The organism is Brevibacillus sp. SKDU10 (genome assembly GCF_001645205.1).
Classification (GTDB): Bacteria; Bacillota; Bacilli; order Brevibacillales; family Brevibacillaceae; genus Brevibacillus_B; species Brevibacillus_B halotolerans.
Window position 1 is genome coordinate 57,672 of record NZ_LSSO01000146.1, and the last position, 41,944, is coordinate 99,615.

Sequence of the window (41,944 nt, forward strand, 5' to 3'; positions counted from 1 at the left end):
GAAGTGAATGCCTACATAGAGCCACGCAGAAACATCGCAATGACTGAACAAATTGCTCAAGAATCAGCACCCTATTTAACCTACATTGCCCCATTTAGCTATCAAATCAAGCGAGATGGGAGTCTTACCTCACTGGAGCTGGGCGATCTGCCAAGGATCGCTTCATCAAATGGAGCAACCTTGATGATGGTGATTACAAACATAGAAAATAATCAATTCAGTGCGGAATTAGGTGAGGAAATTCTAAACGATGAGCAAAAACAAAATCGCTTGCTCGATGAAATCATACAGAGAGCGCAAAGATATGGATTTAGTGACATTCATTTTGATATCGAGCACCTTTATCCCAAAGATCGCGAAGCCTATAATCAATTTTTGCGGAAAGCAAGGGATCGTCTCCATGCGAATGGATACATGATATCAACTGCACTTGCCCCGAAAACCAGTGCTACCCAACAAGGTCAATGGTACGAGGCTCATGACTATCGTGCCCATGGAGAGATCGTTGATTTTGTAATTATTATGACCTATGAATGGGGATATAGCGGGGGGCCTCCAATGGCTGTCTCGCCAATCGGACCGGTGCGGCGTGTACTTGAATATGCATTAACTGAGATGCCCGCTACAAAAATTATGATGGGACAAAATTTATATGGCTATGACTGGACACTCCCCTATCGTCCCGGAGGAAGATATGCGAAAGTAGTGAGTCCTAAAGAGGCGGTTAACCTAGCACGACGTTACCAGCAATCCATTCAATACGACCCGGTAGCACAAGCACCGCATTTTCGGTATTTCGATGAACAAGGTCGCGAGCATGAAGTCTGGTTTGAGGATGCACGTTCGATGCGAGCTAAGTTTTCATTATTAAAAGAGTTAAATTTACGAGGAATTAGCTATTGGAGACTAGGCATTCCCTTTAAACAAAACTGGGTGCTTTTGGATCAAACCTTTCAAATTAAAAAATCTTGATGGATCTCCCCCAAAACAATCTGGTGAAACTGTCGTGTCATTTCGACGGTCTCACCCCGTCTAAAACCATGCATAATTTATGCCAGTTTATTAAAAATATATTGCCTACTTAGATCGTTTTCCTTACGATATGAGATGAGATTTACCATTGGGAGTGTTCCTCATGCGAAGAGTAGTTTACGTCTTACTATCATAAGCACGCTAGTTGACCCAGTAGATATTCTCAGCTCTCATACACTAGCAGCTACAATCAATGCTCCCCAGTCACCTGTGCTTACAAGCTTCCAGCAGTGAAAGCGTCTGGTACAGCTCTAAAGGAATTCGTCGATCAACATATTGCAATTGCTTCAAAGAAAGAGGCGATTGAGCTTGTTCTTGGACTTGAGAATTATTATGTCACTCACCTCAAGCTGTGGAAGCCTACCTCTGAACAGCCTTCTATATAAGTAAAGCTGCAAAAGCTCGCGAAGCAGCATAATTCCTTTGACAAGCTTGTCCAACATGATCCTTTGATGCAAAAGCTCCAACAGGAAATAGCACAAGAAGGGTATAAGCTCACTTGGAAGAGTAAAAACATTCTGCCTGCTGTTCCCTATGAGGAATTAGCTGCCTATTATAGCTATTGTCTAATGAGATGCGTTCTTACTTGGCGCTTAAAGCTATCGAATCTCAACAGCCTTTTACCGATGGGCAACGATTGCGATTGTCTTGCCATGAATTATCATTGCGGGTTATTTCAGCAGAAAGATTTTTGCAGACCTACCCAACAAGCCCAAAACGAAACACTGTCTATCCCATGTACCGAGCCTATTTGCTTTGTTATATAAAAGGAATGCCACAAAGTCCTGCTTATGATCATAACTTGGGGATTTTCTAAAACATAGCAGATCCGCTTTCGTCAGAATGCTTCTTTTTCCATGGGTAAAGATCTGATTTTTGCTCTACTGGTCTTTTTCATCGTGTCAAAAAGCTCTCCCGTTGGCCATTATTCGCCTTACGAGAGAGCTTCTTCTGTTTACTTTCTTTATAAGAAACGCGCAGCTTTTTCATAGTGGTCATTCCACCAGCCCTTAGACATGTTGCTGTACTTAACGCCTTCCTTTCCGTATATATGTAGAACCTGATTGTTTCCGGCGTAAATTCCTACGTGACCAATACGGTTAATGGATTTTTTGGGGTATTTCATGGTTTTCTTTGTCGAAAAAAATACGAGATCACCGACTCGCAATTTACATCGAGGAATGGGAGTTCCTTGTTTATATTGGGAGCGTGCCCCACCTGCGCCTAAGTCAATTCCTGCTCCTTCTTTATAAGCCCACATTGTAAAACCAGAGCAATCCATCGTTGTCTTTTCTTTACGGCTAGAACAATATTTGTATGGTATCCCCAAATATTGTTCGGCTGTTGCAATAATATTTCGACCAATTATACAATCGGTAGGCTGATTATTCCTTTTCCATGTTACTTTTTTTCTCATCTGTCATCCTCCCGTGAAATGAAATATTTCCTCGCAATACATTTCTTACAAATCTTCTCTGGAACGAAAAGAGAATTTAAGATTTTCGTGAGAATTGGTAAAAGGGGGATCAATTGGTTACACTACAACAGATATACCTGTTTTGAAGCAACAGCTTTACATACAAAGCGGGGGGGGGGGTGACAGCAGCATGAGTCCGACAGATAGCAAAGGGAGCTTTCTCTTAGTTGAAGATGAAAAAAATCTTGCACGTTATTTACAATTGGAATTAATGAATGAAGGATATAAAGTAGAGATTTGTTATGATGGGGAGATCGGGCTTGAAAAAGCATTACATAATGAATACGATCTCATTCTGTTGGATGTCATGATTCCCCAAATCTCCGGTATTGAAGTGTGTCGGCGTATTCGAGATACAGGAAGTGAGGTACCGATCATCATGCTTACGGCACGTAATGAGGTTCAGGATATTGTAGCTGGACTAGACAGTGGTGCTAATGATTATTTAACTAAGCCCTTTGCTATCGAGGAGTTATTTGCTCGTATCCGTGCTAATCTTCGCCCGGTTGTTTCCAAGAATCAGGAAATACTAAACATCGGCACATTGGAAATCCAAGTACAGAACCGGCGTGTATTCCGTGATACAAAGGAAATTTTATTAACCCCACGAGAATTTGATTTATTGCTGTACTTAGCTAATCATCAAGGTCAAGCTTTAACCCGCGAACAATTATTGACGGCAGTTTGGGGATTCGACTTTATGGGCAATACCAATGTAGTCGATGTGTATATCCGCTATCTACGCAATAAGATTGAACGAAAACGAGCCAAAAAATTAATCCATACCATTCGTGGAGTTGGCTACAGTTTACGGGTGGAATAAATGCTAAAACAAGTAACTAGACGCCTGCCAACTTCTTTAACTTGGCGATTAACCGTCATTTTAACCACTGCAATGACTCTGTTTTTGTTATTTATGAATTTGTTTGTCTACATTTCTACTAGTAATTTGGTTTATCAATATGAACAAAAGCAATTGCAAAAGAAGGTTGTGACAATTTTAAATGAGTTGCAAAAAGCTACTTTGGGTCATAAAACCACTAACCTTCAAGTTGTAAAGGATGTACTGTTGAAATATGCTGATGTTCATCAAGCGATTCTATTAGAAACCTCCACTGACAAAACCCTAGCATCTGTGATTGGTACTGGCTGGACAGAAGAAGACTTAGGTAATCAAGAAAATGTAATTAGCTCAATGCAAACGGTTCAATTACCTGGTTTTCCAGATGTCCTTTTGCTAACCATCATTCAGGATAATGAACAACTCCGTCCCATTTTTCGCATCCTGATCCAAATTCTGTGCTGGTCTGCTGTCGCTACCTTTATCATTTCAGCCATCGGTGTCTATCAATTGACCCAAATTGGATTACAGCCGTTAACCCAACTGATTGAGCAAATTCGTAAAAAAGAAGCTGAGGATTTACGCTCACGCCTTCCCGTCATCACAAATGATGCTGAAATCAAAGATTTAGTCCTAGCTTTCAACTCTCTATTGGATCGTGTAGAGGATGCCTTCAGTAAGCAACAACAATTTATTGCAGATGCATCTCATGAATTTAAAACGCCACTTTCTATCATCGAAGGCTATGCACGCCTTTTGCAACGCTGGGGAAAGCATAATCCCGAGGTAAGGGATGAGGCGCTTTCTGCCATGCTTCAAGAATGCTCGCGTCTTTTTGAGTTGATTGAAGATCTACTATCGCTTGCTAAATTACAAGATAACCCCTCTAAGGAAGCCTTATTTGCCACACAGGATATGGTTCCTTTGTTAGAAGAAATCCGTACAACATGGACAACGCTATTTCCTAAACACCTTTCGCTTTACTTTTCATGGGATGCACCATTAACATTACCTATGAATACAGGTAAAATCCGTCAACTTTTTGATATTTTATTAGATAATGCCAAAAAATACACAGAGGAGGGCTTTGTTGAAGTCCATGTCTTTTCCACTGACGCCTGGGTCGAGATACATATAAAAGACACTGGTGTGGGAATTCCTGATACAGAACTTGCAAATGTATTTCAACGGTTTTATCGAGTAGATAAATCTCGGACTCGTGAAAAAGGTGGCAGTGGATTAGGTTTATCAATCGCCAAATCAATTGTTGATTTACATCATGGACGAATTGAGATGCGAAGAACGCCTACAGGTGGAACTGAGGTAGTCGTTTGGCTCCCCTGTTAAATAAAGAAACTGGTATATGAAAAAGTCGTTTCTTTAACAAAATAGGAAACGACTTTTTCATGCAGGCTAGCAACACCTTCACGCCATTTTTGCTACATTTTTCTACACAAATAGTCGTTTAAGAAGGGCTGTAAAGAATATATTCTGAATTACATCCTGAACATGAGGATGAGTACTTAGCCTAGCATTTACAAATACAAACTTTTTCAACTCTGCGAATCTGACCACGTATTTCCCCACCAGGGTGTTGAGTGGTATGGGCATTTACATAGGTTTCTCCTCTAAGCATCAGTTGAATTAATTCCGCAAGTGTGCTTCCTTGGAGCGGACCAACCAAATCTGCACTAGTAATGGATCCAGTCACAAAGGCATCACATACACTAATCCCACGTTGTACCGGTCCAAAAAGAAATACCACTATCGGCCCATTAACACCTCTAACCCCGATATGAATATGAGCTTGGGTCAAGTTACATAAATCATGTAATGATAAATGGAAATCAAGTCTGCTATTATCTGCACTAAGCTTGAACGTAGCGGTCCCAGAAGCATCTGTGAGAACAGGTGGGACTTCCTCAGAGCCTCGTAGCTTAGTCTTAAATTGTATTGTCATCTCTACACCTCCTTATAATACTTTATTAGAAAGATCAAAAATGGCTTGTATGTTCAACTACTCAAAGGATATAGAATATGTTTTTGTTTTCTTGTACATCTTTTTGAAGGTAAACATGAAATAGTAAGCCCTAGGTAAAATTCGAACTGCCCTCTAACGGTTTTATCCCGTCAGAGAACTCTCATCTGTGCTTCTAATAAAAATGAGAAATAACGCTTTACAAGCATGAATTATCAGACATAATAGAGAACTCTTTGCTTAATCCTACTCTTTCCCAGAACTCTTGTGCATTTGGCAGTTTCGATACAATTCTCATTCCATAACTCTACTACTTCTCCGATAAATATTGCTGTCTACTAGTTCCTATGCTGGTTTTGCTTTAACAGTTTTTATTAAAAAAGAGGACGGTTATCCCTTCAAACTGGACAACTATCCTCTTTCATGATCATTTATATTTATTTTGCACTTGTAGAAGAAGTTAGCGGTACATGATAAACCTTATTTAAAAAATAGGTTTGCACGAGCGAAAATACTCCACCCACGACCCAATATAACGGAAGGGCTGCAGGCAAATTTATTCCTGCCATAAAGATCATAATCGGCATCATGTAATAGAACATTTTCATATTATTAGCTCCCATGGTAGGAGTCATTTTCGTTGACAGAATCGTTTGGAACAGGGTTGTAGCTGCTGCTAGTAAAGGCAAGATATAAAATGGATCGGCATGTCCTAAGTTAAACCACATAAATGAATGGTCAGCAATCTCTGGTGTACGACGAATCGCAAAATAAAATGCCATTAGGATCGGCATCTGAACCAGAGCAGGGAGACAGCCCGCCATTGGATTAACTCCGCTTGCTTTGTACAATTCCATCATTTCCATTTGCATTTTTTGGGCTTGTTTAGGGTCCTGATTGGAATTACTATACTTCTTTTTCAGTTTATCAATCTGCGGTTGCAGCTTTTTCATGGCAGCTCCACTTTTCATTTGCTTCATCATGAGAGGCAATAAAAGTGTTCGAATCAACAGCGTCATAATAACAATCGCTAACCCATAATTCCCATCTGTTACGCTAGCAACATTTTGGATTAACCATGAAAATGGATAAACAAAAAAGTGATCCCAGATACCAGGACTATCTGATGTTATCGGAGCTGTATTGCTACATCCGCTCAGCAATAACACCACAGCACCAAATAAAAATATAGGTAATGATTTACGTACAGCTTTCATGAACAAATCCTCCTCATTGTTTGCAAACTCTATAAACAAACAAGGAGAAGGTTTGGGAGTGTATCATCAGATGACGTGGTTGCTCGCTTCTCTTTTCGCATAGGTACTCGTCGATATAATTTAATAAAAGACGAACGTATTGGCATTGTCACAAACTGTTGACGCCATTCAAAACGTTCTTCGTATTGCATTGACTGACGTTTACCAACGATGTGAGTAAATAATAATTGACAGCATGGAACTACAATTACAGATACCCAGAAGAGCAACCAAACATAAGGTAATGACAAACCAATTAATTCATCCACCACGTGCATCTCACCTCCCTATCTGTACATATATAGCAAGTACAGTTCCTATTGTAACATACTGTCCATCCCTTGTGGGAGATGTTATGAATTGTTACTTTTTATAGGAAGGAAAAGACAATTTTTGATCAAAAAAGCAGCGAATTGCTCACAAATGGGTAACAGTTATAGCTTTTTCTTTATTTTTTCGTTCCCTTGTCTGTCTTTGTTGGTGTCGCTTGTTTTTCTTTTACCATTCTGGATACCTGCATAATTGTGGCTTCTTTTTGTAATTGAGGCAAATAGTTGTGGATTGCTTGAGCAACCTTTTTGCCTCCAGGCCCTACATGGCCGATAGCAATGCATACTTCATTTTGCTTTACTTTTTCACTAATGAGTCTCAGTTGCTTTGTAATATGTGAGGACGTATGCACATCATCTAAAAAGACCATGTTTTCAACATAAGGAACCTGTAAATCGCGAGCGATCTGTCCCACAATGCTTCTATAAGAGGTTTTACTGTCAATGTAAAAAATTCCTCGCTCTTTGCATACCTGTAATACAATCCGCATGATACGTGGGTTTTGGGTAATTTTAGACCCCATATGATTATTCATACCGATTGCGTGCGGAACATCGTCAATCGCTTTGTTCACTCGATCACGGATTTCCTCATCACTTAAGTTAGCCATAAGTGCTCCGGGTCCTAGCCATTTTTTGGCCCCTTTCATTGGTTCCATTGGCATGTGAACAATTACGTCATGTTTCTTTTGATGGGCCATCTCAGCATCTTTTTTTGTACTTGGTAAAAATGGCATGACTGCAATCGTTAATGGAATAGGTAAATTAAGAATTTCCTCTGTTCCCCTCATATTATTGCCAAAATCGTCTATAATGAGGGCCACTTTGCGCATTTTAATGGAATCGGGAATCTTTTGTTCAGAAGCGGTGACTGAGGAACAGACAAAAGCTCCGCAAAGCATCAAGACTATTCCTAGTTTAGAAGCAATCCACATACATAAACCTACCTTTACAACTTTTTGTTAGTATGTGCAACGGCATCCGCTTTCACTCCATTTGAAGACACACCGTTTACAGTCCATGACCGTAGGGATACAAAATGTTGCCTTTTGTATCATAAATTGTAACGGGCAGCTTCCCTTTGGATTCCCCTTGACCAAACAGAATCGCTGCTGTGGCTTGAAAGCTTGCATCTGCATTTCCATATTGCGCCACATACATAGGGACGTTTTGAAAATCAGTAAGCTGATATGGGTTTCGTGTAGAAATCATAATTACTGGCTTTTGCTTCTGGTCAATCAGCTTTTTTATTATTTGATTTACCGGCTGCAAGCCTCCTGCGAATGAGTCTGGTAAAACCATCAATATGTCGGCACGATCTATTTGTTGTTGTTGCTCAGCATTGAGCACATGGGTGAGCTTAATGGCTACTGTATTTTGATGATATTTCTGGATTGCCCTAGTCATTTCACTCGTATATCGCGACCCAATCACCGCTATTCTTTGTCCAGAAGAAGGATGGAGCGGCAGTATCCGATCATTTTTAACCACTGTGATTGATTGCTCAGCGATAGCTCGCTCCACTTGTTTGTGTGCCGGTGAAGTAATTGATTTCTCTGCGATTTGTTGAAGAATTGGAACATGTGGCATCTGTTCCTGGGGAAAGATTCCTCTTCTAATTTTAACTGTTAGGATGCGTTTAACTGCTTCATCCAAACGTTCCTTCTTAATCGTTCCCGACATGACTGCCTTCTGCATTCCTAAACTAACCTTTTCAACATCTGGGGGCATTAAGATAATGTCTGCCCCAGCATTCATTGCACGAATACTGGCATCTACAGTCTCGAAATGCTGTGTAATCCCTCCCATATCCATAGCATCCGTAATAACTAAGCCATCATAACCAAACTCTTTACGCAATAACCCTTGGACGAGCTTAGGTGAGAGCGTAGCTGGTAGATAAATGGATTTGTTCCTTTGATGAGACACTACCCTTGTAGGCTCTAGCTGTGGAAAAGCGATATGAGCGACTAAAACAGAATCTACCCCTCGCTTGATTGCTTGTCGAAATGGAATAAACTCTACTTGCTCCAACTGTTTTTTCCCATACGAAATAACGGGTAACCCAACATGGGAATCTACCGATGTATTGCCATGTCCGGGAAAGTGCTTTGCGCTAGCCACAACTCCCGCATCCTGCATACCTGCAATAAAGGAAGTACCCATTTCGGCTACTAATTGTGGGTTTTCACCATAAGAACGTACCCCAATCACTGGGTTCTTAGAATTATTATTGACGTCTATGGTTGGTGCAAAATCCAAATTAATCCCGAGTGAAAGGAGTTCTTCTGCCATTACTTGTCCAGCCTGATATGCTAGCTTAGGATTTCGTGTTGCACCTAATGCCATATTACCTGGCATATTCGTCCCTTGCTTCAGTCGTGAAACAACTCCGCCTTCCTGATCTGTACCGATAAGTAAGCCAAATTTATGCTGGTTTTTCTGTAGAGCATTTGTCAATTGAACAATTTGTTTGGTCTCATTTAAACTGTCCTTAAATAAAATGATTCCTCCTAGCTGGAGTCTCTTTATCTTATTTGCAATCTCTGGCGTCAACTCCTGAAAAGGTTTGCCGCCATACATACTAAAACTTGGCATTAATGTCTGTCCTACTTTTTCAGCCACGCTCATGGTAGCGAGCATCCGAGAAATAACATCGTATTTGGCCTGTGGCTCAGTAATGACCTTCACACTTTTCTTGTCCGTTTTTTCAAGCACCAATCGGTCATGGTAGGTCCCATCTGACGCTAAAATGACTGTTTGGCCCAATTTATCCTGTATGGTTAAAAGTCCTTCTCTCGTAACGGTTGCTACCTGTGGATTGCTAGAGCTCCAGCTTACATTAGCTTGCACCTTTGATAGATGACCATCGGTATAAGTATGCAACGCTTGTAATTGAATCTGCGTGGCGGGATATGTCTTGGGCGTTTCAGGCAGATTTTGCGCCAACAATAAATCTGTGGGGTGGGTCGTGGACACAGTTGTTGTCCGGATCATATCTGCCCTGTCCCTTGATAAGAAGGGAATGAAAAAACAAGCAAGAAGAATCAAGCTAACTGACGTATAAGCAAAAACATGCTTCCGTTTCATGAATATAGGCCTCCGTCACATGTTGATTACTCCCCTTCTATTGCAGCCAAGGTAGCAATTTTTTGGCGCAACGCATTAAGGGAAGGTTTTTCTCTGGTCGGATGCACTCGATTCGTTAATAACAGCACGATAGACTGTTGTTGTTGATTGATTAACAATGAAGTGCCCGTAAATCCAGTATGTCCCACGCTAGGCGTGACAAAACCATGCCCCATGTACCAGGCTTGATTCCGCTCAAATCCAAGCCCCATTTGTTTCGAGCAAGTGTCTGATAATTGATTCGCGAGCATTTCTTGTACACTCTCAGCCTTAAGTATCCGTTTTCCCCTTGCTTTTCCGTTATGAAGAATCATCGTAGCAAATCGTACTAGATCATCTGCATTGCTAAACAATCCAGCATGTCCAGCCACGCCATCTAAGGCCCAAGCCTTCTCATCATGAACGCTGCCCCAGATGATGTCGCGCTTTGTCCAAGGTTGCTGTTCAGTGGCTACGATTTTCTGCCTATTTACTTTCGGACAAAACCCTGTGTGCTTCATTCCCAATGGTTGAAATAGATTCTCTTGCATATAGTGATCCAGCCGTTTCCCTGTTAGCTGTTCAATCAGATACCCCAGTACAATATAATTGAGATCACTATACACCATTTTTTCACCGGGATGATTCTTGAGATCAAGCATGAGTACAGCCTTCATCCGTTGCTCACGACCACCCGGTATTCTGTACAGCCGCATAGTAGGAGCAAATCCAGAGGTATGAGTCAAAAGCTGCCGAATCGTAATAGCCTGCTTTCCCTTACACGCAAAAGCGGGAAGATAGGCAGCTACTGGCTTATCTAGCTGCAACAGTTGTTTTTCTGCTAATTGCATAATGGACACAGCCGTGAATAGCTTTGTCAGAGAAGCGATATCAAATAAATGTGTTTCCGTCATTTTTATTGGCATTTCTGCTAATTTGCCAGCTTTATTTTGATATAGATAGGCATGTCCATAGGCTTGCTCTATTTTTCTTTTTCCTCTTGTAACAATTGCTACCACGGCACCCGGGATAATCTTGTCTTCAATGGCCTGTTCTATCGCCTGATTCACTTCATCACGCATTCCCTCACCACGTTTCCCTGAACCACTTTCACGATACAGCAGATATTTTTGACGCACCTTTGCAAATGGTTGTAGAGCTACTCTCCATTTTTGAATCATTTGCTGGGGATTATGGGTTAAGGGGAGGTTTCGCTGATCAACTGCTTCCTGCAAGGAGCGCGTGCCTGCCATATAATGAATCCAGCCGTCGTCTCTCCATTTAAAATGCTGGGGATAACGCTTTTTAATAAGATGCAGCAAGGTAAGCCCCGTTAAGGTGCTATGATAAGCTGTTCGATCTGTTACATACAATTGCACACCATGAATGGCTTGTCCCTTATATTTACCGTACATTGGTTCCATATGTGCTTCCCGAATTGCTATCCCAGGAAGATTTGCCCGGACAAGATCTGCTCGCAAGCGATGAGCATGAATAAAAGGTGCACCAATCCATTCAAATGGATGAGTAGTCCCTCTTCCCTCTGAAAGATTGGTTCCTTCTAGCAATCCTGTAGCAGCATATAACCAAGCAGACTCTACTGTGGGTAGATTAGGAGAAGGGGCTACCCATAACAATCCAGTTTGATCCCAAGTCATTTCTCGTTTCCAGCCTTGCATTCGAATTACTCGCAGGTCTGCCTTTCCTCCACGCTTGTTAGGCATAACTTCTTCATTATAAAAGAAAGCAAGTTCCCCCATCGTCATTGCATGGCGCAGAGGAATAGGCATCATTCCGATAAATGAGCTCCACCCCTCCTCCAATAGAGGTCCCTCTATTCTGACCCCGCCTAAGGGATTGGGACGATCTAGCACCATGACTGGCTTATCAGCTAATTTAGCAGCCTCCAATACATAAGCCAATGTAGAAGCATAGGTATAATAGCGTACACCCACATCCTGCAGATCAAACAAAAGAATATCCGTACAAGCAAATAGCATCGCAATCTGTTCTGGTTTCTTTTGATATAGTTCAAATACAGGGATGGAATGTTGTTTTACCTGTGGCGATACAGAAGGAAAAACAGTTGGCTCACCATCCTGCTTTACCCCCCATATTCCATGCTCTGGACCATATAGGGCAACTACGTTTAGACCTTTTTGCTGAAATGCGTCCAAATCAGTAACCAAATCCTTAGTGACTCCAGTCTGATTCGTGATAAGTCCAATCTTCTTGCCATGTAACAGCTCAGGATGTGATAAAAGAACATCAATCCCAGCAAGGACATGCTTTTCCTTTGTTTCATCAGCTAAGATAGAGGAGCTCCTATGAAAGAAGCTGACCCACAAAAGCAAGCAAGCGAGCACACAGACACTTCTGCCCTGAAGACGTAAAGCTCGCATGTTTTGGCTACCCACTTCCATCACCTCGCCTTGTAGTCTGCCCTCAAGGCTGAAATAAATGACAAAAATTAGCTGAAAAGCACACCTGAATGAAAAATAGCTTTTTGGTGTTTTTTCATTCGTATAACAATAACGAATAAGACCTTGGTACTCTTTGATAAATTCGATAAAGTAAGACAATTCGAAAATTAGTTGTGATATAATCTTGCATATATCTTTTAGGAGGCGTTTGTATGAAGTACACAGGAATAATTCGGGCGCAAAAAATTCAAGGGGAAAACGCATAAATTGCCCTGTAACCTGCGCGATTCCCCTTTACTTAGGGAAGGGGCATCTATTTGTGAAAAAAGATGGAAGAGAAAATGGAAGAGAAATAAGAAGCAACGCAATGGCTGACTTAGAAGCTGATCGACCAAGCCACTCTTTTCAGAACGTAAAAAAAATACTCCTGTGGCTTAGCTTTCTTGCTTTTTTTAGCGTTTTTAATGAGACAGTGTTTAATGTATCGCTCCCTGATATTGCCCAGCAATATGGTCTCCAGCCCGCTTATGTAAACTGGATCAATACAAGCTTCATGATCGCTTTTGCTATCGGATCTGCCGTGTATGGCAAAATATCTGATACCTATGGAGTTAAGAAATTACTTGTGATTGGCCTTTTGATTTACAGTGGAGGTTCACTCTTTGGTATACTTGCACAAGCTTACTTTCCTGCTGTTCTTGTTGCTCGTGCTATTCAAGGAGCTGGGGCATCTGCGGTACCAGCTATCTTCATGGTGATTGCGGCGAAGCATATCAATGCAGAAAGCCGGGGCAGGGCTTTTGGTATGATCGGTTCTATGGTTGCCTTTGGTGAGGGAATTGGGCCTGCTATCGGTGGAATCATTTCACATCATTTCCACTGGTCCCTCCTGTTTGTTCTACCGATTATCACACTGATCTCTCTCCCGTTCTTCATACGAGTGCTACCAAACGAGCCTGCTCGCAAGGGAAAAGTCGACATATTTGGAGCAGCATTGCTTTCCATTGGGATTGTATTGTTTACCTTATATTCAACGGGAGATAACTGGTTCTATTTACTATTCAGCCTTGTCGTGCTGTTGATATTTTCTCTGTATATCCGTCGTGCAAAACAACCTTTTATTGAACCTGCTCTGTTTAAAAATCGAATGTTTGTAATGGGTGTTTTGGCAGGAAGCATCTTATTAGGAACGGTTGCTGGCTTCATTTCAATGGTTCCCTATATGATGAGGGAGGTCTATCATTTGTCCACAGGAATGATCGGCGGCGGCATCCTGTTTCCCGGTACGCTCAGCGTCATTTTCTTCGGTATTATGGGCGGAAGTCTCGTGGACAAAAGGGGATATACGTTTGTCATGTACCTTGGAGCCTTTTTGATTGTGCTAAGCTTCCTCGTTATTTCATTGTTCGTAGAGAAATCACCATGGATAACATCCATTATGCTGATCATGACTTTTGGAGGCCTCTCATTTGTTAAAACCGTGATCTCCTCCAGCGTTGCAGACACACTCGCATCTGAGGAAGCGGGGGCGGGAATGGGAATGCTTAACCTTTCGTGCTTTTTATCAGAAGGAATTGGGGTAGCGATTGTGGGTGGTCTGTTATCGAAGCACGTACTTGATTTTCCTACACTTCCTACTCTGTCTGTTCCTCCTGCTTTTTTATATAGCAATGTATCGCTTGTTTTAATAGGTGCTATTATGCTTGGAGTAGCAATATACACATGGACTTGCAAACGAAAGTAACGATTCTAGCATGATGAGCCGATATCCTACCAAAGGATATCGGCTCATTTGCTATTACAACAGCTAGCGGAAGATTAATAAGGTTCCTTCATCCATTATGTAGTCAAGCCCTTAGCAAGCACTTCGCCATGGAACCTGCCGTTTTCAATAAAAATTTCATTGGCGTGCGCAGAAGAGACAATCACTCCTGCAACAAATACACCGGGAACATTCGTCTCCATAGTAGTTGGATTAAATATCGGCGCTCCGGTTTCTTGGTCCAGCTCTACTCCCAAGCTTTGTAGTAGCTGACGGTCAGGTCGATAACCAATTAGGCTAAAGACAAAATCATTAGGAATCTCCGTAATCCCCTCAGGATTTTTTATGATCACCATTCTATCCGCAATCTCTTGGATTTCAGAAGAATAGTACACCTTGATACGACCTTTTTCACACAAGCTTTCAAAAACAGGACGAGTCCATGCTTTCACACGAGAAGAAAGCTTCTCGCCACGACAGATCACTGTGACGTGAGCCCCCGCCCGCTCCAAATCCATCGCTGCATCCACCGCAGAGTTATTACCGCCTACAATAGCCACTTGCAGTCCTGCATAAGGATGTGCCTCCGTATAAAACGAGCTTACTTTTGGCAGTTCTTCTCCTGGAATACCTAGACGGTTAGGATTATCAAAATAACCCGTAGCAATCACAACTCGCTTTGTTTCATATCTCTTAGCAGAACCAAAACGATCCGTGCTAGACACAACGAAATGCTTGTCAACTTTTTCGATCCTTCCCACCTCTTCAAAGGTCTGTACGCGAATATCATACCTCTTAGCAACCATCCGATAGTAATGAAGGGCCTCTAAGCGGGTTGGTTTCTCATTCGGAGTAGTGAAGGGAACCTGCCCAATTTCCAATAACTCTGGGGTACTATGAAATATCATATAGGTAGGATACCGATAGATAGAATGTACCAAGCTTCCTTTATCCAGCACGAGCGGATCAATTCCGCATTTTTTTAATGCTACAGCCGCTGACAAACCGCATGGGCCAGCTCCAATAATGACGATTTCCTCCATAGATGAACTCTCCTTCCAGTTAAATCCATGCATCTCTTTTTTCGTGTTTCTTTTATTATAAGTCATGTAAACGAAGGAATGTGCTTTGCAAGTGTATTTCTGGAAATGAAAAACCCTCAAGCACCGCCTTACACTAGGAGATACTCAAGGGTTTCTTGAAATCTATGGGTTATTTTTGCGGGGCAAATTGCATATCCTTATACACCTTTACGTCAGATGGTAAAGTAAGTGTAAATAATTCCTTGGTAAACGCAGGATAAAAATCTAATTTGGTTACTTCAGTGATCCCTTGTAAGCCAAAAACTGTTGTGATTGACTTCATAGCAACACCTGTATCTTTGTCCATCCACAACTCTACTTGAAGATCATCCTTCTGAGTAGGGATTGCCGTGATATGATAGGTTGCACGATTGTTAATGGTTTCTTCGCCCAGAAATTGCAGCTTGTGGTTATTTTTTAATTCACGAAGATAAAAAACATCGTTATTTACCACTTTTTGATCAGGTGCAGCCGTAATTTCACTAGCAGATTTCGTCCCTTCACGATAACTAAGTGAGGATGTACCATTGAATACATTATAAGTGACAACCCCTGTATGATCTTTCTCCTCAATCCGATATCCTCTGTCTAGCGGACTGTACCATTCCTTCGCTGTGGAAGTAACGACCTTTCCTTGCTGCTCACGTTTCACAGTTATTTCTTTATAAAGTGGAACCATTTCCATTTTTTTCAATAACTCTTCATATACCTGATCCATTGTCAGTTTACTATTTTTCACCTCTGGTAAGGTTTCACTACCTGCTCTTGTCTGCCCAATCACTTTACCCGTTGCATCGTAAGCATTGGTCTTCACATATTTATCATATACACCTTCTTGTGCATACGCCCCTGTTGCTACAAGTGTTGCTCCTGCTAAAACCACTGCGATCATTTTCTTTTTCATGTGAAAAATCCTCCCCTATTATAAAAACAAAAAATCATAATGTTATTTTTGTTAATTTATAATCAAAACAATGCTAGATTGCTACTCTATTAGCTCTTCAGCTTGTATGTAGCCATTTATTTTTGGTTGTTTCATAAGCTTTGACGGAGAGATTTGAGAAATGTTACATCACTCTAAAACTTTTTTATTCCCTTTTTGCAAGCAGAAAAATCCTACAGAAATGATGCCTTCTGTAGGTCTGCTCCTCTGATCTCTATTCAGCCCGTCCCGATCGGACTGATAAAAATGTTTCCATTCTTCAGGATTTGCAGGTTGTAAGAATCGGGACCTCAGCTCTATATCAACCCTATTTACAACGTATTTGCGGTATTCTGCGGCTTTACGATGAAGAGATTTTTTAACACAGCATTCATAAGGAAAGTGGGGAAATATTTAAGAAGTGCTTTCTTAAAGTAGACCATTATCTGATTGTCCGATGAAGAGAAGTGAGCTGCTTTGATCGATTTTTTCTGCGTTTTCTGAACCGCTTGTTTTAGATAGGATTCATAATTTTGAAATGCTTCATGATGTGTAGAGCAATTCATTAATTCCTCAACTAAATGATAGGCGCCTAGCATTGATTTTCCACCGCCGGTTCCCGACATAAATGTCATAGCATGGGCGGCATCTCCAACTAACACGATTCGTCCCTCGCTCCATTTTGATAGCTTGATGAGAGTCATTGTGTCCTGAAAGATGGTAGAGGGATGATCAATTTGTTCAATAATATCCCGAACGCCCCACGTAATGTCTTTGCATAACGCTAGCAAAAATTCCTTGTTGTTTACATCTTTCAGTTGTTCGCGATGTTTTTGCTTGTAGATAAACATTCCCCATGCATAGTCCGCATCCATGCCGCATTGGACATAATAACCTGGCATTAATGACTCTAGTGTTTGGTTAATATCCAAGTTTTTGATTAAGAGCTCAGGCTTAGGGATAGTAAATACGGAAAATCCGACATCCAACTGTTCTTCAAATTGATTGCCCATCACTAAATTCCTCGTTTGTGAATGGATGCCATCCGCCCCAAATACGTAATCAAAGGATTCTTCCTTTCCATCCTGAAAACAAACCTGAACGCTTTCTTCGTTTTGTGTGAGAGACTGGATTGTCGTATTAAATCTAACATCAATTTGGTTTTTAATAGCGTCATAGAGGATGTTATGCAGAGAAAAACGATGTATCCCAATTGAGCCACCTTGTTGTATATGAAACTTTCTGAAGTCGATATTTCGCAGTTCACTTCCATCTGCCTGAACAAAACGCCGTGTCTCTATTACAACCCCACATTTTTTCACCTGTTCTAGTAAGCCTAGTTTACTTAAAACAAAAAGGGCATCACCGCGTAAACTAATGACCGAGCCGATAGATCGGAACGAACTGGCTTTTTCAATCACAACAGGTTGATAGCCATAAGATAAAAGACAATTAGCCAATGTTAACCCAGCAATCCCACTTCCTGAAATTAAAATTTTCAAGGGTAATTCACCTCCTCTATACATTATTGAAAATCATTATCACTTATTCTTGTCACATATAAAGATTTATGGCGAGAAATCGTATGTAGCTAAAAAATTCAGCATCAGATCATGTTTTATAGAAAAAAGCCTGTTAAAACATTTATTTCTAACAGGCTTTCCCAATTTTACTAATCATACGAATTATGCAGGCACCCGCTACTTTCAGCAGGGAATGCCAACTATAAAACAGTGAACATCTTGTTGATCCTCGCTGGTAGTGGTTGAATGCTTCGTTGTTACTGTTGGGGGATGTTGAAATCAAGGTGTCTTTAACTAAAATCTCTTACTCCGCCGCATTCATGAATACAATTCTCCATCCATCAGGATCTTCTATCGTAGTCCCTTTTTCTTTCCAATAAGGATTCTCTGGCTCAACCGGGTAATAGCCCATTGACTGTAATCTAGTGGTAATTTTCTGAATTTCATTTATATCGGGCATGTAAAATACCAGCAGATTGTCTTTGGTTGGAGCTGGGCAAGGACTTCCGTTTACATGCCTGGTAAATTCTAAATGATAGTCTGCATCAGGTAAGCCAAACATGATTCCATCATAGCCTTCATGGTTTTCAAAGCTCCCAATCCGTTTTAGCCCTAGACCTGTTTCATAAAAGCTGATAACCTCTTCATATTTATCCGTTGGTCTTGCTATTCTTACTTGGACCCAGTTCTTCATTCTAATTCCCTCCCTCATGTATTTACCCTTTCATTTGTTACTAAGAAGAGCAGATTATACGCGATCCTCCTTTTCATTTGGTAAATTTATAATTTTTTGAAAAAAATCCCAATAGACGACTTACAGACATTGTAAATAAAAATATTTATAAAGTCAATACATATTATACTTTTCAGATATTTTTGTTTACAAACATCCAAAACAATACCTTTCCAAGCATGTTGTGGCTCACTTTTGTGTTTTGAAATGATAGACAAGGTAATTTGAAATCAGGCCTCGATAAATTGGTTCGATAAAATTTTTCCGATCTAAAAAACACCCGCCAGCTACGCGAGTGTTTCCAGCTTTATATTGCCCTGCATCTTTATACTGCCAAGATAAAAACAGCTTCTATACGATGGCACCAATCGCTCTCTGATACGGGAGGCATGTGATGTTGAAAGTGTTTTCAAGAGCTAGGGAATGGTTACGTAAGAGATATTTAACATAGGTACTTCTACATCCACGTACTTGCTATAATCAGGACCATTTAGTATCCTGACCGTTACCGCAGCATTCGTCACCTCTCGCAGGATGCCATAAATAATCCGCTGTAGTACATGAATCTGTACCTCAAAGCCTATATATTCTTCTAGTTCTTTTCTAAACATGGCTGTACCCCTCTCTTACAAGAGAATATTTTTCATTGTTTTCGCTAGTCCGCTACTCGAACCGCTAACACTGCTGAATAGGGTACCAGCACAATATGATTGCTTGCATCAATCCCTTTCACAAAATCGCTTCCTACTTCTACTACAAAAATAACAATTTCACCTGCTGTCGTTGTAATATTCGTATCTACATTGAGGAATCTGTTGCATGCATTTCTCAAAGGAGGAATATAAGGATTGCCACCAAAAAATCTCCAAAAAAATCGACAAAGTCCCATTTTATAACTCCTCCCTATAACAAAATAATACTGTCAATAAAAATTTTACAAATGTTTTCCATATACTAGTAATATATTTAAAGGTCATTTCTTTGGAACCGTACAAGCATACAATCCTTGAGCCTTTTTCCTGCACAAAAAAAGACCCACCATTTCTAGGTCCCTATAAAATCCCAAAGCCCTGTAAAGCAGCTTAAACGGATCATGGCTATTTTATTTCTAGTATTTTTACCAAAGACTGATCCACTGTCGATTCTAGCCCAAAGCCAACACAGTAATCATGTGTATTTCTCCTGCTGAACATGTGCAATCCTTCAAGACTCGTCCCATACTTTCTTCGGATTCGCTCCATAAAAGTAGAAAGCCCTATCTCTTTGGAAGATAAGGCTTCATTTTGTGGAATTTGAATAAGTTAACTACAGCCTTTTTGAATGTTAGTTAAACGCCGGTCGATGGTTACCAGTTGACTCCGAATCTTCGACAAACGGTTTTCAGTACTATCCAATCGTTGATGAATGCCCAAAAGCCTGTGACGAATACGTTCCAATTGTTTCTCTGCACGCTCGGTTTGCTCTAATAATTGAGCTATCAACAATGACCATCTCCCTATGAACTAAACTCCACAATTTGTTTGTAACCGTTTTAATGAAGTTTGAAACCTTTTTACATAAAAAAATTGTCCCGCCCAATTCATAGGCAGGACAAGTAGAAGCATTAATTACGCTTCTGCAATAATAGCTTCCAATGCAACTTCAATCATTTGGTTAAAGGTGGTTTGACGCTCCATAGCTGTTGTTTCTTCACCTGTCAAAATATGATCACTCACTGTGAGGACAGACAATGCGCGAGCACCAAATTTAGCTGCGATTGTGTACAGAGCAGTTGTTTCCATTTCAACCGCTAGGACGCCGTATTCAGCCAAATTTGGCAAACGAGTTGTATCATCATTGTAGAACGAATCACTTGTAAATACGTTACCAACCCTAGTCGGCATGTTGCGTTCGGTAGCTACGTCATACGCTTTCTTCAACAAATCAAAGTTAGCTGTTGGGGCATAATCGATATTGTTAAAACGTACTTTGTTAACGGCAGAGTCAGAAGAGGAAGACATCGCAATGATAATATCTCTAACCTTTACGTCTTTTTGGATCGCACCGCATGTGCCTACGCGAACCAAATTTTTCACGCCATAAGAGTTAATTAATTCATGAACATAGATAGAAATAGATGGTACACCCATTCCAGTTCCCATAACAGACACGCGTTTTCCTTTATAAGTACCTGTAAATCCTAGCATACCGCGAACATTATTAAAGCACTCTGGGTTTTCCAAGAATGTTTCAGCAATGTATTTGGCACGCAACGGGTCACCTGGTAATAAGATAGATTCTGCAATTTGGCCTTCTTTAGCTTCGATATGTACACTCATGTTCGTGTCCCTCCAGTTATGTAAGAGATAGTTGGACGGGCATCAAAAGAGACGCCTTTCGTATTATACCCTATCCTTCTTACATATCATAGCTAAATTATCACAATCCTCATTCTATCGTTAAACTTTCCTCCACACAAAGTATTCCTTCATGAGCGATAACAGTACCTCTCACACCTAATGGCAGCGGGAGGTTAGTAGGATCGTGACCGATTTGCATATTAGCTAGCGTAGGTTTCTGAAAGGGAACAATGATTCTTTCAAAAACTTCCTCCACCGTAAAGCTTTCTTTCCCCTCTTTTGTGGCACAAGCCTCCCAGGAGCCTAAGATAATTGCGCTCGCATCGGAAAATTTACCCGCTAAAGCTAACTGAGTTAACATGCGATCCACTTGATATGGCTCTTCATCTATATCTTCTAAAAATAATATTTTATCCGTCGTATCAAGCTCGTATGCTGTTCCTAGCGTCGTACAAATTAAGCTAAGATTCCCGCCAACTATAGTACCAGAAGCCGTACCAGGCACAAGACAACGAGAAGCTATACCAGGTGGATTTACGATTTCGCCCAACGGCTCTGCACAAAAGAATATCCGTTCTAAGTACTCTTTGGAAAGGGGGTCAAAGCCATTAACCGGTTCTACTGCTGCCATGGGACCATGCAGAGTAGCTAAGCACGCCTCTTGCATAAATGCCGTATGCAACGCTGTAATATCACTATAGCCAATAAATAGCTTCGGATTCTCTGCTATAATCGAGTAATCCAATAAGTCTAAAAGCTGTGGTGTACCATAGCCTCCTCGAAGACACCAAATCGCCCTCACCTCAGGATCGCTAAACATCGCTTCCAACTCACAGGCCCTATTTTCTGGTGTATCACTTAAATAGCCACCAAAGGAACGATAGCTACTAGGCCCTACCTTAACACGCAACCCCATAGCTTCTACCTCGCATATCGCCTTCTCTACCCGATTCCCCTCAACTGGACTTGCGGGCGCTATTAATCCAACGCAATCTCCAACTCGTAATGTACGTCCTTTATTCATGTACGATTCCCCCTAGATGTCTGATGGAATTGTTATTGTTCAAACTCATTTTCTATACGTATGAGCCGTATCAGGCCTTTTATCCCCGTTTCCTACCGAAAAATAACTGTGTCTTCAAAAAGATTTTTATAAAGGCTGAATGGGGAGGGCAACAGTGACAATCGTCCCTTCATTTTCCTGACTATGAATCATGATTCTCCCCTGGTGCTGTTTCACTACTTGATAACACATAGTAAGTCCTAGTCCTGTTCCTTTTTCCTTCGTCGAATAAAAGGGTTCTCCTAACCGATGCAAGCGTTCTTCTTCAATCCCGATACCTTCATCCACAATTGCTATGCATACCTCTAGCTCGTTTACATACACTGTCAGAAAAATATCTCCCCCACCAGGCATTGACTCGGCTGCATTCATGAACAAGTGCAGTAAAACTCGCTTCATTAAATCTCGATCGCAGCTTACCATGGGTATTTCTCCATAGAAATGAAAATCAATGTCGATATCTAGGAACAAGGATTGATTTTCTTCATAAAATAGCTCTATTGCTTCCTCTACAAGACTTGGAAGATATAGAAAGTCACGTTGTATTGGTTCAGGTAAAGACAACTGCATAAATCCATCAACAATCTGCTCGATTCGTTCGAATTCTCCTCCCATGATTTGCAGATATTTCTGTATCCTCTCATCTCTGTTTTCCATTTGCTTCTCCATTAATTTAAGAAAACCCTTTAAAGAGGTTAAGGGATTACGTAATTCATGAGCAATGGCAGCTGAGAGCTGACCTACTACCCATAGCTTCTCAGATTTACACAGCTTCTCTTCCACAAGCTTGCGTTCTGTAATATTGCGTACAATCCCAACTACAAATTGAGTTGAGTTTGCATGCTGAATGGGATGTAGGGCAATTTCGTACGTAGAGGTACCAAGCGGAGCGTTCAGTCTTTCTTCATATTCGACTGTAGATTGCTGTTGTACGGCTTCTAAACATTTATCCACAGAAAAAAGCATTGCTTCTTCTTTGAAAGAGGCTTGTATTGGCTTTCCAACAACTTCATCATATTCATATCCAGTAGCTTCTAAAAATGCTTCATTTACTTGTAACACAACGAATTGCTGATCTGCCGTTACCTTTATCAAGAAGATAATGTCTTTTACTTGATTCATCAGAAATGAAAACGTGGCCAACTCAGTTTGCATTGTTTTCCCTCTCCAGCTTTACGATCCTTTATTGTCTACTAAAAAACATCCTCCTCTTACATTCGCCCCTGTATATCCATTTTCTTGCAATCAGCTTTCTCTAAACTGCAAAAACGGATTGCTAGTCTTGTGTCTATGAAAAGAACAGTAATCTAAAGCTAAATAAAAGAAAGGGACAAGCATTTTTCCTCCGCTCATCCCTCGTTCGTTCGTATTATAATAATGCTTCTGACCATAGGCGAAAAAGAAGATGTGTAGAAGCTACGAGATTTTTCTTCTACCGAGAAAGCCTTCTTCCATCCCATGATAGTGGTTAACACTCCCCTCTCCCAGCTTCCAACAGAGGTATACCTCTACTCCATCTAGAATGGCCGGAAAATCCACTAACCCAAGCTCTATCTCTTTCACCTTCATGCCATGTCTTTCGATCGCTTCAGCATGCATGGTATATTCCATATGCAAAAACTCTATCTGACATTCTAATTCAAAAACCTCATGATCGGCAAAGTCATTAATCCCAATATGGTCAACATGACTTTTGACAATTTGCAAGCGGTGATATTTCTCAGAAATTTCGCGCTTTTGATCTCGTAAAAAGAGGAGTTCTTTTTCTAGAAACGGGATATATTGATTCGCTTCATCTAGACTAAAGTATTTCTTGCTCATACAGACTTTCTCCCTTCTACGTAATAATTTTACTTATAAATAACAACAGACTTATCACATTATTCATTTTTCTTCTAAACATTTTACATGAAAACGTCTTCTAATGTAATCCAAACAACTGTAAATACCTGGTCTCTATATGCAACTATTTTTTCTTGCCATCTTTGTTTTTCTCTCGCTACAATAGAGATATGAATAGTAAACAAAAACCAACTGCCCTCATGTTAAAATATTTATACGCCCACCTTTTTGTTGTGGACCCAAAACGTGAATTGGAGCTGGAGAAGCTCTCCTATCAGGACGTATATGATTTTATTCAGCAAATAAAACGTTTCACAAAAGAAAAACAACAAACGTTATCACTCTCTAGCAGCTTTCAAGAGCGAGCTATTTGGAGAATTGATACTTCTTCCTCCACGGAATTGTATCAAATTGGCAATCAATTAAGCCTTCATTATTTTGGCCGCCCTTGTAAGATTCCTATTGAATGGGATAAATCAGTAAAGGATGCTGCAGGAAGGTTTATATTTGAGCGAACCTATCAAAAGCCTATTAAAATCGTACAAAGCCTGTGGCAATACAATCAATTTGGCGCCCAGCATGTCATCGCCACTCTCAAGCATGAGCTGGCTCATTACCATCTGTGCTTGCAAAATAAGCCCTTTGCAGATGGAACACCAGAGTTCGTAGCCGAATGTAAACGTATAGGAGCTCCCTTATTTGCGGTTAAAATGCTGGAAGGATATCAGACATACTGCTCTGAGTGCGGCAGAAAGGCAGATATTTTAAAAAAATTGCGTAAAAAAGATAAAAGCCCTTGCTGTAAAGCGGCACTCGTATGCAAAGAGTATGTCATTCGTTTGCCTGATGGACGTCTTGTAGAAGTAGAAGTGTAATGTAAAGGAGAAATAAAATGAGCCGTAAAGAAATTGAGGAACAGATTATCCGACAATATCAGCATGATGAACATATGATGATTCTAGTCTTTGCACAATGGTGCATCAATCATGGACTTGATCCACATGAGCTATATCAGAGAGCGTATCCCAAGCAAGGTCAAAATCCATTGCTTAACCAAGTCATGGAGTTGACCGTTCCCAAGGAAGAAGCCGGCACGATTGAAAATGATACACTGCTTGCTATGCTATCCATGTACGAAAATGATGATCTTGCTTTCGTGGTGAGTGAGGAGATAGAAAGATTAGCAGCACCTAAAAGCTAAGAACAGATTGATTACTTACAAGCAAAGCTTATTGCTATGAGGCTAAAAACCTGAATGTGTGAAATGCGGATGATCGGGCGTACGTATTAGCTTGTCGCGTACACCCGATCTTTCTATTTATTCCCCGCTATATTCTTACATTTTTTCATAATCAGCTTGTTCTAACCAATCTACAATGTCCTTAACCACTGAATCTAGACAGCCTGCTGTAAATGGGGAGCGCAGCTCTGCCAACTCGACGATCTCCGTAAAGCTTTTGGTGCCTCCTACTTCGCAAATACGCAAGTAGTTTTTCCATGCTTGTTCTCGATCCTTATTTGCTAATTGCCAAAACTGGAAGGCACAGATTTGAGCAAGACCATAATCAATATAATAAAACGGATACTTGAAAATATGGCGCTGCTGATGCCAGTAGTTTCCGCGCTCTAGATAATCATTTTCTTCAAAGTTGTAGTAAGGTCGGTACTCCCGTTCTAGCTGCCTCCATGCTTGTTTACGATCCTCGGGGCTTGCTGTGTGGTTTTCGTAAACATAATGCTGGTATTCATCCACCATGCAAATATAGAGAATGGAGGAAAGACTATCATGTACATGCTCATATTTAAATTTCTCGGCATCCTCTTTAAAAAAGAGAGACATCCATGGCCAGGTTAAAAATTCCATGCTCATGGAGTGAATCTCTGCTGATTCACTAGTTGGAAAGATGCATTCTGGCATGGGGATGTGCCTACTGGAATAAGCTTGGAAGGCATGGCCTACCTCATGCGTTAGTACAACAACATCATGGGAAGTTCCATTAAAGTTGGCAAAAATAAATGGAACTTGTTGCTCCTGAAAATAGTCACAGTAGCCGCCTGTTGCCTTGCCTTTTCTGCTATACACATCAAGCAAGCCTCTATCTACCATCATTTTGAAAAACTCGTTCGTCTCAGGAGATAGCTCCTTATACATTCTTTTCCCGTTTTCTAAGATCCATTCCGGCTCCCCCTTTGGGACTGGATTTCCAGAAGGAAACAACAAAGGATCATCATAATAAGTTAAAGTCGAGACTCCAATGTGTTGTCGCTGACGCTCTTTAAGGCGGTTCACGGCTGGTACAATCTGCTTTTTCACTTGTTCACGGAATACGCCAACCATCTCTTGGTTATAGTCAATTCGTTGCATACGAGCATAGCCTAGCTCCACGAAGGAAGGGAAGCCCAGCTTATGTGCGATAGTTGTTCTGATTTTAACAAGCTTGTCAAATATGTGGTCTAGCTCTGCTTCATGATCTTGCATATATTGATATTTTGCATCAATGGCTTTTTTACGAATATCCCGATCGATTGATTGCTGATACGGGCCTAATTCGGGTAAGGATAGTTCCTTGCCATCAAATCCAACCTTAGCACTGGCTATCAATTTTACATATTCGCTACAATATTTATTCTCCTCCTGCAAATCATAAAGAACATCTGGAGAGAAGGTGCTCATTTGCTTTTCTGCCAATGTAAAATAAACCTTCCCCCACTTTTGCTCATGCTTCTCTCTGTGGCGGGAATGTAAAATTGCGCGATAGTATTCATTCTTCCACTCATCAAAGTAAGGAACCTGCTCATCGTAAAATTCTTGTTCTTTCTTATAAAAATCATCTTCCGTGTTTATGCAAAAACGATTGCTAGCGATGCTCCATGCGGTTAGGAATTTTCGCTGTAAGGCAAGTATAGTTGTTATAGCTGCTTCTTCTTGTTCATAAGTGCTTATTTCTGTAAAATTATTCAATTGTTCAGTAAATTCTTCCTTCAATTGGGACATATCAATTCGTTCATACGGAAAATCCTTACATTGTAACATGCTGTATTATCTCCCCCTTATTTAATTTGGATTCGGTTTTTAAAGAAAAACTCCTGCTTTTTGGCTCGGATCATTTAAAATTCACTGTCATTACAAAATTTCATTTCAATATGTCTATTTTCCTGCTATATTTGTATCATTTAGCCTATCACTCGTTTTTTATTACAATTTATACTTTCAGAGGATAAAATTTACTTATTTCAAAAAAACATCTTTTATGTTATTAATATGTATGATTAAACCAAGCAGGAAATTGTTATTATTTGTCGAATCTTGCAAATGAGAACTAATGTTCAAATATGGTATATGTCACCTATGGGAGGAAATGAAGTGACCGAACAATCCAAGGGTTTCGTCTACATTATTGGAGCTTTGGTAATCTGGTTACTTTTGCTCCTAACCTTTCAGTTTCTATTAAATATGAAACAAATCCAAGGGTTCACACGAAAAAATGTAGCCGAACATCAAATTGCTTTACTTTTAGAGGGTCCTACTTTCGATCAAGCTTGGAATAGCGCAGCCCTACAGACTATGTATAAGCTACAGGACAAGTATCATTTTGATCTAGAGATCGTTCAGGAAGTGGATAGACATAAAATTAAGGAAGTCGCATCCAATCTGGCAGAGTCAGGATATGATTTAATCATGGGTCACGGAATCGTTTTCTCTGAACCCTTTACAGAGGTAGCTGCCATGTATCCAAATACAAGGTTTGTCACTCTTAATGGTACGGCCAGTCATCCAAATCAAACAGTCATTCAATTTGATATGGAACCAGCCGGTTATCTTATTGGCAAGCTGGCTACCCTGATGTCCAAAACGAAGACTGTAGGCTTTATCGTTGCAGACATGCCTAATGATAGGCCTCTTGCGAAGGGATTAGAGCGTGGAGTGAAAGAAACAGACCCTTCCGTAAAAGCTTTGATCAGGTTTATTCCAGATTACAATGATACAAAGGCCGCAGTCAAAGCCGCTCGGAATTTAATGACTGAGCATAAAGCTGATGTGATCTACTCTGCAGGTGATAGTATTAATTTACAAGTAATAAATGAGGTGCAAAAACAGAATGTCCTTGCTATCGGATATATTAGTGACCAGCGTTTCTTAGCTCCGAATCATGTAATTTCAAGCCTCGTGCAAGACGTAGAGCAAGTGTATACGACCTTAATTGAACAATATCTTCAAAAAAGACTTGAAAGTGGTACTGTATTGTATGGGCTTAATGAGAATGTAAATTGCTTGGGTCCTTATGGAAAGATGGTTCCTCTTTCCGTCCAAGTAGAAATGAATCGTACCATAGAAAATCTAAAACGAGCCAATGCCCATTGATCATGGCTTAGGAGGGATATTCATGTCCCCTTTTCGCAACATGGGATTTCAGATGAAAATGATGTTAAGTTACTTTGTGATGATGCTTCTCATTGGCTCCGTTGCAATTCTGAATAGTTATCAGATCACCAAGGTAACCTCTGAGGAATCTCATTTAACGCAAAAGGTTGTTCCACAAACCAATGCTTTATTAGAACTAAAAAATCAATTGTATACGAAAATGTTTGCCTTACAAATGTATGTATCAACACGTGAACCGAACTATCTGGAAAAATATTATACCGTTTTTGAAATGCGAGATACGTTTACCATGTTGAAACGAAATGAGGAAAACAAGGAATTTTTCCAAATCATCGACCTTATTCATGAATTAGATCTTATTTTTCTAAATAAAGTTGATCCATTACTGAAAGCCAACAACGTAGACGCTGTTACCTTCGTCTTAACAACAGAAGTAGACCCTAAAATCGCTTACTTAGAGAAGTTCGTCAGTCTATCCTTACGAACGATTGAAACGAAAACATCAGAAGAAGTGCTAAACAGCAGCAAACGTCTAAAATTTTCACTCATTATTACATATACCATTTCGGTGGCCTCTATTTTGTTCGGCTTATTTTGTACCCTCTACTTCCGAAGGGAACTAATGCGCCCGATTCGCTCCCTCCTAAGACAGGTGCGGGAGGTTTCGAATGGAACTTTTGGTCAGCAAATTACTTACAGTGTACGCGATGAATTTTATGAACTAGCACAAGAATGTAACAAGATGTCACGCAATATTTCTCTCCTCTTTCAACAAGGAGAACGCCAAAATCAAATTTTGGCCCAAGAGAAGCATGTTCGAGAGCAAATTCTTGATTCCTTGCCTGTAGGGATCATTACCCGCCATTTTGTTACTGGTGAAGTTTATATTAACCGCAAGGCCTTAGAATTAGTACAGCTAGATGAAGAATCATATCCGCGTACAGTGACTCCGCAAGTCTGGGTATCAAAAGATGATCCAAGCATAGATTGTGATTCCGTTTGGTTTGAGAATAAAAAGATGGAGCTATTACATAAAAATAACTCTCCTTTCCTTGGCCTTGTTTCCTACGTACCTTTACGTGATAATGATCAAGGAAATATGGGGTGGATGGTTGTTTTATCCGACATTACCGAACAAGAACAGGTACAACAATATATTAACCAATCCGAAAAATTAGCCTTGGTCGGACAATTAGCTGCTGGTGCCGCTCATGAAATTCGAAACCCTCTAACAGTAATCTATGGATTTATTCAATTGCTGCAACAAAAGCTAACAAAAGAAGAACGTAAAAAATATCACCTATCACTTGTCCTGCAAGAGATAGAGCGTGTGAACAAAATTGTTACGGAAATGTTACTCTTGTCAAAACCCTCAACACCTATAAATCGTGAAATTCCTGCCTTAGAGCTATTGAACTCTATTTTTACCTTAACGAAGGGGGAAGCTCTTCTGCATGGAATTGAAATGAAATTTATTTGTCCTCCAACCATTTCGCTTTATGTTGATCAGGAGCAAATGAAGCAAGTCTTGTTAAATTTAATGAAAAATAGCATGGAGGCAATGCCACAGGGAGGACAACTAAAAGTTGTTTGCACGGAAACATCATCAGGGGTACGCATTCGCATTATTGATACCGGAAATGGTATCCCTGAAGAATATCTATCTCGTGTGATGGACCCTTTCTTCTCTGTAAAAGAAGGCGGGACTGGTTTAGGCCTGCCTATTACAATGCGCCTTGTGAGCAATCATGGTGGTGAAATGCAAATAGAAAGTAAATTAGGTAAAGGTACTACGATTACCATTGATCTTCCCCACCAACCTAAAAAGGCTGACGAACCAGACCATAATGAGCAGTAAGAAAATCACACCAACAGTTAACATCATGCACTTCAACAAATGAAGAGGGCGCTCGGTTAATCGAACGCCCTCTTATCTATCTACTTTATTTTTGTTTATGCTGCGAAATGAGATCCATTTTGGTGTCCCATACTAATTGACTTAAATCAACTGGGTACCTCTCCGGATTTAATTTACGCAGATATTCATCCCAGAACAGTTGATACTGTTGTTTATGATATTCTTTAGTCTCTTCAAGAGTAGGAGACTGATACACTAAGACTCCATCTTCATAGATCGTTTGCAACAATTCAATTGCCTCGTAGTTCTCCACGAATTTATGAAGATAAACGTGAACTGGATCAAATAGCATAATACGCGGCAAGCCATGGACCTGTTCTTCTGCCATTGCGATATAATCTCCTTCAGCCTTACCCGTATCCTTGTTAATTACTCGATATACACGTTTGTTTCCTGGAGTCGTAATTTTTTCTGGATTTCCTGAGATTTTGATCGTCGGGATGTAGTGGTCTCCTTCTTTCTTAGCTACCACCTTATATACTCCACCTAATGCAGGATTATCCTCCGCTGTGATGAGCTTGGTTCCCACACCCCAGGTATCAATCTGAGCTCCTTGCATTTTTAAATTGAATATCACATTCTCATCTAAATCATTGGATGCTATAATCGCTACCTCCGGAAAACCTGCATCGTCTAGCATCTTGCGGGCTTTTCTCGACAAATAAGCAATATCCCCACTATCTAGCCGAATGCCTTTTAATTGCTTTCCTTCCTTGCGTAGCTTTTCTCCCACCTTTATGGCGTTAGGTACTCCGCTTTTTAACGTATCATATGTATCAACAAGCAAAACCACATTTTCCGGAAGAGCCTTTGCAAATTTCTCAAACGCTTCCTCCTCTGTAGCATGGTCCTGCACCCACGAATGGGCGTGCGTACCCTTTGTAGGAATTTTAAACAACATACCAGCCCGCATGTTTGATGTGGCGTCAAAACCCGCCAAATAGGCCGCGCGTGCCCCCCATACGGCGGCGTCTGCTTCTTGTGCTCGTCTTGTTCCAAACTCCAGCAAAGTTTCATTTGGAGCGATTAAACGAATACGTGCCGCTTTTGTCGCGATTAAAATCTGGTAGTTGATAAAGTTTAGAATGGCGGTTTCAATTAATTGTGCTTCAAAGACACGAGCTTCTACTTGTATCAATGGCTCATTTGGGAAAATGATAGTTCCCTCAGCCATACAACGAAGCTGACCTGTAAAACGCAATTTTGCCAGCTCCTCTAAGAAAGCAGGCTCATAATTTTCTTCCTGTTCAGCCAAATACTCCAGCTCTTGTTTCGTAAAGTGCAGATTGTCAATATATTCAATAACCCGTTGTAATCCGGCAAACACAGCAAAGCCATTTCCAAAAGGAAGTTTTCGGAAATAAGCCTCAAAAACACGAATTTGATTGTGTGTACCATTTTTCCAATGAGCATACATCATGTTGATCTGATATTTGTCCGTATGTAACGTCAAATTCTCATAGTTCACAGCTGGCAGCTCCTTTATTTTGACACGACGGTAGCGCCCATCGCATTCTTGAAGTGTTGCAAGGCCCATTGGTGCCCTGTAGCCGAAAAGCTTTGCACGGCATCCTCATGAATGACCACTTGATATCCACGGTTATAGGCATCAACTGCCGTATGGAGTACACAAATATCCGTGCATACACCAGTCAAATGCACTTCCGTAATGCCTTTTGCTCGCAGGCGAATATCCAAGTCTGTTCCTGCAAAAGAACTGTATCTTGTTTTATCCATCCAGATAATACGTTCTTTATTTTGTTCGTAAATCGTTTGAATCTCTCCATAAAGATCGCGTCCATGTGTTCCACGAATATTATGAGGAGGATATAATTTTGTCTCCGGATGGTCAGGATCATTCTCCTCATGAAGATCAACAGCCATGATAATCTCATCCCCGTTTTGCAGAAATTCTTCGATTAACGAACGTATGCGATTCTCAATAGCTTGTCCAGGCGCCCCACACGTTAATGCTCCCTCATCCGCCACAAAGTCAACCGTATAATCAATAACAACTAGTGCACGATTCATCAGCCACATCTCCTTCCCGAAGGCGGCTCTTCATGTAAATGTGTGCCGCTTTGCATTTATATGCATCATTGTATGATGAGGACATACCGTTGTCAAACCAAGAAAATAGCCTGTTTTCCTTCAGACAATCACACCCCGGCTCCTAGTACCTGACACCATAATTTTTGATGTTTGGTTATGTAGATTCATGTAGGTACAGGTACACAACTTTTCATATGTGTCATAGACTGAAAAGATAATAAACATAGAGGATGTGGGCATTCTCATGAACAAGCTACTTGCAAATCAAGTTAAAAAGCATTTTGGCTTGACAATACGTTCAAGTAAAAATTTAAGTAGAATTTCAGCTGTGCATGTAAGTAAAATCATAACCGACCAAGGCATCTATCTTCTGAAAGGAAAGAAAGAGCAGGAGAGCCGTATGCGTTACATCCGTGCAGCTCAACAGCATCTGCATGAAAAAAATATTTTGATCCCCCGTGAATATCTAACAGTAAACGGACGGCCATATTTCACATTTGAAAACAAACGATACATTTTACAGGAGTGGATTAAAGGAAAAAGTCCCACTGTTTCCTCTCTGGAAAACATTGTAAAGCTGGGTAAACTTATCGGTCGGTTTCATCACCGTTCCTTAGGATTTTCTCCCCCGGCTGGCTGTAGAGCCATGGGGGCCTTAGACTGGGAAAATGAGTATCAAGCGGATAAAAGACGTATCGATCAGTGGTATAAGAAGCATCTACATTCTGATTCTCCTAAAATCAAGTGGATTATACGTTATTGCAAACGGTTTAGCACGCGTGCCGAATGGGCCTATCAAAAGCTACTTGCTAATCCTTTTTATCATGAATGGAAATCGTACCCAGATGAACAGCATTATCTATGTCATGGCGATTATCATCCTCGAAACACCATGTTTCAGAAGAGCACTCCTTATCTCATCGACTGGGAAGATATCCGACACGATTTTGTTTCCAAGGATATTTCCCGTATGCACTTTATGATCATGCGCAAGCATAAAACCTTTTGTCCCTCACGCTTTGAATCTTTTTTACAGGCGTATCAACAGCAAAATCCTCTACAGTCTCATGAATTAGGGCTTCTTTATATTGACCTTTCGTTTCCCCACATGTTTGAACGTTTTCTGCGAAAAAGCCTGTATAAGAAAATGAATACAAAAGAAGTGGCTTCATTTGTGAAGAATGAATGGAAAAAAACACTTTACATGTGCCGAAAAGCCAAGCTCTATTGCTGAGCTTGGCTCTCTCTGTTACCCTTTTTAATTCACCTCGATAGTAGAATTTCTTTTAAAGCCCCTTTCGTTATTCTTGATAAGAAGCTAGTAATTCAAAGACTTTATCCTCCCATTTACTCATTTTTTCTGGAGAGCGGAGATGTCCATTGAGAATAATCGTTACAGCTAGATGTTCATTCTTTTTCGTAGTAATATAGCCGCTTATGCTAGACACACCCTGTGATTGGCTACTCAAAGCACGTAGATTACCTTGAGCATCTGTGCGTTTTAACCTGTTTTTCAGTGTCCCATCCACACCAGCGATGGGTAGGGAGTTATAATATAATGGATATTCCTTTTGTCCAGCTAATTTAAGTAATGCATCGTTTAGTTGCCGAGCTGAAAGTAAATTATAGCGAGTTACTCCTGAAGCATCAAGAATGTCGTAGCTAGTATTTACACCCCAGGCTTTTAGAAGCTCCTGTGTAGCTGCTACCCCTGCCTCAGTCGTTCCCTTGCCCGCTTTCCTTGCCCCTATCGTTTTATTGACCATTTCTGCAATCAGGTGATCATCATTTTTATTCTGCAGGGTCAGGATATCTTGCAGTGCCATGGATCGCACTTGACCTAGCTTAATCGCCTCTCGTGTCACTTGTCCCAAGAGTACTTTACTAGCAGGCGATATCTTGATACCAGCATCCTTCATTTTCTGTAGAAATAATACTCCCGAATAAAGAGCCGGCTCCTCAACCGAAACAAGCTCCTTCCGTTCTTTGGTAGTAATTGGCAATTCACCAAGAAAATGAAAAATGTTTTTAGATCGTTCTTTTTTCAACTGAAAGGTTTGCTGTGCTCCCTTACCGACAGTGGACGCCTTTTGATAGATGACAACATAATTCGTTTTTGGCCACATATCAAAGATTACTGGATCGCCAATTTTTACTCCAGGCTTATAGGTAAGCTTTACTTTTCCAGCTTCACTTGTAAGAGCGCTGATTTTTGCAAGTTGCTTCTCTGTATCCCACGGCCAGCCCAAGCCTACTAACTGATGGTCAAAATAGCTCTGATCAACCAAAATATTGCCATTGACCTGTGTAATTCCTTTATCTAGTAAAAAACCAACTAATTGTTCTAATGTAGGTCCTTGCCCCTCATCATTTTGATGATCTGCACGTAGGGTTGGATCCCCGTATCCTTTGACAATGATATCTCCTTCTACCACACCATTTGCATTAGCAGGTTTTGACAGGAATACTTCTGTTTTAAAAGAATAATTCTCTCCCAAGGTCAAAAGAGCGCCAATACTCGTCAGCTCCTTACTAATTGTACCTGGTGTTAACAAACGATCCGCCTGATGCTCATACAATGTCGCTTTTGACCCTGTTCGGTCTAAGGAAGTAACGATCATACTGCCATGCACATTGGCTAGGGCCGGATCTTCCCACAACGGGTCAAGCAAGGCGCTTAACTCATATGTCGAATTGGTTGATACTTCAGCGATGAGTTCCGGTAGCATAGGATATTCGGCTAGCACAGTCCCAATCGAATCTTGCAGCTGTGTTGCAAACTTTGATTTATAAATTCCATTAATCATGATGGAGAAAGCTAGCTTATCGCCGTTCGCAGCTGTAACATACCCCGATAAGCAGTTTACACCGCCCATTGAGCCTGTTTTAGCTATTAGAGTATGAGCTGCTTTGGTCTCTCTCAGACGGCTTTTTAATGTACCATCGATGCCGGCAATAGGTAAACTCGCTTCAAATGCTTCTCGATACTCCTTCTTTTGCACATAGCGAAGGAGAGCAATCATTTGATTGGGAGTAATCAAATTAAGACGTGACAATCCTGATCCATCCACCTGCACATATGCTCCAGGAAATTTAGCCCCCCGTAGCACCTCGGCAATCGCATCTGTACCGGTATGCCAGCTACCTTTCCCTTTTTTAATAGCTCCCATCGTTTTGGTTAGCATCTCTGCATAAAAATTATCACTATCTTTATTCAATTCCAGTATGATTTCTGATAGAGGACGAGAGTAATGAGTCACTAGAGGTGTTCCTTTGACTAAGCTCGTTTTTTGAACCGATTTCTTGTCAATCAATAAGATCCCTTCTGACTGTAGGATCGACTGAAACATCTCACCGACATAAAGTGCAGGGTCTTCCATGGTAACGTTTTCTTTATAGGGAATGGCATCTCTACCAATACTGCCCTTCATGATTAGTTGGTTATGCCCAATCGTCCGTTCAACAGTGATCTCGGTCTCCCTGCTATCGGTCGTCGTGACAGACGAAATAACCTTTACGTACTCATTTACGGGTGTTATGCTAACAGTAGCTGGTTTACCGACCTCTTTTGCAGGCGTAATTACTAGTTCCATGCTATTTTTATGTAAGGATAATCCACTGATTTGTGCGCTATAAGCATACACCTCATCATCCCACATCCAAGCTGGTCCCAGACGTATATCATCGAAATAGCTTTCATCCACATACACCTGACCTTGAATACCTGTGATCCCTTTTTGTTTCAATTCAGACGCTATTTGGTGAAAATCTGTTGTTTGTAAGGTTGGGTCACCGTAGCCTTTTATTATTACATCTCCTTGAAGGACACCGTTTTGTTCCACTTTTCCGTCAGCATATATTTCGGTTTTAAACTGATAATCAGCACCTAATTCCTCCAAAGCAGCAGCCGCAATAAACAGTTTCATATTAGATGCTGGAATAAAATTCTTATCTGCCTCATGCTGATATAGGAAGGCTTCCTTATTCAGATTGTATACAGAGATTCCTGCATACATCCCTTTGCTTACATCCTCATGCGAAAGCTTTTCAAGCAACGAATCTATCTGACGGCCAACCATGCTTGCTTCCATTTTGCTTGCCAATGCGGTGACAGGTGAGAATACCAACTGCATGAGAAGCACCACTGTAAGCACACAGCGCAGCGTAAGACTGTTTTTTCCCTTCATTGCTTTCCTCCTTCTTCTTTATAGAGTAAACAAAGCCAAGCGTTGCCATGCATGTGCAGAAAAAAACGACGACCATACGAAAGAGAGGTCCCTTACCCTTAAATAAGCAAAAAAAGGGAAAACTAGAACCATAAATTCTTAACATACAAGCCATTTCTTACGCTACTGATTCATCTTATGATCATTTTTCTTACTCTTCTGACATTACAAACCAAAAAAGACATGGTACTGTAGGATCCTGTCCCCTTATACCATGTCTTCCTTGGTTTTCCGCTATGTTTCATTGTCCTTATTTCGCTGATTACCTGCGAAAAAATTGTAAAAAATGCAGTAGAATCCGTGCAGTTAATCCCCAGATAATCCGGCCATCTGCTTCATAAAAATATTCAGGGAGCTTTCCATGTCTCCACTTATAATCTCGCCCATTCGCAATTAGATGATACGGGAAATCCTCCCCTGGCTCAAAGCGTAGATCAATGTCAAAGCGATCAGGTATCGTGTCCAAAAGCGTTCGTAACGAAACAGTAAAAACTTCTTCCACTTCATCTGGGTTGGGAGCTAGTTCAGAGATTTTCCTATGTATAAACCCAACATAAGGATAAATTAGTAAGCTTGAAGACAAAACTAAAATATCTAAATCTCCTGCAAACGTGATCTTATCAGGATCAAGCCCCAATTCTTCTGACGTTTCTCGTCTAGCTGCTTCCCATTCATTGTGATCGCTTTGCTCTATATGTCCACCTGGAAAACAAATTTCACCCGCCTGACTTCTTAACGTGGAAGCACGCTTCTCAAATAAAACAGACCACTCTCCATGTTCATCACGGATCAATGGAACAAGTACGGCTGTTCTGCGTGATTCCTCCTGGCCTAAAATGCCACGCTGACGGGTGGATAGTTGTTTAACAACACTTTCTATCTGTTGGTCGTTCATTATATCTCCCAGCTTTCTCCCGGCTGCATTACTTTGCCCTGTATGCCTTTTTTGGCTAACTCCTTAACAAAAGCATGTCCATCCTGTTTAATTGGCGGGAACGTATCAAAGTGAATTGGAACGACTGTTTTAGCTCTAGTCCATTCCGCAGCCAGTAAAGCATCTTCTGGTCCCATTGTAAAATGGTCACCTATTGGCAAGAAGGCAAGATCTGGTTGATGCAGCTCACCAATTAGTCTCATATCGCCAAAAAGCCCTGTATCTCCTGCATGGTAAAGGGTTTTACCTCCCATTTGGATGATCAGTCCAGCAGGCATTCCTGTATAAATTATCTGTTGTTCATCATTAAAAACAATGCCTGTACTGTGAAATGCTTGCGTCATTTTTACAAAGCCGAATGGTAGCTGAACTTTTCCTCCAATGTTAAAACCCACCGTTTTGGCACCTTTCCAGTTCAGGTATTGGGCCAGTTCTACCATACAATAAATCGTAGCATCATTTTGTTTCGCAATCTGTACCGCATCACCAATATGATCACCATGTCCATGCGTTAACAAAATGTAGTCTACTTTTATATCTTCTGGCTTACTTGTTGTAATAGGGTTTCCTGTCAAGAATGGATCAATAATGATGGAATGCTGATCATGAGTTAATTGTACACAAGAGTGTCCATGAAATTGAATGCGCATTATAACCCTCTTTTCATCTGTGTAATATCCATTATTATACACGAAAAAAAGCGAGCCTGTCCTTATTTGTTCCGCAAATATAGCAAAAAGAGCCGTTTTAAAAACGGCTCTTCAGAATGCTAATCCTTGATTAATCTCTCATTGGTAATTGATTCACATAAGCATCAGATATAGACAGAAGCTCTAGAGTCTCTTCATACATTTTTCTGTACGGTTCCAGATCCACAACAGCTTCATGTGTCTTGATATTCGTAGCAGAACCATCCTCCAGACTCTGACCAGGAATAAACAAGATGTCATCATTAATAAAGGAGCCGCTTGGCATATAGAAGCGTTCGCCCAGTACATTATGGGTCGTATTGAGCAAGTCTTGACCAAAATATGTCGTGTTTGAAAGATCAAGCCCAACTAAATTGGCGATAGTTGGCATAATATCGACTTGACCACCCATATTTGCCATCGTCTTGCCAGTTTCATTGCCTGGAACCTTCACAATCAGCGGAACCGTGAACGCATCCACTTTATCGTAAACATGTCCTGTCAGGCTCTCAATAATTGGTTTCCCATCTTTACCCTGATCATCTTGTGTAATGCCATAGTGATCTCCATACAGAACAATAACTGTATTATCCCAGAGTCCATTTTGCTTCATTTTCGCAAATAAAGCTCCTAGCTGCTTATCTACGTAATGCTGGGCCTGCATGTAATTACCTACATTTGTCCCTTCCCAAGCTGGTGGTAGTGGAAGTGTAACCTTCTCTTGTGGAATAACAAAAGGGTGATGTCCCGACAAGGTAATGATCTGAGAATAGAACGGGCGGTTCTGCTTTTGATACTCCTCCAATACCCCTAAGGTTTTATTAAACAAAATTTCGTCAGATGGTCCAAGTCCAACAATATCCTCATATCCAAAGAACTCGGTATCATAATATTTATCAAAGCCCAGTCCTGGATACATTACATCTCGATTCCAAAAATCTGCCTTATTTACGTGAAAGGTCATACTCGCATAGCCTTGTTCCTTTAACATACGAGGCAAACTCGGAATCTCTCTTTCTCCAAAAGAAACAGACATCGGGGAAGTTCCTACTGGATAAATTGAGGTGTTGCTAATAAATTCAGCATCCGAGGTGTTTCCTTGCCCCACCTGTTGGAAAAAGTGCGGGAAATAATAGCTTTCCTTAATCAAGGCATTAAGATTTGGTGTGATTTCAACACCGTTTATTTTTTTATTAAGCAAAAAGTTTTGGAAGGCCTCCATCTGAATAACCATCACGTTTTTGCCTTTTGCCGCTCCAAATAATTGCTTAGGCTGCTGTTTTTCACGTTCAGCCTTTAGTTCCTTAATACGTGCTATATACTCCTCATTCCACACTGGAACCTTCTGATCTTTCAAGAAGCTATTCACTTGAAAGGTAATTAAGCCTTGTTGCTGGGCTTTTTTTGTTTCGTTTTGAATTCCGGCAGTTCGCTCTGCTTTTACACCCTCAAAAGAGAACAGAACCACCACAGAACAAGCTGTCAAAATTAAACGCTTGACCAAAGTCATGTCCACCTGTGCTTGAACCGTATCTTGTTTTTTCTTTTTCACGGAGCGATACCAGAGTAAGAAAATAACTAGATCCAGATAAAGCACAAAATACTGAGGTTTAATTAATGTAAATACACTAGAAGAAACGTCCTTTACCTGTCCGATTTGCATGAATGCTTGGTAGGTCATGATTTTTCCATAGTAGGAATAATACACAACGATCGCAAGCATAAAGCTAGACAGTAAAAAGTTAGCAATCGTATACATCAGTGTTTTTCGCTTATAAAAAAGCAAGGTAAAGATTACCACGATTAGCAAAACAGAGCTTGTTTCAGCCCAAAGCAAGTGAAAAGGGTTGCGGTCATCGTAGATAAAAATTCTAAACCAAAAAAATTTAGATAGGAGTAACAGAGACGTTATCAGAGAATATTGTTTCCAATTCATTTTTTGTAAGCCTCTCTTTTATTCTATTATCGGCCGGTCTACCTAGTATGAGGCATTTCCGACCAAAATATCTTACCACAAACCTGTTAAAGTAGCACCTATCGTATAAAGAAATATGTTTGTCTGCCCCGGAGGTTACTAAAGATAATCTCTGTTTTAGAAATCAAGACTATAACAAAAGATGACCAAACGGCCATCTTTGTATGGTCAGGAATCATTTTACATAAGAGTTCAACAAAGTTTTAAATTCTAAGATTGATACAAATTTACCAATTGGTGGTTAGGGTAGAAGGTTTGGAGAATTTGCTCCACAGGAAGCCCCAGCTTATCAAGTGTCGAGGCACCATACTGACTCATCCCCACGCCATGACCATTTCCGCCGCCATAAATGATGACATTTTGAAGATTGCCTTGCTCATTGCGACTTACTTCAAAGGCAACAAAGCCGGATGGTAACAGGCTGTAGTTCTTCATTGCTAGTTTAGCATCATAGTGAGAGGAATCACCCGCGGTTCGATGAAGAATGACATCTCCACCACCGGTATAGCTCTTAGAAGGACGGAGTAAATAACGTACATTGTAATCCTTCACTACCTTAAAGGTACCATTACTTCCTTCCAGAATAAGCTCCTGAATGTTTCCATTCTCACCACGTTTGCTCACATAAAGATTATATAATTCACCTACACCGCTGGAAGGAATGGCTCCCTTCACGAAATTCCCATCGCCATGACTGATAAATACTCCATTTGGATCAGCGGCAGCACGAGCAGCTAGATTTTTATTAATGGTATTTTGTAGCTCCCCTTTCGATAGCTCAACCTTCCAGCGGAAAAATGGGGATTGGGAATCTACGCTCACGATTGATAAATCTTTGACAAACGAAAGCATCTCTTCCTCACTTGAAATGGTTACTGGCAAAAATCCTTGTTTCTTTTGAGATTCCATGACAAAGCTCTGTGGAACCAAATATGGTACACCGCTTCCTGGAAATTGTTGTGTAATCGGATCAGGCCAAATTTCATGACGACCTGCCACCACTCCAGCAGATGATGAAAAGTAGCGTGCATCAACTAGCTCATCCCGATACTTCATGATGAGACCTGCTGTTGCCTCTACTGCTCTCGTCACTTTCGCATTTTCCAGGGTATTGTTGTAAACCTGACTCATCGTACTATCATCTACATGAAAGCCTTTTGCAGCATAACGATTGCTGTAGTAGTCGCTTAGAGCATATGTACGCGCTGCGATTGCCTGTGCTTTTAATGCTTCATCCCCGAAGGATGCTGGCATCTCACTCGGTACGACTTGAAGCAAATATTGCTCAAGCGACAATTCATTGATGATAGATAGCTTACCGAAGGACACAGATGGTTTAATTTCCAGCACACCCCGATATTTAGGTGTTCCTTGTGCTCGCTTGAGGCTTAACACCTCAGTCATTCCGTCTTTATTATCAGCAGGCACTACATAAAGACGTTCCGACATAGAAACGAGCGTTTGGTTATTAACGCTAACAGTTAGACTGTTTCCTTGATTCGTAATGTTTACAACTTGATTAGGTGCAACCTCAAACTGCTGATTCGTTCTTTTATCAATAAGGTACAAGCCCTCCGCTGACTTTGCTTGGAACGTAGTGTGATCAAGTGAACCAAAGCCTGTATTGTACAATCCTATGCGCATCCGATCTGCACGTGTTTCTCCCTCTAGGACCAACATATTGACTTGATTTTGTCCATTTACATAAACTCTGACATTTTCAGCACCGACACGCACATCTGCCAAAGATTTTGGAACAAGCGAATCGCCAGATAATTGATAAACTTGTACCTCATTTGCTAACGTAAGCAACCCCGACCGTTCCAATTCAATCGTTTTCTTTGCCGTATCCTTCACCATAATCTTCTCGGTGAGATACGTCCCTTGATTCATTTGATCCATGGATCGGTATGCATCTTTGTTACTAGCCACAAGCACAGGGGCTTTTAACTGGCTTGCCAAAGCACTCGGTGTGATGGCCGTTGACATGAGCACCACCAATGACAGGATCGAACTTGTTTTTTTCATGTTGTAGCTCCTTTCAGTTCCTATACAA

Annotated in this window: 36 protein-coding genes (1 of these 36 running past the window's edge); 10 read left to right on the forward strand and 26 right to left on the reverse strand. The window is 40.7% G+C overall.

Annotated elements, in window-relative coordinates:
- Both AYJ08_RS10170 and AYJ08_RS23510 read left to right on the forward strand, forming a co-directional pair.
- On the forward strand, positions 1-972 hold the 3' portion of the coding sequence (locus AYJ08_RS10170) for a glycoside hydrolase family 18 protein (protein ID WP_064017624.1). 306 nt of this gene lie to the left of the window's left edge; 972 of the gene's 1,278 nt are visible here — the last part of the coding sequence; the start codon falls outside the window, past its left edge; its stop codon occupies positions 970-972.
- A 646-nt stretch (positions 973-1,618) separates the two neighbouring features.
- Positions 1,619-1,849, forward strand: a complete 231-nt coding sequence (locus tag AYJ08_RS23510; protein ID WP_157452848.1) for a hypothetical protein — start codon at positions 1,619-1,621, stop codon at positions 1,847-1,849.
- 147 nt (positions 1,850-1,996) lie between these two features.
- On the opposite strand, the gene AYJ08_RS10175 is transcribed toward AYJ08_RS23510, so the two are convergent.
- A complete protein-coding gene (locus AYJ08_RS10175; protein ID WP_064017625.1) occupies positions 1,997-2,449 on the reverse strand; it encodes a C40 family peptidase in 453 nt (150 codons plus the stop codon).
- 190 nt (positions 2,450-2,639) lie between these two features.
- On the opposite strand from AYJ08_RS10175, the gene AYJ08_RS10180 reads away from it, so the two are divergent.
- On the forward strand, positions 2,640-3,332 hold the full coding sequence (locus tag AYJ08_RS10180) for a response regulator transcription factor (protein ID WP_064017626.1): 693 nt from the start codon (positions 2,640-2,642) through the stop codon (positions 3,330-3,332).
- Positions 3,333-4,697 carry a sensor histidine kinase gene (locus tag AYJ08_RS10185; protein ID WP_064017627.1) on the forward strand — a complete coding sequence of 455 codons (1,365 nt, stop codon included), beginning with the start codon at positions 3,333-3,335 and terminating at the stop codon, positions 4,695-4,697.
- Positions 4,698-4,878: 181 nt separating this feature from the next.
- On the opposite strand, the gene AYJ08_RS10190 is transcribed toward AYJ08_RS10185, so the two are convergent.
- The 6 genes from AYJ08_RS10190 to AYJ08_RS10215 all read right to left on the reverse strand — a co-directional run bounded on the left by AYJ08_RS10190 (position 4,879) and on the right by AYJ08_RS10215 (position 12,438).
- A complete protein-coding gene (locus AYJ08_RS10190) occupies positions 4,879-5,310 on the reverse strand; it encodes a CHRD domain-containing protein (protein WP_064017628.1) in 432 nt (143 codons plus the stop codon).
- Between the two features lie 455 nt (positions 5,311-5,765).
- Positions 5,766-6,545, reverse strand: coding sequence for a membrane protein insertase YidC (gene yidC / locus AYJ08_RS10195; RefSeq protein ID WP_064017629.1), 780 nt, complete (start codon positions 6,543-6,545; stop codon positions 5,766-5,768).
- Between the two features lie 29 nt (positions 6,546-6,574).
- A complete protein-coding gene (locus AYJ08_RS10200; RefSeq protein WP_064017630.1) occupies positions 6,575-6,862 on the reverse strand; it encodes a hypothetical protein in 288 nt (95 codons plus the stop codon).
- Between the two features lie 170 nt (positions 6,863-7,032).
- On the reverse strand, positions 7,033-7,848 hold the full coding sequence (locus AYJ08_RS10205; RefSeq protein WP_064017631.1) for a divergent polysaccharide deacetylase family protein: 816 nt from the start codon (positions 7,846-7,848) through the stop codon (positions 7,033-7,035).
- A gap of 76 nt (positions 7,849-7,924) precedes the next feature.
- On the reverse strand, positions 7,925-10,003 hold the full coding sequence (locus AYJ08_RS10210) for a glycoside hydrolase family 3 protein (protein WP_064017632.1): 2,079 nt from the start codon (positions 10,001-10,003) through the stop codon (positions 7,925-7,927).
- A gap of 26 nt (positions 10,004-10,029) precedes the next feature.
- Positions 10,030-12,438, reverse strand: coding sequence for an exo-beta-N-acetylmuramidase NamZ domain-containing protein (locus tag AYJ08_RS10215; RefSeq protein ID WP_064017655.1), 2,409 nt, complete (start codon positions 12,436-12,438; stop codon positions 10,030-10,032).
- Positions 12,439-12,811: 373 nt separating this feature from the next.
- On the opposite strand from AYJ08_RS10215, the gene AYJ08_RS10220 reads away from it, so the two are divergent.
- Entirely contained in the window at positions 12,812-14,188 is a 1,377-nt protein-coding gene (locus AYJ08_RS10220) for an MFS transporter (RefSeq protein WP_064017656.1), read from the forward strand.
- A 95-nt stretch (positions 14,189-14,283) separates the two neighbouring features.
- Here the strand turns inward: AYJ08_RS10220 and AYJ08_RS10225 are convergent, their stop codons facing one another.
- The 11 genes from AYJ08_RS10225 to AYJ08_RS10275 all read right to left on the reverse strand — a co-directional run bounded on the left by AYJ08_RS10225 (position 14,284) and on the right by AYJ08_RS10275 (position 23,689).
- Positions 14,284-15,249 carry a YpdA family putative bacillithiol disulfide reductase gene (locus tag AYJ08_RS10225; protein ID WP_064017633.1) on the reverse strand — a complete coding sequence of 322 codons (966 nt, stop codon included), beginning with the start codon at positions 15,247-15,249 and terminating at the stop codon, positions 14,284-14,286.
- A gap of 169 nt (positions 15,250-15,418) precedes the next feature.
- Positions 15,419-16,192 (reverse strand): LolA family protein, encoded by a 774-nt coding sequence (locus AYJ08_RS10230; protein ID WP_064017634.1) that lies wholly within the window; start codon positions 16,190-16,192, stop codon positions 15,419-15,421.
- A gap of 350 nt (positions 16,193-16,542) precedes the next feature.
- Positions 16,543-17,712, reverse strand: coding sequence for an FAD-dependent monooxygenase (locus tag AYJ08_RS10235; protein WP_064017635.1), 1,170 nt, complete (start codon positions 17,710-17,712; stop codon positions 16,543-16,545).
- 325 nt (positions 17,713-18,037) lie between these two features.
- Positions 18,038-18,427, reverse strand: a complete 390-nt coding sequence (locus tag AYJ08_RS10240; RefSeq protein ID WP_031415458.1) for a VOC family protein — start codon at positions 18,425-18,427, stop codon at positions 18,038-18,040.
- A gap of 455 nt (positions 18,428-18,882) precedes the next feature.
- Entirely contained in the window at positions 18,883-19,077 is a 195-nt protein-coding gene (locus AYJ08_RS10245; protein ID WP_064017636.1) for a hypothetical protein, read from the reverse strand.
- 44 nt (positions 19,078-19,121) lie between these two features.
- The gene (locus AYJ08_RS10250) at positions 19,122-19,355 is read right to left on the reverse strand and encodes a hypothetical protein (protein WP_064017637.1); all 234 of its coding nucleotides are present in this window, start codon (positions 19,353-19,355) and stop codon (positions 19,122-19,124) included.
- 412 nt (positions 19,356-19,767) lie between these two features.
- Positions 19,768-19,947, reverse strand: a complete 180-nt coding sequence (locus AYJ08_RS10255) for a hypothetical protein (RefSeq protein ID WP_099421465.1) — start codon at positions 19,945-19,947, stop codon at positions 19,768-19,770.
- 126 nt (positions 19,948-20,073) lie between these two features.
- Positions 20,074-20,784, reverse strand: coding sequence for a purine-nucleoside phosphorylase (gene deoD, locus AYJ08_RS10260; protein ID WP_064017638.1), 711 nt, complete (start codon positions 20,782-20,784; stop codon positions 20,074-20,076).
- Positions 20,785-20,893: 109 nt separating this feature from the next.
- Positions 20,894-21,829, reverse strand: coding sequence for a S66 peptidase family protein (locus tag AYJ08_RS10265; protein WP_064017639.1), 936 nt, complete (start codon positions 21,827-21,829; stop codon positions 20,894-20,896).
- A 126-nt stretch (positions 21,830-21,955) separates the two neighbouring features.
- Positions 21,956-23,023, reverse strand: coding sequence for an ATP-binding protein (locus tag AYJ08_RS10270; RefSeq protein ID WP_064017640.1), 1,068 nt, complete (start codon positions 23,021-23,023; stop codon positions 21,956-21,958).
- Positions 23,024-23,284: 261 nt separating this feature from the next.
- Positions 23,285-23,689, reverse strand: coding sequence for a DUF2203 domain-containing protein (locus tag AYJ08_RS10275; protein WP_031415467.1), 405 nt, complete (start codon positions 23,687-23,689; stop codon positions 23,285-23,287).
- A gap of 191 nt (positions 23,690-23,880) precedes the next feature.
- Here AYJ08_RS10275 and AYJ08_RS10280 point away from each other — a divergent pair, with 191 nt between their 5' ends.
- Entirely contained in the window at positions 23,881-24,585 is a 705-nt protein-coding gene (locus AYJ08_RS10280; RefSeq protein WP_064017641.1) for a SprT-like domain-containing protein, read from the forward strand.
- Positions 24,586-24,602: 17 nt separating this feature from the next.
- Positions 24,603-24,911 (forward strand): hypothetical protein, encoded by a 309-nt coding sequence (locus AYJ08_RS10285; protein ID WP_064017642.1) that lies wholly within the window; start codon positions 24,603-24,605, stop codon positions 24,909-24,911.
- Between the two features lie 135 nt (positions 24,912-25,046).
- Here AYJ08_RS10285 and AYJ08_RS10290 read toward each other — a convergent pair whose 3' ends face one another.
- Entirely contained in the window at positions 25,047-26,744 is a 1,698-nt protein-coding gene (locus AYJ08_RS10290) for a M3 family oligoendopeptidase (protein ID WP_064017643.1), read from the reverse strand.
- A 330-nt stretch (positions 26,745-27,074) separates the two neighbouring features.
- Between AYJ08_RS10290 and AYJ08_RS10295 the strand changes: the two genes are divergently transcribed.
- Both AYJ08_RS10295 and AYJ08_RS10300 read left to right on the forward strand, forming a co-directional pair.
- A complete protein-coding gene (locus AYJ08_RS10295; RefSeq protein ID WP_082890919.1) occupies positions 27,075-28,073 on the forward strand; it encodes a BMP family ABC transporter substrate-binding protein in 999 nt (332 codons plus the stop codon).
- Positions 28,074-28,095: 22 nt separating this feature from the next.
- Positions 28,096-29,952, forward strand: coding sequence for an ATP-binding protein (locus AYJ08_RS10300; RefSeq protein ID WP_064017645.1), 1,857 nt, complete (start codon positions 28,096-28,098; stop codon positions 29,950-29,952).
- An 85-nt stretch (positions 29,953-30,037) separates the two neighbouring features.
- On the opposite strand, the gene AYJ08_RS10305 is transcribed toward AYJ08_RS10300, so the two are convergent.
- Complete coding sequence (locus AYJ08_RS10305; protein ID WP_064017646.1) at positions 30,038-31,480, reverse strand: nicotinate phosphoribosyltransferase; 1,443 nt, start codon at positions 31,478-31,480, stop codon at positions 30,038-30,040.
- Positions 31,481-31,494: 14 nt separating this feature from the next.
- Positions 31,495-32,043: a cysteine hydrolase family protein gene (locus AYJ08_RS10310; RefSeq protein WP_031415477.1), complete on the reverse strand. Its 549-nt coding sequence runs from the start codon at positions 32,041-32,043 to the stop codon at positions 31,495-31,497.
- 265 nt (positions 32,044-32,308) lie between these two features.
- Here AYJ08_RS10310 and AYJ08_RS10315 point away from each other — a divergent pair, with 265 nt between their 5' ends.
- Positions 32,309-33,298: a phosphotransferase gene (locus AYJ08_RS10315; RefSeq protein WP_064017647.1), complete on the forward strand. Its 990-nt coding sequence runs from the start codon at positions 32,309-32,311 to the stop codon at positions 33,296-33,298.
- Between the two features lie 67 nt (positions 33,299-33,365).
- On the opposite strand, the gene dacB is transcribed toward AYJ08_RS10315, so the two are convergent.
- From dacB to AYJ08_RS10340, 5 genes are all read right to left on the reverse strand, one after another.
- Positions 33,366-36,251, reverse strand: a complete 2,886-nt coding sequence (gene dacB / locus AYJ08_RS10320) for a D-alanyl-D-alanine carboxypeptidase/D-alanyl-D-alanine endopeptidase (RefSeq protein WP_064017648.1) — start codon at positions 36,249-36,251, stop codon at positions 33,366-33,368.
- Between the two features lie 301 nt (positions 36,252-36,552).
- Positions 36,553-37,185: an NUDIX hydrolase gene (locus AYJ08_RS10325; protein ID WP_064017649.1), complete on the reverse strand. Its 633-nt coding sequence runs from the start codon at positions 37,183-37,185 to the stop codon at positions 36,553-36,555.
- Complete coding sequence (locus AYJ08_RS10330; protein ID WP_031415481.1) at positions 37,185-37,874, reverse strand: metal-dependent hydrolase; 690 nt, start codon at positions 37,872-37,874, stop codon at positions 37,185-37,187. Before AYJ08_RS10330 ends, AYJ08_RS10325 begins: the two co-directional genes overlap by 1 nt.
- Positions 37,875-38,004: 130 nt before the next feature.
- The gene (locus AYJ08_RS10335; RefSeq protein ID WP_064017650.1) at positions 38,005-39,849 is read right to left on the reverse strand and encodes an LTA synthase family protein; all 1,845 of its coding nucleotides are present in this window, start codon (positions 39,847-39,849) and stop codon (positions 38,005-38,007) included.
- Positions 39,850-40,098: 249 nt separating this feature from the next.
- Positions 40,099-41,916, reverse strand: coding sequence for a SpoIID/LytB domain-containing protein (locus AYJ08_RS10340; RefSeq protein WP_064017651.1), 1,818 nt, complete (start codon positions 41,914-41,916; stop codon positions 40,099-40,101).
- Positions 41,917-41,944: the final 28 nt, after the last annotated feature.

Bases quoted from the DNA above. Each gene is read 5' to 3' on its own strand.
- AYJ08_RS10175 (WP_064017625.1), bottom strand. From the start codon at position 2,449: ATGAGAAAAAAAGTAACATGGAAAAGGAATAATCAGCCTACCGATTGT.
- AYJ08_RS10180 (WP_064017626.1), top strand. From the start codon at position 2,640: ATGAGTCCGACAGATAGCAAAGGGAGCTTTCTCTTAGTTGAAGATGAA.
- AYJ08_RS10185 (WP_064017627.1), top strand. From the start codon at position 3,333: ATGCTAAAACAAGTAACTAGACGCCTGCCAACTTCTTTAACTTGGCGA.
- AYJ08_RS10190 (WP_064017628.1), bottom strand. From the start codon at position 5,310: ATGACAATACAATTTAAGACTAAGCTACGAGGCTCTGAGGAAGTCCCA.
- yidC (WP_064017629.1), bottom strand. From the start codon at position 6,545: ATGAAAGCTGTACGTAAATCATTACCTATATTTTTATTTGGTGCTGTG.
- AYJ08_RS10200 (WP_064017630.1), bottom strand. From the start codon at position 6,862: ATGCACGTGGTGGATGAATTAATTGGTTTGTCATTACCTTATGTTTGG.
- AYJ08_RS10205 (WP_064017631.1), bottom strand. From the start codon at position 7,848: ATGTGGATTGCTTCTAAACTAGGAATAGTCTTGATGCTTTGCGGAGCT.
- AYJ08_RS10210 (WP_064017632.1), bottom strand. From the start codon at position 10,003: ATGAAACGGAAGCATGTTTTTGCTTATACGTCAGTTAGCTTGATTCTT.
- AYJ08_RS10220 (WP_064017656.1), top strand. From the start codon at position 12,812: ATGGCTGACTTAGAAGCTGATCGACCAAGCCACTCTTTTCAGAACGTA.
- AYJ08_RS10225 (WP_064017633.1), bottom strand. From the start codon at position 15,249: ATGGAGGAAATCGTCATTATTGGAGCTGGCCCATGCGGTTTGTCAGCG.
- AYJ08_RS10230 (WP_064017634.1), bottom strand. From the start codon at position 16,192: ATGAAAAAGAAAATGATCGCAGTGGTTTTAGCAGGAGCAACACTTGTA.
- AYJ08_RS10240 (WP_031415458.1), bottom strand. From the start codon at position 18,427: ATGAAGAACTGGGTCCAAGTAAGAATAGCAAGACCAACGGATAAATAT.
- AYJ08_RS10245 (WP_064017636.1), bottom strand. From the start codon at position 19,077: ATGTTTAGAAAAGAACTAGAAGAATATATAGGCTTTGAGGTACAGATT.
- AYJ08_RS10250 (WP_064017637.1), bottom strand. From the start codon at position 19,355: ATGGGACTTTGTCGATTTTTTTGGAGATTTTTTGGTGGCAATCCTTAT.
- deoD (WP_064017638.1), bottom strand. From the start codon at position 20,784: ATGAGTGTACATATCGAAGCTAAAGAAGGCCAAATTGCAGAATCTATC.
- AYJ08_RS10265 (WP_064017639.1), bottom strand. From the start codon at position 21,829: ATGAATAAAGGACGTACATTACGAGTTGGAGATTGCGTTGGATTAATA.
- AYJ08_RS10270 (WP_064017640.1), bottom strand. From the start codon at position 23,023: ATGCAAACTGAGTTGGCCACGTTTTCATTTCTGATGAATCAAGTAAAA.
- AYJ08_RS10275 (WP_031415467.1), bottom strand. From the start codon at position 23,689: ATGAGCAAGAAATACTTTAGTCTAGATGAAGCGAATCAATATATCCCG.
- AYJ08_RS10280 (WP_064017641.1), top strand. From the start codon at position 23,881: ATGAATAGTAAACAAAAACCAACTGCCCTCATGTTAAAATATTTATAC.
- AYJ08_RS10285 (WP_064017642.1), top strand. From the start codon at position 24,603: ATGAGCCGTAAAGAAATTGAGGAACAGATTATCCGACAATATCAGCAT.
- AYJ08_RS10290 (WP_064017643.1), bottom strand. From the start codon at position 26,744: ATGTTACAATGTAAGGATTTTCCGTATGAACGAATTGATATGTCCCAA.
- AYJ08_RS10300 (WP_064017645.1), top strand. From the start codon at position 28,096: ATGTCCCCTTTTCGCAACATGGGATTTCAGATGAAAATGATGTTAAGT.
- AYJ08_RS10310 (WP_031415477.1), bottom strand. From the start codon at position 32,043: ATGAATCGTGCACTAGTTGTTATTGATTATACGGTTGACTTTGTGGCG.
- AYJ08_RS10315 (WP_064017647.1), top strand. From the start codon at position 32,309: ATGAACAAGCTACTTGCAAATCAAGTTAAAAAGCATTTTGGCTTGACA.
- dacB (WP_064017648.1), bottom strand. From the start codon at position 36,251: ATGAAGGGAAAAAACAGTCTTACGCTGCGCTGTGTGCTTACAGTGGTG.
- AYJ08_RS10325 (WP_064017649.1), bottom strand. From the start codon at position 37,185: ATGAACGACCAACAGATAGAAAGTGTTGTTAAACAACTATCCACCCGT.
- AYJ08_RS10330 (WP_031415481.1), bottom strand. From the start codon at position 37,874: ATGCGCATTCAATTTCATGGACACTCTTGTGTACAATTAACTCATGAT.
- AYJ08_RS10335 (WP_064017650.1), bottom strand. From the start codon at position 39,849: ATGAATTGGAAACAATATTCTCTGATAACGTCTCTGTTACTCCTATCT.
- AYJ08_RS10340 (WP_064017651.1), bottom strand. From the start codon at position 41,916: ATGAAAAAAACAAGTTCGATCCTGTCATTGGTGGTGCTCATGTCAACG.